A 41,659-nucleotide genomic window follows, 5' to 3' on the forward strand; every position below is an offset into this window, starting at 1 on the left:
CCGAAGGATATACCATTGGTGACGGGTTGGATGAAATGGACCGTATAGCTGATGAGGTATTGGATGGCTCATTTACTACCGATGTGTCAGGTCCTTCCAAGGAATTTAGAGAAAGCTCAAACAGCTTATTATTCGCATTCCTTTTCGCGTTGATCCTGATTTATTTGGTGCTTTCAGCACAATTTGAAAGCTTCTTAGATCCACTTACCATCATGTTTACGGTGCCACTCGCAATCTTTGGCGCACTGCTTACTTTATGGTCATTTGGGTTTACGCTGAATATTTTCAGTCAGATTGGTATTATTATGCTGATAGGTCTGGTGACTAAAAATGGTATTTTGATAGTAGAATTCGCCAATCAACGAAAAGCCACCGGAATGTCAGTTCATGAGGCGATTTTTGGAGCAGCAGTGGCTAGATTCAGACCGATTTTGATGACTAGTTTGTCTACCATTTTGGGAATTTTACCTATTGCACTTGGGTTAGGTGCAGGTGCTGAAAGTAGAGTTCCAATGGGCGCTGCCGTTATTGGTGGTTTGACCTTTGCGACTATATTGACCCTTTTTGTGATCCCAGCAATTTATACTTATCTCACTTCCAAAGAAGGAAGATTAGCCAGAATTTAATGAAGAATCTTAGCCTATTGCTCTTACTGAGTATTGTTGGAACAAACCTATTTGCACAAAGTAGCGAATCTCTGGATTTGGAGAAAGCGATAACTATTGGTTTGGAGAAAAATCTAGATATTAAAATCGCAGTGGAAACTGTGGAGATTCAGGAGGGAAATCAGCGAATTGGAACTGGAGATTATTTGATGCCGATTGTTGACGCTACCTATACCCGGACTTTTAGTAATGAAGATGTGGAGCAGGTATTTGCCACAGATCCTAACCCAAGAACGATTGACAATGCGAAATCCAGATCTAAGAATTTTAGCGTAGTCGGCATTTATGGATTTCGACCTGAGAGCTTTATTGTACTGAAACGACTTGGTGTCTTGACAGAAATCTCCGAATTGGATGCTAAGATCGCGGTAGAAAATACCGTAGCTAATATTTCATCGGCATACTATAGATTAGTACTGGAGCTGCAGCGGCAAAAAGTTTTGAAGCGCACCTTGGATTTGAGTAAGGCTAGATTGGATATAGCTGAGGCTCAATATTCCTTGGGAGGAGCGGGTAAACGCGACTTTCTCACTGCAGAAGTTCGATTACAATTCCGATTTGAGCTTGCTGCTAGGACAGGAGCAGGTCATCCAAAATGCCCGTGTGAATCTAAATGAACTGATGGCGTTGAATCCTGAAGAGCAGTTTATGATCAATGATACCATCACAGTAGGTGAACCCTTACTTTTACAGGATCTGGTAGAAAATGCATTCTTAGAAAATAAAACCTACCTTATTGCTCAGCGCCAAGAAAATGTCGCCTTCCTACAATTGAAAGAATTGCGGGCTAGTAGGCTTCCAGTTATTAATTTGAATGCCACCTATGCAACCAATACTTCCAATTCTGACGCGGGAATTCTTACTCAAAATCAACGCTCTGGATTCAATTATGGGGGAAATATTGCTTTAAATGTTTTCAACGGGTTTACCCTGAATAGAAGGATTCAGAATGCCAAGGTACAGCAGAAGATTCAAGGTTTTGCTGTAGATCAATATGAGATCCAACTTCGATCTGATATTCATAGGGCTTTTAATACCTATACCACTAATCGCAATCTACTGGAGGTGGAGCAGAAGAATTATGCTGTTGCGAAAGAAAGCTCCGAAATCGCTTTAGAAAGGTTCCGATTGGGAATTGCCTCCTATTTGGAATTTAGAGATGCACAGGTGAATTTGCTTACAGCTGAAAACCGTTTGATTACATCTATTTATAATATTAAAGAGCAGGAAATCGAATTGAGACGCCTGTCCGGGAAGATTTTCTTCGATAATAGTTTTGAGGAATTAGACCTGCCTACAGAAGATTAATACTGAAACGAAGGCTATTACGATAGTCTTCGTTTTATTATTTGCTTTTTTTAACGAAATGCTTATTTTTTCCTTTGGCATAGCATTTGCCAAATGGGCTTTCGTGTAACATCCAGAGTCTTACGACTCTACTGAATGAAAAAAGCAATAATTCTATTTTCCTCCCTTTTAATCCTTCTCCTCTTTGGTGTGCAATGCACTTTTATTGAGAAGCATTTTGGGCCTATTTCCAAGGAAGATGCATACGTACTTGACCTTCCAGGAATTCAGAATAGGGGATTTATTCGAGCTGCGGTGGATAATAATTCAACAGGTTACTATATCTACCGAGGACGAAGAATGGGCTACGAATATGAGTTGCTACGTGACCTTGCTAAGCGATTGAATGTTCAGTTGCACCTAGTATTGGTTTCAGATATTGATCGAGCCTTCGATTATTTACAGGAGGGGAAAGTGGATTTAATTGCCATGAACCTTGAAAAAAGCATAGAACGCTCCGAGAAAACTTCCTTCTCTCTTCCCCTTGGGAAAATGAATACAGTTCTGGTGGGAAATGAAAATTCCGGCAAAATCACTTCTTGGGATCAACTCGCTTCTGATACAATCTATGTACGGGAGGGTGCAGTGTACAAAAGTCAACTGTGCAATCTTAAAGATTCTCTTCAATTAAAATATACTATTATTCCAACCCCTGATCACGAAGAAACACTTATTGATAAAGTGGCAGAAGGTGAAATAAAATGGACCATAGCTGATCAAAATATTGCTCAAGCCAATGCTACTTATTATGGAGGTTTAGATATCTCATGGAAAGTGCAAAAGGAAGGAGATGTGTCTTGGGTAGTGCGGGAAAATGCTCCAAAACTCCTTGTTTCATTGAATAAGTGGTTGGAAGAAAAGCAAAAGAGATTTATTCCAGACCTCTATGCCAAGTACTTCCTGAATTCTAAGAATAGTTATTTCAGGAGCAACAGTCCATTTTCTTCCTTAGCGGGCAATCAGATTTCTGTTTACGATGAGATAATCAAAGGTGGTGCTGAACAGTTAGGTTGGGATTGGCGCTTGCTCGCTTCGTTGGTTTACAAGGAGTCGAGATTTGATACGGTAGCTACTTCTTATGCTGGTGCGAAAGGCTTACTGCAGCTGATGCCAGTTACATTAGAAAGATTCGGAGTGGAAAATCCAAATGATCCAGCCCAGTCACTAATGGGAGGGGTTCGGTACTTAAGATACCCTGGATAAGTTCTGGATGGAAAGAGTTCCCGATACTTCAGAGCGATTGAAATTTGTTTTGGCTTCCTACAATATCGGTCATGGTCATGTAGAAGATGCTTGGCGATTGACGCTGAAGTATGGTAAAAACACTCAGTCTTGGTCATCGGTTTCTGAGTTTTTAGAGCTAAAAAGCGATCCCGATTATTACCGGGATCCTATAGTCAAAAGTGGCTTTGCCAAAGGACATCTGGCAGTGAATTACGTGAAGGACGTCATGAGCGTGTTCGAATCCTATAAAGCGCTGGTGCAGCCTTAAGCACCTTCCTAAAGCTTTCCCGCCTTGGTCTGTGTCACCCAGACCATTCTAAACTGGGATTCAAAAGGTGACAAATGAAGCCTTATGCTCCTTCGTGTAGCTCAAACATAGCTTCTACTTCTACAGGTATATTTCCTGGCAAGGAGCCCATTCCCACAGCAGATCTTACTCCTACACCATTTTCTTCACCCCAGACCTGCATGAATAATTCACTGCAGCCATTGATTACATAAGGATGTCGCTCGAAGGAGGAGTCGCAGTTTACCATTCCTAGTACTTTGATCACACGCTTCACTCGATTCAGTGAACCTAGATTGGCTTTAATAGTTGCCAGCATCGCAAGTCCAACTTGGCGGGCTGCAAGTTTTCCGGCTTCTATATCCATATCTACGCCTATTCTTCCCATGATCAAACTGCCATCTTCTTGTACAGTACCATGGCCGGAGAGATACAAGTATTTGCCATCGATTAGGCATGGTTTGTAAACACCCAGCGGCTTTGGTGCTGGTGGAAGGTTTAGACCAAGTTTGGTGAAGTTGCTTTCAGGAGTTTCCATATTAGGAGTGTTTTTTAATTTTTTATACAAAAATGTCCAAGATCAGGACACCGGCCAAACCAGCCACAGCTACAATTGTTTCCATCAAGGACCATGATTTGATGGTGTCTTTGATACTTACATTGAAAAACTCCTTATACATCCAAAATCCTGCATCGTTGAAATGGGAAAACATCAGACTTCCTGCCCCTATGGAAAGAACCAGAAGATTTGGATCCACATTCATGGTGGTTATTAAAGGAGCGATTATTCCTGCAGTGGTAAGCCCTGCTACTGTAGCTGATCCTACGCAAACCCGGATAATTGCAGTAATAATCCAAGCCAAAATCAATGGATGAATATCCCAACTTTGAAGTCCTTCTGCAATCACTAAGCTTACACCTGTATCAGTAAAAATCTGTTTCAAAGCACCCGCGCCAGCTACGATCAGTAAAATCATTGCGATGTCTTTGGTAGCTACCGTATAGAGATCCATGATTTTCTTCATGGTGAAATTGCGCTTAAGCCCAAGCGTAAACGTAGCAATCAAGACAGAAATCAACATTACTATTCCTGGATCAGCTACAAAAGCAATCACTGGCGCTAAGCTGCTTTCTTTGGGAATATTTAAGTTTAGTGCAGTGGTCCCTACAAGTAAAACAACGGGTAGCAATGCGGTGAAAAAGCTGTTCGCTGTTGAAGGCAACTCAGATTCAGGCTTTGTCTCTGCCTGAAAAGTCTTAAGCGGTTCTGCTTTCATATTCTTCAGCGTTCTTGCGAAAAGAGGTCCTGCAAGAGCAATAGTCGGAATTGCAATTAAAAAGCCGTAGAACAGCGTCAAGCCCATATTGGCGTCAAACTGTGCAACCAAAGCAGCCGGAGAGGGATGTGGAGGAAGGAAACCATGTGTCACCGAAAGCGCCGCCAATAAGGGAATTCCCACATACACTGCTGAGATTTTATATTGATAAGCTACGGTGAAAGCCAGAGGGACCAGGAGCACAAAACCAACATTGTAGAATAGGGGAATGCCCACTACCAAACCGGTGATAGCCATAGCCCAGGTAATGTGTTTTTGGCCGAAGATCTTCATCAGGAAGCCTGCGATACGCTGCGCGGCACCGGATTCTGCAACCAACTTGCCCAACATGGCGCCCATCACAATTACGATCACCAAGTCTCCGAGCAAGCCACCCATACCACGCTGCACAGATCCGGCAATCTGATCTGCCGGAAGACCAAGCAGAAAGCCTGCAGAGATGGAAGCGATCAGAAATGCCAAGAATGGATTGAGCTTAGCCCATACAATCAGCAGCACAAGGATCGCTATGCTGAGCAGTACTAGAAGAATGGTCATAGGAATAGGTTGGGTTTAGCCGACTAAGATAAAAAACATTGGCGAATAAGAGTTTTACAATAGGAGATTGTTGCCAGTAGAGAAACAGAGTACAAATTGGTCTGTGATCAGTCGCAGAGATCAGTCTCGGAAGGGCTTATTTATTGAACTGTTCGGAACTATAAATTGGACTTTTGCTTTTGACGGAACGCTCAGGACTATTTCTTAACCCATCTAGTTTGAAGAGATTTTACTGAATTAGAAAAAGTAACAAAATAAAACCCCGGCTTCAAAAGCTGTAGTTCTTCGGTGAATTTGATTTCACTATAGCCAAATGATGAAATTAAAACTCCCTGAGTCGAGTAAATGAAGACTTGAGTATTTTCAGCATTATAGCTTTCAGGCAGTATAACTCGGATGCTGCCACTGGAATGAGGGTTTGGAAAAATTGAGAATTGATCATTAAGGTTACCCGAGAGCTTGTCTAATCTTACAACCTTGCTCCAAGATGATTGGCCTGAAAGGTCTATCAGTCTAATTTGATAATAAGTTGTGACAGGAGTTGATAAGCTAATGTCAGAGAAAGAATAGAAGGCAGGAGAGTCTGAATTGCCTTGACTGGGCACTTCGCCGATTTTTTCCCATTTGGTCAAAGGGGAATCAGATCTGTAGATTTCAAATTTCTCATTCTCATTCTCACTTGCCACCGACCAGGTGATATGTTTTATGTTTTCTTTGAAACTTACAGAAAGTGAAAGCCAGGTGACAGGAAGAATACTCAATGTTCGGAAACTGCCTACTGTGAAGTTTTTACCTGGCAGATCGTCAAATGTTAGGTTTCTAATAGCCCAAAGGTTAGTTGCATCGGAACTTTCTATATGAATTCCCGGAGCTGCATAACCCGTACACACCAGTCTAAGATCTTCCGGCTCATCGACGATTAAGTTTTGCGCTGATATTCGTAATTCAAGTGGGTTAGTGCTCGTATTTAACCCCGAAAAATTGAAGTAACTAAATAACCTATAGAGAATTGGAGTGCCGTCCAAATCATTGAAACTTGGATTGAAATCTGCTCCTTTATATTCAGTGTAGTTGATTGTGAGATTTCCACCCGCATTTATGCCAAGTAATTGCACTTTTCGGATACCTCCATGATATCGATCGCCAAAGGGAAAGGAGCCATTCGTAGCAGTAAAAGTTATAGGAACATTCGCATAGGTAAAAGATGATAAGTTTTCCCAAGAACCAGCTTGATAATTCAATACTCCAGAGTTTGAGGTGTTGATGCTGAGGCTGTTATTTTGGAAATCCAGTTTGCCGTCAAGCATGGTGAGGTTTCGAAGTACGTTAATGTTTTGATCTAACTTGACCTTACCGTCTGATTTATTGATAGTTAAATCCTGAGGGCTAAAAGCAAATCCCACAATTTCCTGATCGTCAGTTCCTGAAAAAGTAAGGTGTGAATTGTTGGTCAGAAATTGACCTGAACCCATGCGAGACAAATCTCCTGTGATTGTCAAAGTGGAGGGGAATTGGACATTTTGTAATCCTTGTATTTCTATATGGTGAAAAGATGATAGGGTACCTGCATCTGCGAAAGTAGGTGCTAGAATGGACTTGGCGGATGATCCCCCTCTGAATATCACTTTTCCGTCCATTCGGAAATTTGCTGCTTCAATTCTGGGGCTCGTGCCTTCTAGGATCAACTCTCCACCAGTTTTGAGTTCGAAAAGTAAAGCACTAACAGATCCTGAAATTGATCTGGCAATGATGTTTTCATTACACTCGGAAATGAACTTTCCATTTGATTCAATAAGGAAATCACCAAAAGCGCCTGGGGGATAATAGCTTGTTTCTGTATTAAACGAGAGAGATGAACAAAAATTAGGCATAACTGAAGTGTCTAATTTCTGGTGTAAAGTTCCAGAACGAACTATGAATTTTACAGCTTTGAATGGTTCTTCAATTGTCAAAATAACCCCAGGTCCAGGGTCAAATATCACTGTATACCTACTCTGGGTGGTAAAGCCACTCCATGCGTTTTTAGGAATAATTATTCTTGAATTCCCCTTAAAAGTAAGTGTACTTGTAATGGAATTGCCTATCCAGTTTTGACTGTTCCATGTTCCACTTGGACTTCCCGGTGCAGCACCTGAGAATGCTTGAAGAGATCCATAAATATTAATATTTCTGCCATTGATATTCAATTTTTCTCCTGCTCCTGTTTCAGCATTGATAAAGAGACTTTTTACTTCTTCATTACCAGTCAAGGTAACTTTATGATTCTTATCAATATAAATATCATTCGTCTGACTGGGCTTTACTGATGCTGCAGTCCAAATTGCTCCATCATATATTTGCCAGATAGAAACCGTACTAAAATTTCCAGATGCAATCGTACGATATGAGCCTGTTTCTTGGCAAAGGCAAAGGTTGAACCAAAGGCAATAAAGTGTAACTGCCGAGAATATGAAGTATATTCGGCATTGAAAAAGTGCCTTCCAGGCCAACGTTTTGCCCCGTGTTTTCATTTTAAAAAGTATTCTGAAAAAGCGTCTATTAATTTAGTGAAATGAATTTTAAAAAAACAATAGTTAGTTTTATTTTTTTATTGATTGTCAGTGGTTTAGGTGCTCTTAAAGCCCAGCAATACCAAATTTCTCTACTGACTTGTGATCCCGGAGAGGAGATCTACAGTTCCTTTGGGCATAGTGGGATTCGGGTGATCGAGTTGACTACGGGGAGGGATGTGGTGTATAACTATGGGACCTTTGACTTTGGCGCGCCTAATTTCGTCCTGAATTTTGCCGGAGGCAGACTGGATTACTACCTCTCGGTATCGACTTTTGATCGCTTTATCGCAGAGTATGATTACTTCCAGCGCTCCGTACGGGAACAGGTATTGAGTCTAAATGAGCAGCAGAAGTTGGATTTGATTCAGTTTCTGGAGACGAATTACCTGCCTGAGAATAGGGCCTATCGTTACGACTTTTTCTTTGATAATTGTGCTACCCGAGTGCGTGATGCGATCAGCACGGTCCGTGGGAGATCAGCTGATCTGGCATGATGAAGTTCGAGAGCCTGTTGAAAGTACTTTCAGAGAGTTGATCGACGAAATGGTTTACTATATGACCTGGTCAGATTTGGGAATTGATTTGGCACTGGGTTCCCGCTTGGACAGGGATGCTACGCCACTGGAAGAGCAGTTTCTGCCTAAGTATGTGGAGGGAGCTTTCTCTCGAGCAGAGATCCAAGGAGATGGGCCTACCCGGCCTTTGGTGGAGAAAAGTAGCGTGATTTTGAATTTTGAAAAACCGGAAGGTTCTTTTGGAGCCATCAATCCCTATTGGATTTTTTGGGTGATAGCGTTCGTATTTACAGGGATTACGTTCATTGGATTTAAGAAGAAAAAGCTATTCGTGGGATTTGATATTGCATTTTTTGGAATATTAGGGATCGTAGGTATGGTGATGACTTTGCTGTGGATAGGATCGGAAATTCCTTCTACCAAGTACAATTGGAATATACTCTGGGCATTTCCAGGGCATTTAGTATTGGCGATTGTTTTACTTAGAAAAACCATAAAACCTTGGGTTTTAAAATACCTTCTTTTTGCCCTGATTATGGCTGATGCTGCAGTGGTATTCTGGATTTTGGGTTGGCAATCCTTTCACCCTAGTCTAATTCCTTTGCTTTTGGTACTGATCCTTAGAACAAATTATTTGTATTACAATGTTGGGAAGTTTAAGCAGGTAGAAAAGTAATTTTCTCTTTCCCTCTAAACTTTTGCATAGTGGGTTGGTGTTAGGTATTTTCGGACGAAGCTTATGGAATTCAAACTTACCTCAGATTATCAGCCTACAGGAGATCAGCCCAAGGCTATAGAACAACTGACGGCTGGAGTCAATAACGGCGATCAGGCCCAGGTTCTATTAGGCGTGACTGGTTCTGGAAAAACCTTTACCATTGCCAATCTTATTCAGCAAACACAGAGACCAACGCTGGTCCTGAGTCATAATAAGACTTTGGCGGCTCAGCTGTACGGAGAGTTCAAGCAATTTTTTCCAGAAAATGCGGTTGAGTATTTTATTTCCTACTACGATTATTATCAGCCGGAAGCCTTTATACCCACTTCTGGTACCTATATAGAAAAGGACCTTTCCATTAATGAGGAGATCGAGAAGCTACGATTGAGCGCGTCATCGGCATTGCTGACAGGTAGGAGAGATGTAATTGTGGTTGCATCTGTGTCTTGTATTTACGGTATTGGTAATCCGGATGAATTTGGGAAAAATGTCATCAAACTTCAGGAAGGGGACAGGATTCCTAGAAATCAGTTGCTATTTAAGCTGGTGGATATATTATATAGCCGAACCCAGCATGAGTTGACACACGGAACCTTCAGAGTGAAGGGCGATACAGTAGATATTTTTGTGGCTTATGCTGACTGGGGATATCGAATTTTCTTTTGGGGAGATGAGATTGAAGCTATTCAGCGATTTGATCCAGCTACAGGTAAGAAACTTAATGATGAAAAAATCATCTCGATTTTCCCTGCAAACCTGTTTGTGACTGGTAAGGATACCTTGCAGACCGCCATACATGAGATCCAATATGACATGGTGGATCAAGTGAATTTCTTCGAAAGAGAAGGGAAGTTCATGGAGGCTAAGCGTCTTCAGGAACGCACGGAGTTTGATTTGGAAATGATGCGTGAGCTAGGCTACTGCTCTGGGGTAGAGAATTACTCCCGATATTTTGATCGGAGGGCTCCAGGAGCTAGGCCGTTCTGCTTGTTAGACTATTTCCCGGATGATTTTCTTTTGGTAGTAGATGAAAGCCATGTGACACTACCGCAGGTACGTGCTATGTGGGGAGGAGATAGGTCCCGAAAAATCAACTTGGTGGATTTTGGGTTTAGACTCCCTTCTGCTTTGGACAACCGTCCCTTGAAATTTGAAGAGTTTCAGGATCTGACCAATCAGGTGGTTTATGTTTCGGCGACACCTGCAGATTATGAACTTTCGCTTACGGAGGGAGTGGTCGTTGAGCAAATTATTCGTCCTACAGGACTTTTGGACCCTACGATTGAGGTGAGACCTAGCCAAAATCAAATAGATGATTTGCTGGAGGAAATAGATCAGACGATCAAGTCTGGTGCAAGGACATTGGTCACAACTCTAACCAAAAGGATGGCTGAGGAGCTTCAGAAATTCCTTGAAAGGGCTGGCGTAAAGTCGCGTTATATTCACTCTGAAGTAAAAACACTCGATAGGGTAGAAATTCTACGTGAATTACGCTTAGGTATCTTCGATGTATTGGTTGGAGTAAACCTTTTGAGGGAAGGATTGGATTTGCCGGAGGTTTCTTTGGTGGCGATTTTGGATGCAGATAAGGAAGGTTTCCTCCGAAATGAGCGGAGTCTGGTGCAGACTATTGGTCGTGCGGCACGGAATTCGGAAGGGCGAGTGATTATGTATGCCGATAAAATTACTGATTCCATGCAGTTAGCGATAGATGAAACCAAGCGAAGACGTGCCTTACAAATCGAATACAATACTGCTAATGGCATCACCCCGACAACAATTCTGAAATCTCATGATAAGATTATGGGACAAACTAAAGTTGCGGACTCCAAGAAAAACGCTAAGTTCTACGCCGAACCAATGCCTGGTGAAGAAAGTATGGCTGCCGATCCAGTGGTGCAATATTTAAGCAAAGACAAATTGGAGAAATTGATCACTCAGACTCAGAAGTTAATGGAAAAGGCAGCGAAGGAATTGAATTTCATGGAAGCTGCGCGACTACGCGATGAGTGGCAGTCCCAAAAATCTAGATTGGAGCAATTGAATCGTGGGGTAAGTAAATAGGGTTGACAGGGCAAAAAAATTGTAATAATGACGCTTCAAGAGGTAAAGTTGCTTGCTGCAAAAGGTGAGGGGCTGAGAATAGAGTTTAAGAAGAAAGCAACCTATCCTGAGAAGATTGTCCGTGAGTTAATTGCCTTTGCAAATACTTCGGGCGGCGATTTGCTGATCGGTGTAGATGATGATGGCACTGTCAGTGGCCAACGATTTATTGAAGAAGAAATCTTTGTGATGGAAAATGCAATCAAAGAATTGATCTTTCCACCATTAGCGTATGAATTATTTTCTATCAAACTAAATGAGAAAAAAGGTGTAGCAGTTTTTAAGATTTCTTGCAGCCCAAATAGACCACATTATTTAAAAGAAAAAGACAGAAAGCAGGCTTTCATTCGTGTGGCTGATCGCTCAGTACAAGCGAGCAGGGAAGTTTGGGAAATATTAAGGCGTGGGAAAAACCCAAGAGATATGGTTTTTACTTATGGGAGAAAAGAAGAGATATTGATGAAGGCATTAGGAGAATCTGAAAAAATCACGCTCAGGGAATTCGCTAAGCTAGCAAATCTGCCAAAGTTTTTAGCCTCTAAGACTTTGGTTCGCCTAGTGCTCGCTAATGTGCTACAGATTCACCCACAGGAGTCAGAAGACTTTTTTACCCTCAAAAGTTAGGGAGCTTTATGCCATTTCTTGCCGTAAACCCGCTATTTCCTTGTAACCCTCCCGAGTGAATCAGGAGAATTTTTGAACCTATAGGGAAATAGTCTTTTTTGATCAAATCCCATATTCCAAAGGCCATTTTTCCAGTATAGATAGGGTCTAGAACTAGTCCAAAGTTTTCATAAAACCACCAAATAAATTCTATTAATTCTGGTTTGTGTTTGGCATAGCCCCCAAAATGATAATTGGTGAAAATCTCGTAAGTGCCCTTACTTAAAAGTTTGTGTTTCTCAATTAGCCCAGTAATTTCCTGGTGAATGAATTCCCCTTTTAAAGAAGAGAATCCAAGTAATTTTTGGTTTGAGCCAAGTGAGGCATAAAGTCCGGCGAAAGTTCCCCCAGTTCCTATGGAAGAACAAATATGAGAGTATAGCTGATCTTCTAAGTCTAAGATTTCTTGTGTGCCTTTGATGGCAAGTTCGTTAGTTCCTCCTTCTGGGATGAGGTAGAAATCACCAAATCTTTCTTTCAGATCAGTTAAAAAATCAGTTTTTGCTTTATTTCTGTAGGCAATTCTGTCAATAAAGTGAAGCTTCATCCCGAGCTTCTCTGCATGCAAAAGTGTGGGGTTGAGTGGTTCGGTCCGTTCCCCTCTTATGATGCCAATTGATTCCAATCCTTCAATTTTTGCTGCTTGAGAAGAAGCGTAGATATGATTAGAAAAAGCCCCTCCAAAGGTTAGAATCTTAGTTTTCCCTTCTTTTTTGGATTGTTCTAGATTGTATTTGAGTTTGAAAAACTTGTTTCCAGAAATTTCAGAGTGAATGAGATCCAGGCGCTTAATGGCCAATTCGATTCCCTTTTCTTCTAACAAAGAATGTGTAATAACTTGTGTAGGAATTGTTTTTGGAAGTAGCATTTGAGGTGCTTTTTGACAGAGGTGTCAAAGTTAAGCCTGATAATCCTATTTTTGCAGCATGAGCATGCACCCAGACGAAGATTTTGACGAGGAAGAATTAGAGCTTTATGAGCACTACAAGTTTGTAATCGACAAAGGTCAGACCCCAGTTAGAATTGATAAATTTTTGACAGGCAAGATTGCTTTTGCTACCCGAAACAAGATACAGCAAGCTATCGATGCTGGAGCAATCCAGGTAAATGGAGAAACTATTAAGGGAAGTTATAAGGTGAAGCCGCTTGATGATATCCGAGTGTTGATGGGCAAGCCCCCCCGCGACACCGAAGTGGTTCCTGAGCATATTCCGCTGGATTTTGTTTATGAAGACAAGTACCTGCTTGTTGTCAACAAGCCTGCAGGAATGGTGGTACATCCTGCCCACGGTAACTGGTCGGGGACTCTAGTAAACGGTCTGGTGTATCACTTTCAGCATCTGCCGGAAATGAAAGGTAATGAAGGCCGTCCTGGGCTGGTTCATAGAATAGATAAGGATACTTCAGGGTTACTTGTGATTGCAAAAGCTGAAGAGGTGATGACTCATTTGGCAAAGCAGTTTTTTCACCATACGATAGAGCGTACTTACTTGGCTTTGGTATGGGGAGAGCCGGAAGAGGATTCGGGTACTGTGACTGGTCATGTAGGAAGAAGTGCCAAAAACCGTAAGATCATGGATGTATTTCCTGACGGAAGTCAAGGCAAGCATGCAGTCACTCACTGGAAAGTACTTAAAAGGTTGAGGTACGTGTCACTAATACAGTGTAATCTGGAAACTGGCCGTACGCATCAAATCCGGGCGCACATGAAATACTTAGGCCATCCGCTTTTCAATGATGCCATGTATGGAGGGGATAAAATCCGAAAAGGGACCCAGTTCTCAAAGTATAAAACCTTCGTTCATAATACGTTTGAGCTTTTACCGCGCCAGGCACTTCATGCCAAATCCCTAGGCTTCCTACATCCTGTGACCAATGAGAAACTATATTTTGAAGCACCTTTACCTGCCGATTTTCAGTCAGCATTAGATAAGTGGGAGAATTATGTCAACTTTGAATAAGAGGCTTGTGTTTAAAAATTACGCAATAATTGTGTCTAAATGATATGATTTCAGCAATAAAATGGCTGTTTTTAGGCTGTATTGGCAATATTAGTATGAATCATTAAGAAATAGTCAATTTTGAACTCGATAATACAGTAGATTTTGATGATATGGTATTTATCAAACGTTTTCATTAAAAATAATGTAAATATTCAGTTTTATTTTTGAATTATTTGCAATAAATAAACCGACCTTCTATATTTGAATCATACAAAGAGGGAAAAACAAACGGTTTACTCTCAAAGCACTCAGAATACATTGAAATTACACTACACTGTAGGATGTTGAAATTGGCAGACAAGCCCTCCTGTCTCGGGGGTGGAGGTCATAGGATAAAGCATTTAGCGAGCTCGTAAATTTGCCTAACTACTCCGTGGAGGTTCGAATCCTTCTCCTACAGCAGGTTATTTTGGGTTTATTGTTAATTGACTAAAACCATGAAATTTTGTTTCATGGTTTTTTTTATGTCCTGTTTTTTCTAGCACCCTATTCTGCAGGACCTATATTCTACCAAAATAAACGCTAACCTATTGATGTTCTTGTAAATTTTGCTTTTCATTAATTATGCACAATAAGATTTGGTTTAATTGGCGGGTTTTGTCATTATTAAATCATTAATTTGATTGTATAAATTCGCCTATATTTTGTGATAAAGTTTATTTTACTCGCTTTTAGTATCGATACTGTAAAAAAATAAATTATTTGTTATCAAAATTTTAATAAACCAATGGTATTTCTAATTTTGAGCCAGCAAAATAAAAGATGGTAGTAAAGCAGCCGTTTAGCTCTCTCATATATTTTGCTTCTCAGACCTATTAAACTTTGGTTTGGTTTTGAACCAATCCAATTGGCATAAGGCCAATAAAATTGCACATTCATTGTAGGATGTTGAAATTGGCAGACAAGCCCTCCTGTCTCGGGGGTGGAGAATCGAGTAAAAAGCGTAATTCAACCGGACTATTGCCTAACTTCTCCGTGGAGGTTCGAATCCTTCTCCTACAGCATAAAAGCAGCACCTAGGTGCTGCTTTTTTCGTTTACATTTGTCTTAATTGTCTATTTTAGACAAAAAACCAACTAAATGACAGAAGAGCACAGAGATAAGCATTCGAAACACCCTTTTCGTAAGAAAATACTCAGGTGGGTCATGTTTACTTTTTTGGCTGTACTTTTCTTGGAGTTCATTGTGTATTTTGGATCCAACCTAGTGCTTTCCAACTGGGCTAGGCGTAAAATCAATGAAGCTGCTAAGGATGTTTATTTAGTTGACTTTAATCGGGTTAGATTTTCGCTGCTAAGAAGAGGCATCTTCATGGATGGCATAGTGATGGAGCCTATAGGTGAACGTAAACCAGGTCAAAACCAACCCTTATTTGATTTAACCTTAGATGAATTAGCGTTAAGAAATCTTTGGTTTGACTTTTCTGAAGGTATTTTGTACGTAGGTAAATTGGATTTTGACAATCCTAACATAAGTATGGATTTACCACCCAATAAAAACAAATCCGACAAGGAGGAGGAAGTTCAGAATGAGCAGAAAGATGGTTCTCCGGTAAAAGCCCTCGAGGATGAGTTAAAGAAGATAATTGGTAAGATTAATTTTACCGGTGTTTATATTACTGAACTTGAAATAAATCATGCGGATTTATTCTTTTTAAATTTTCTGAGCCAAAATTCATTAAAAGCAGAGAACACTAGATTGATTGTAAAGGATATCAACTGGGCAACTAAAGAAGAATGGGCTACTCCGTTTAATGCCAGAGGTTTCGAATTTGACTTGGAAAATGTGAACTTCCCGCTTCCCGATGGCGTGCATTTTATTCAGTCGGAGAAGGTATATGTCAGTTCTCTTGATAATCGGATTTTAATTAACGGGTTTCAACTAAGTCCGGACAAAAGCATTCAAAGCAAATCCTACTATGATGTCTATCTAAGTGAGCTTCGGGTAGGAAATGTTGACTTGAATGAGGCTTTTATGTCTTCAAATGTTGTCATCGATGAAATAGTCTTAAACGATCCTCGATTTAAAGTTGAGCAAAACCTAACCAGTGAAAAGGATAGTACTGCAACTGGTGATCTTAATGAATTGATTCAAGGGATTCTAAAGTCATTTGAGGTTCAGGAATTATCTGTCAATAATGGGAAATTCAGTACCTATAGCTTGGTAGATACGCTTAAAAATCGAATTGATATTCAGAAGCTTGACTTCAAGATGATTAATTTTTATTTGGGAGCTGATGAATCCAGAAAATCCGAATCAATTTTTCTATGGCGAAGATGCGGCAATGGATATTCAAAATGCAGACTTGTATTTATCAGATGAAGTTCATGTGATCTATGGAGACAGAGTGAAGTGTCTCTTCCTTCAAGGATGAGATTATCGTGGAAAATATCCGGATAGAGCCTAGGGAAGATGCCTTGAAAAGTGGACAGGCAAATCACATCATGAGAATTTCCCTGCCTAAACTCGCGCTAACGAAAGCCAACTTGAAGCAGCTATATAATGAGGGCGTTTTTAACGTTGATGAAATGCTCATTCAGTCTCCAAAGGTGGAAATAACAGAACTTAGACAAAGCAAAGAGAATTCAGAGGGTGTGCCGGTGAAGGAGCTTTTGACCGGGTATATGGATGAGCTTGCTATCGGAAAAATGGATCTTAGAGATGGGGAGGTTCAGTTTAAAAATGATAAAGGTGTTCGAAGTGATGATATTGGTTTTGAGAAATTTGACCTATTGCTAGAAAAAGTCTTTTTACAACCGAATTTGTACAGTGATGTCAGAAACCAATTCCTAGCGGAGGAGATGGTTCTTAGTTTGGATAAGTACAGATTGAAATTGCGAGATAACCTGCATGTGTTTTTGGCAGACAGAGTCTTGATAGATAGTAAGAACTCACGTGTTGTCGTGAGTAATTTCACCCTAAGACCCGAAAATCCAGATTCAGTACAAACCATTCTGGACTCTTATGGTAAATCTGTGATTTTGGATATTTCAGTTCCGGAATTCCGTGTAGAGGGTATAGATTTAATGTCAGTTTACATGGATGAGAAGCTGATCATCAATCAAATTCTTGTCCCTTCTCCGGTGGCTAGTCTTACTCGTTTTAGAAAGAAAAATGCTGGATCTGCTGCGTCCATAACTACTAGTCAACTGGAATCATCAGATGAAATTAAGGAGTTGCTGACATCCTATTTTTCTTCCATTCAAATTGACTCCATTAGTTTCAGCGATGGACAGGTTCAATACAGAAATTTTGCTGGTAAGAAAGATTTAGCCTTGAGTGAAGACAGTCTTTCATTGAGTCTAAAAGGATTTTACCTTGAAAGAGGTCTTGAGAAAAGCCCGGATAGAACATTTTTTTCGGATGAAATTGACTTGAAATTAAGAAAGTATGATTTCAGTGTAGCGGGAGGGAATTATAAGGTAGATACTGACGGGCTTCGCTTTAATTCTCGCTCTAAGACCATAGAGATTGAAAACCTTACGCTGAGTCCAAGTAACTCGATAAGCAGTAAAATCGCATTATCTTTAAAATTGCCCAGAGTTTCTTTTGAAGGGGTAGATATTGAATCTTTTTTGTTTGAAAATGAGCTACAGCTAGAAAAACTTGCAGTGGATGGAAGTACGATTAATCTGGAGATTAATCGGGATTTTCAGAGGGAGGAAACTGGAGATGTAGCTGGGCCAGTTACTGAAAAAACGCTTCCAAAATCTATTCAACTTGTTTCTATTGGAGCAATTGAGGCTACAAATTCTAAATTGAGTTTGAATTACAGAGTAGGGGAAAATGGGTTTGAATCTATACAAACCGATTTTGACTTAGAGATAAAAGGCTTAATCTTAGATTCTGCTGCAAATGCGAGGGAAGATATTGCAGGCTTGTTTGATGAGATCAGCCTCAATCTCAATGATTTTTCCTATGCATTGCCGGATAGTATCCATACGATACGTTTCTCAAATTTCTTTGTTGATAATACAGCAGACGAGACGATTTTTTCAAATTTTGAAATTATTCCTAGTAACACTTCTGGCAATCCAGGCTCGCCCATATTTTCTGCCAAAATCGATGAGTTGGGGGTGAGGAATAATAGAATCAGAGATATTCAATCAACAGGCATAGTTGACCTGACTCAGCTTCGTCTACTAAATCCTAAAATCGATGTATATCTTGATACCGCCCAAAAATCTCCTAAGACTCAAAAATCATCAGGTAACTCTAGCCCAAAAAATCTAGGGCTAATTGAGTCGGTATTGCTTCAGGATATATTAATCAATAATGGAGATATTAGAATTCATAACAAGGAGAGTGGTCAGATTCCAAAAATGGCATTTCATAAAGTCAATTTTGGATTACAGGAACTCAACTATGATCTGATGAATAAAAATGCAGAGCTGAGTCCTCAGTTTCTGCTGGAAAAGGACCTGAGTCTTTCTATTTCAAACTATCAAATTTATACAAATGATAGCATGAATAAGTTGAAGCTCGGAAAAGTAAGATACCTGGATAATACCATCGTCATCGATAGTATTTATTTCCAGCCTGCTTTTGGGCGCTATGATTTTTTGCGTAGAAAAGGGTATCAGGACAATGCAATGGATGCTTTTATTCATCAGATCAGGCTTGAAGACATAGATTTTGATTCTTATTTCATAAATAAAAACCTGAAAGCCCATGCTTTAAGAGTTAATGGTTTTGAGGTGGATGTTTTTAGAGATAAGAGAATCCCACTAAAAGAAGGTGTAATCAAACCTATGCCTCAAGCATTAATGCAGAACTCCCCATTTGATTTAGAGTTTGATTCTGTGATTTTGAATAATGGGGTTATACGATATCAGGAGTTTGCTCCAAAAGCTATGCTCCCGGGTTCTATAAGGTTCGAAGAGGTTAATGCTTCTATAGCTCCTTTTGTGATGCGCAAGAGTAGTGAGGAGTTTCCATTGAAGTCCAGTATGTTGTCAGCCACTGCGAAACTTATGGGAGAAGGGGATGTTAAATTAAATGCAAATATGTTTTTTGGCGCACCGTATCCTATGGATGTAGATGTTGAGCTGGGGGAATTCGATCTTTCTCTTCTCAATACTATGCTTGCGAATAATGTCTTTCTAAAAGTGGTAGATGGGCGTGTTACTGACGGAAAGTGGAATTTCAGAATGGATGATGATGTAGCTAGAGGCAAAATGAACTTTAGATATGAAGATCTAAAGATTGAGTTTTTGGATTCTTTGACCTTAGAAAGGGGTAAAGGAAAACTTGGGATCATGACCTTTCTGGCCAATACATTTACAAAAAGTAATAATCCCAGAAAATTCTTTAATCATCGGGTCATTTCTCGGGTTTACTTCGAGCGGGATAAATCCAAATTCATTTTCGGGGGCTGGTGGCGAGCTACTTTTAGTGGCTTGAAAGGAAGCATAGGACTAGGACAACCAAAAGTACCAAAGCGAAAAGAGGAAGACGAGTGATCAGCTTTCAGTGGTCAGTCACAGTTTTCAATTTCAACTTTTGATACTTCATGTCTTTTTAGCAGGATGATGTTTTTTTAATTTAAACAGGCTAAAGATGAATAGTATTTCATAGATAATCTATTCTATAGCGGAGCTCAGGACTTGCTTAGATATAGCTTTACTATTGGAAGGTGATACTAGTAATGAGTAGTTTTTACAGAACTAAATTCATGAATAAAAAAAGCCAATTCATTGCTGAACTGGCTTTTGTGTTTGGTGGAAGAGAAATTCTTACTTCAACTTTCCTTCTGTATCTGTATAGTTACCAATAATTTTTGCGCCGCTATTCACTGTCACTGTTCCGTAAATCGTAATGGTGTTGCCTTCACCTAGGAATTCTAGTGTTGCACCGCTGTTAAGCCTCAAGTCACCATAGATTACTGTGCTGCCATGTAGCTGAAGTTTGGATTGGCTATTAATGTTAAGGGAAGTGTTTTTATTGTACTGCCCAAAAGCAAAAGACCCATTAACTGTCATTAGTCCATTACTGTTGACATTCAAGTTTTGCTCAATAGCTAACGAACCACAGAATAAGAATGTGCCTCCGATGTTGACATTTTTCAAAAGCAGAAGAGCCAGCATAAGCTTGGGATTCGTTGCTGTTGTTTACATTCAAGTTTGCATTGCCGCTATAGGCAGATAGACCTTCGCATGAGGTATCAGCAGGTGCTTCAACTTTATTGATTTTTAAAATCTGAAGACCACCAAATCCCGTTGCTACAAATACAAATTCTTCCTCATTTCTTACAAAATTTGAAGATCCATCCAGGCTCATCCTACACCAAATTGCTTAATTGAAGCCAAGTCGGATACGTCTGAAATTGAGATTCCAGCTGCTCCATTAGCCATGAAAAGTAAATTATCGTCAACAGATACGGCGTTAGTAACGATGTCACCAGATTCCACATCTTCCGGGCGAATTGGAATAGCTAGTTTTTGCACCAAACTACCATCTGCCATTTTGTAAATACCTGCACCATTTGCGCCTTCAGAGACGTAAAGATTTCCATTGTCAATGTCCATCGTTCTTTTTGCGCCAGCTACATCTAGCGTGAGCGGGATTGAAACTACTTCAGAAAGACTGTTCGGATCCAGAATATGTGCACCTGTAGTACCACTTAGTACAGCTAGTTTGTCGCTTCCAAAGGCTACAGCTCTTAAATCAGTAATTTCAGAAGAATTGCCTAAAGTTTGCGTACCATCAAATAAGCCAATAACTCCATCATTCCCACTGGTTACAGCAGTACTGGAATTGGTGTTTGCTACATCGAGTCGCAACGAATCGTGGTAGTAGAAGTATAGACAAAGCCTGAGGTGAATTTCCCTCCCGAAACAGATACTGTGATCAAGTTTGCCGGGGAAGTAACTTCATCATTTTCGTCGATATTAACTGCGGCAGCTAAGTATAGCTTTCCATTCTTATATTCAAGAGAGCTGATATCAGTGTCTGTAAAGACTGCCTGCTCCGTGATCACAGGGCTATAAATATTTGTAATGTCGAAAATATCAACTGCCCCTAAGTAAGTATCACCTTCAGTGTTATAGGCTACATCCAGGCATAATTACCATCTATATCCACGTGAGTAGCTTTAAGAGTATTACCATCTACTACAGGTGGATCTACCTGCGAAACAAGAATTAGAGGTAATTCTGTCGCTTCCTCTAGTATTCTTCCCTCAGGAGCATTAGGATCTATAAGGCCAATGACACCGGCATTGTCTAATTTCACACGTGTAGTCAGGGTTTGGCTGTCAGAATTAATAGTAATGGGCCATCATTGACGGGGTTCGAAGTGTCATTACAGGAATAAAGGGCGAAGACTAATGCTAGTCCTCGAATAAGATGTTTTTTTCATAATACGTTGGATGTAAGTAGAGCTGTGTTTCATCTCTTGAAAACTGTTTTTCAAATATTGTATTTAGTATTTTATTCCGAATGGATCTACTTATTAGACGATGATATCGTAAAATAGGTTCATTCGATACAAAATTGAAATAATATTTTGATTTATGTCAATATTTAGGGGAGATATATTTATGAGCGTGGATTTAACCGCGCAAATTTACCAAGATTTTCAGCTGGGTAGAAAGGTGAAAATAGTTTGAGATAGAAATTGAAGTGATTATTTTCAGCCTATGTGGAAGATGAAAACTTCAGTCCGATGAGGTGATTGAAAATAATTTCTGCAGGTAGGTTCCTACTAGTTTCGAAGCAACTTTATTTGTTGGGAATTAGTACCCCAGCGAATATCAAGTATATAAATACCAGCGTTCTTATTCCTGATCCATTCTGACACTACCTGAGAAACCTCTTCTGGGGAAGTAAGGGTCATAGATTCACCATCACCCAGCATATTTACTAATCTTATATATATAGATTGGTCATGATAATTTTGAAGCTGGGTAAGTTGTACGCTTACATCAGATCCTGTCAAACTTGGGTTAGGGAAAAGCAGTCCACGTAGAATTACTTTGGGTAGCTTCTGCCTGAATTGCTCTTGTTCTGCTATAGCTATATTTACCTGAGAAATCTACTTGTTTCAATCTGTAGAATATGTTTCCTCCTGTAATGGGCAGGTTATTATCAGTAAAGGTGTATGCCTCAGGATTTTCTGAATATCCATTACCTTCCACACGGCCTATGGTTTCCCATTCCTTTACTGAATTAACCGCACGCTCAATTTCAAAATGAGAATTTTCCCATTCTTTGGCTGTGGACCAGTCAAGGATCCCTGAATTATCTTCTTTTAGGTATGTGGCGTTGAAGTAGAGGTAGTCGACGGGTTGAATAATATATACGATAGAAATGACAACTATTCCATTACTTCCAGAACCGCCCCTTAGGGATCCTGCTCCTCCCCCTGATCCAGTATTTTGAATTCCGTTTTTTCCTATCCCCCCCTTAATTCCATCACCTCCAGTACTGGATGACCCCCCGGAACCTCCTCCTCCTCTTCCTGTTCCTCCTCCACCTGCTGCATAAAGCTGACTATTTCCGTTAATAATTAGCGATTGTTTTCCTTCACCTCCATTACCTCCTGGTTTATTTCCGTTATCTGCCGTATGTCCAGCTGAAGAAGCTCCGCCTCCGCCTCCACCTTTGGCATTAATACCATTTTGAGTTCCAATACCCCCTGATTCTCCCTGATTACTTATACCTGAACCTGCTGAACCATTGTCTCCTGCAGCACCACCTCCAGATCCACCAGTACTTCCATTAATATAATTGTCAGATGCTCCACCACCTCCGCCTATCGCAGTATATCCAAAAAATGAAGAATTCGTACCATTTTGTCCTGCTATACTAATAATGCTAGCACCTATTCCTCCAGTTCCAACAATGACATGATATGTATTATTAGGAATAAGAGAAATATCATTTTTCTCAATAAAACCGCCGGCCCCACCACCACCAGCATAATCGCCGAAGCCACCACCACCTCCGCCAGCTACAATTAATGTTGATGCTATTAGAGAATCTTCATCTACTAACAAATTGCGAGGCGTAAAGTCTCCAGAGCACCTGAATATGTAGGTTATTGAACGCTGGGTCGATGTTATAATCTCATTAATCTCCACACAATCTATGGATGGACAAGAGCCCACTGTGGCACCACCCGATAGTTTAGGATTGGCATTACCCCCTGGTGTTTTGTTCACATATAGGGCAGAACCTGTTCCTGCATAATCATAATTATTACCAGTGATAATTCCATTTGAAGAAAAGGTTCCTAAAACTGATACGGAATTACATTGATTACCATTAATAGCTTGAATTGTACCATTACTATTGTTTTGGAAAGATCCAGCAACTGACAATGATCCACCTAGGGTAATGCTTGAATTATTGGAAACAGCGCCTCCAATTGTTGTAGTTCCTACTACGGTGATTTTTGACCCAGAATTAAAAGTAGCGGACCCTCCAATATTTAAAGTTCCTACGCTCAAAAGCGTTCCATTTATAGAAGCAGATCCAGGAAAGTTTAGGGTATTAAAGTTATTAATTGTATTATTTGAATTAAAATTAATACTGTTTGCATTAAATGTCCCATAATTATTTATTGTCCAATTGCCATTCCAGTTCCCACCATTTCTCGTCAAAGTTACTCCTTCGTCGATACAGACTGTCGAACCATTTAAATCAAAGTTTGCTGAATAATTGAAGTTGCCTTGGAAACAAATAACCGCTGAACTATTTTGATTATTCGGTACTGATTGGTTGTTTGCTGTAATTGTAACGGTGCAAGGTCCACAATTCTGCCCATACAAAATCACACCCCAATACAATTGGGCGCAACAAAAAATCAGAAAAAGGAACAGAAATCTATTCTTCATCAAGGTGTTAGTTGGAAATCAGGGCTAGGGTAGGCCCAACTTGTTATATTCTAAGGGATTAAGGGTGTGCAAAGGTAAATAGACTTTTTCGTTCTGTAAAGATTAATACAAAAAAATGTTGTTTGAATAGTTGAATTGTGCATTCATGTGGCAGAATCTGGAATGTTTTTGTTAGGGGTAATTACGAATGGGATTAATAAATTGGTTTAGGTATAAAAAAATTATTTGGTTTTGCAGGTGAGTTTAGATTATAATTAAAAGAATGTGATTATCCGCAATGATGCCAGTTGCCTTAGATTATTTGTTTAATTGGTCGGAAGACCGATGACCGAAGACTCCCGCATTGGGGGGACAGGCTGAAGTGACCTCAAATATAATTTTGAACAAATTCTAGATTGCTTTTCCCCCTTTACTGGTAGAAAAGCGGATATACATTTAAAAGAATTAGGATCATCGACTCTCTTCGATCCTTTATCCGTAATAATAGGATTACTGAGCAAATGAATAGTAGTTCCTTATTGTCCCGCTATTCGGTACTTATCAGATTAAAAGAATAAGCCCTGCCGGAGTTTATTTCCGACAGGGCTTTTATATTTTATCACAAAGTGAATCTACCTTCTAAGAATCACTTTGTGATATTCTCGTTTATTTCCCCAGCTGATTTCAAGTGTATATATACCAGCAGCCTTTGTGGTAAACCAGTCACTGACCTGATTACCCATTTCTTGCATCTCCAGTATAGGTAGAGTTTCGTACTGTCCCGTTGCGGAAATAATCCTTAGAGTGATAGGTTCGTCACGATAAGAAGAAGGATCCAGGATTTCTATGTAGAATGGATGGCCTGTGGTCGGGTTCGGAAATACTTTCCAGCGAGTGGTGCCAGGCAACGGCTCGACTAGAATAGACCTGGTTTCACTATATGTAAAGTCCCCATCGAAATCAAATTGTTTCAGTCTATAGAAAATACGGCCTCCAGCAGCTGGTAACTTCTTATCGGAGTAGTTATAGGCCTTTTCGTCTTGCGAATAGCCTGCTCCAGCTACCTCATCTATTTTCTCCCATTCTTTGATATCATTCACTGAACGTTCGATTTCAAAACGGTCATTTTCCCACTCTTTTGCTGTGGCCCAAGTCAAGTCTCCTGAACGCCGCATGGAATTATACTTTGCACGGAAATATAAGTAGTCGACTGGAAGAATACGGAAATTTGGATAACGGATGTAGACCACACCTTGGAAGCCATTGCTTCCTCCAGTTCTTCCGGCACCACCGCCTGAGCCATAAGTTGGTAGCAGGTAAGCCTACACCAGTATTATTGCCTCTACCACCAGCATAGAAGATTGAACCTCCCGATGTGTATTGACTGCCGCCCATTCCAGGCCTCGTTGACGATAGCACCTGTGGATGTACCGCCGCCGCCTGCCCCATAATGCACATCTTCCCCAGAGATAGCTTGTATGACACCATTACCCCCTGAACCAGCAATTAAATGGTTTGCGTCTCCGCTGCCGTTTTCACCAGCAACAGTTACACCCCCGCCACCGGCGCCGGCGTTGCCAAAGGAGTCACCAAGTCCATTTCCTCCATTATTTCCATTATTTCCATTTCCTCCATTGGATTCATCTATGCCATAAGCTGCACCCCCTCCGCCGGAGGCACCGGTACTTCCTTCCCTTACTGAGGAAGACGCATTGGAAGATCCACCTCCGCCCCCTCCAGCTGCTGAAATATCTGAAAATGTATTTCCTCCTGCATAATCAAAACTTGGCCCTCCAAATGTTGAACCTGTACCATCTCCTCCTTGCTGGGTTGAGTTTGAGGCACCCAGACCTAATCCACCGGGAGTCACTTGGAACACAGCACCTTGTAGGCCGGGGAGTCCATTCATGGTAATTCCAGTAAACTGCTGATAAATCACGGCTCCGCCTCCGCCCCCTCCGGCAGCTTCACCGAAGCCACCTCCACCGCCTCCACCAACAACGAGCACTTCAAATTCGTCTAATCCATCTGGTGCTGTCCAAGTCCATGAGGAACAATCTCCTGTAACACGTATCACGGTATAGCCTTCCGAGTCAGTATATTGGTAAATATCCCCAGTACCAATACATGGTGCGGGATCAGGGCAATCATAGGTGAAGACAACCCGGCCATCTCCAGCTGTTTCTGTAGTACTGACTATGGCTTGAGCAAACCTATCTGCCAGATCAGCTGTTGGGCTTAATGGGGTGACAAATACATTCGTTCCATCAAAAACTGCATAAAGTGTACTTCCAGGTGTGACTGGTATTGTGATCGGTGCCGGATTCCCTCCATCACCAAATACCTGAACAGTCACTTCGCTTACCCCTGCTCCAACTGAATAAGTAGCGTTTCCATCCGTCTCCAAGTATTCAGTACTACAATTAATGCCATAAGGAACAGTATTGTTACTTGGCACTGAGTAAGGACATGTATCAGCGATTCCTTCGATGGAATTTATCGTGAGGATGGTCGTTCCTTCATTTGAATAAGGGAGAGACTGGAAGCTAAACTGGCCAGGAGTGGTTACAGTCACAGTAATTGTCTGATCTGAAATTGCATTTGCACCGCTTGTGCTGTAGTTTATTTCGTAATCTCCTGGAGCAAGTTCTGGACCATATACAGTAAAAGTGGAACTGCCAGGAAGCGAAGACGGGTTGACTACTTGAATATCCGAAATAGGGTAGGATGGATCTTCTACCGTAATGGTGCCTTCAGGATCTACGGTTCCGGAACCTCCTGTCAAATGGGATGCTATAATTGAAAGTTCCTGACTTCAGTCGGTGTTCCTGAGATAGTAATGTCGCCTGAGCCTGTATTGAAGGAGGCACTAATTCCCAACGGAAGACCATTGGCTCCCGGCAACACCTTCATTTAATATTCCAGTTGCACCTGTCGTTCTGTGAATAAGCGTAATTGGAACCACTGTATCCAAACATAATACTGGATCAGGGTTAACGGGTGTCACTGTATTTTCTGGATTTACTGTGACGATAACAATGTTTGAAGGTGAAGATGAACATTGCACTCCATTTAGGTAGAAACAGTAATTCTTTGGAATTCTGTAGTTTCTGTTAAGGATGGTGAATCGTATGTGGAATTAATAGCGCTAGAAATAGAGGTCCAAGTAGGATTTGATGAATTTCTAAACTGCCAGATATAGCTAATAGCTCCATCTCCTGACCCGTCGTCAGTACTTGCTGAATTCAGCAGGATCTTCCCCTGCACAGATAGTTTGATTTGCAGCTATAGTTCCCGCTATTGGTTCACTTTGTAGAGTAATCGTTACAGGATTACTTGCTGGTCCCTCGCAGGATAATCCGTTGACAGAAGATATGCTATATCTTCTGTATTGAGTTGATTCTGAAAGTATAGGCGGATCATAATCAGCACCTGTTGGATCACCGGGAACATCTACCCAATTTGGCGTAGAGAGGTCAGTATTCATTTCCCATCGATACGAGATTACTGCTCCAATATCTTGAGGAGCATATACAGTCCCAATAATAGGAGACGGTATAATGCCATCACAGACAGTTTGATCGCTCGATATAGTGCCTGCTTCTGGAACATCTTTTAATCTAATAACCTGAACTCTTCTACCTGTAACTTGCTGACAAGAGCCAGAGAAATACTTCGTAAGTGTATTCACCAGGGGCTTCTTGTAGGAGACCCGCTGATTCTCAAATTTACCCCATTCCAAGTAGCTATAATACCTTCAGGCAAGCCAGTTACTAATGGTCCAGCTAATCCACCACCTACTGCATATTCAATATCTATTATTGGAGAATCTTCACAAATCACCTGGCTATCGTCAGTTCCTGGATCAGAGGTTAATCTGATAAACGGACAAAGTGTTCCAAGGAGATATCATCTAAAGCAAAATCATTACCTCCTAGTGTAGCAATTCAGGTTCACCATATAGTTGCGGTGGTTGCGGAACCCGAACTCCAGCTTGGGTTTGACCTAAATTCTCTCCAATTACCTAAGTTTACTTCACCATCGTTTGTAGGCTCAGGAGCTGTTGATAAATCTAAAACAGTACCCACCAATTGCCCATTAATTTTAAATTGTAATCTAGCATTTGATGCTGGATTCAAATTCATTGCCCAAGCAGAGAAATAATATTCTGTAAATGGTTCAACAGTCACTTCTTGCCTCCATATTACTGGCTGTCGGAGAGGACTTCCTATTAGTGCTCCTCCATTTACCATCATGAAATTTCTAGGCCCAGTGGCATTGTTAGTATGATCTCTTCCATAAAATGCCGTATGGTAGCCTTGAGGTGTGGTGGTGGTACTACCGTTGGCATTTACATTTACTGCGTAATATCCCTCGGGCCATAGACCAGTTGACCCATTCCCATTAACATAATAGGCTTGATTTTGGGTGTATCTAAATAAACTTGGATTGGCAGGATCAAAGTTTGTAAATGACCCATCTTCGATTAATTCTTCTGCTATACTGATTGAGGTCGTGCTTGTACATCCATTTGGTGAGGTAGCTGTCACAGAATAGGAACCAGCTATATCTACAACTATAGATGAGGTTGTTTCTCCTGTATTCCACTCCCAAGTGGTCCCCGTTACATTTGAACTGGCAACCAAAAGGACACTTCCATCCACGGCACAATAATCAGTTTGTAGTGTGATTATTGGTGTAGGATCTACAGTGATTGTGAAAGATTCTGAAGGGCCGGGGCAGCCATTGACTGTAGGGGTCACAGTAATAGTCGCTGTAATAGGCCCAGAAGTAGGATTTTCAGTTGCAAATGCAGGGATATTTCCGGTTCCAGACGCTGCCAAACCAATAGATGGATGACTATTCGTCCAATTATATATTACACCTGCTACTGCATTTCCGCTAAAATTCACAGCTGAAGTAGATTGCCCAGAACAACCGATATCCTGATTGGAAATAGGATTTACAGTTGGCATTGGTCTTATCAAAACATCTACTTCGAACGTATTGCCAATACAGCCGTCCGGTGTGATAGGGGTAACAGTGTAAGTTACTATTTGATCTACCAATGAAGTATTGGTCAAAGTCTGTGAAATGCTGGTTTGAGGTGTTCCAACATTGGACTCTCCAGTTACATTTCCATTAGGAGATACGGTCCAAGTGTAAGTTGTACCCGCTGGAACTGATCCATTTGTCCCGTTTTGAGGAGTTACATTAAAAGTGCCACCGCTACAGATTATTGTTCCAGAGATGTCATTTATCACTGGCGTAACATTTACATCTGTAGAATTGGTAGAGCCGTTACCGCCGTACACCCGCCTGCATTGCTGTAATTCACCGAAACATTTTTGGTACCACTAGTTAACCAAGTAAGTGTGACAGTATGGTCAGTAGCTCCAATACCTCCAGAGGTTATGGTATAATCGGTTCCAGCTGTCCCAGGTACTGTCCAGATATAGTTGGGTTGTCCTGGTTGTGTGGTATAGGTGACAGGAGCTCCTACACAGAGGTCAGCAGTAGGGGCTTCTATAAATGTTGGAATTGGAAGTGGACTTACATTTAAGGAGTTTGAAACCGAGGATGCCGCTGTAGAATTGGTTCAGTTGCTATAGTTTACAGAGACATTTTTAGTGCCACTAGACAGCCATCTTAAGGTCACTGAATTATCAAATGGTCCAATTCCACCAGAGGTGATGATATAGTCTGTTCCAGCAACACCTGTATATTGCAAACATAATTGTCTTGCCCTGTCTGCGTAGTGTAAGTTACAGTGGTTCCTAGACAAACATCCGAGGTAGGTTGTGTCAAAAATGTAGGTAATGGAAGCGCGTTGACGTTAGTAGCATTAACCAAAGCACCTACAGCTGTACAATTAGTGGCATTGGAATAGTTGATAGAAACATTTTTGGTACTAAAAATGTCTCTGTAAACTATAGCAACTCAAATAATTGTACAGCGGCATCCTCGGTTTCAAACTCCTTAAATGTAAGTCCACTTCCAATTCCAACAATTCCAATAGAAGCCCCTACTGCTGACCTCTGTGTAGGAGCTCCTGTCACCTATACCACACAACCAGGACAACCCAACTATATCTGGACAGTACCTGGGACAGCTGGAACCGATTATACCATAACCTCTGGAGGTATTGGAGCTACTGACCATACTGTCACACTTACTTGGTTAACTAGTGGTACCAAAAATGTTTCGGTGAATTACAGCAATGCAGGCGGGTGTACGGCGGTAACAGCTATTACCAATTCTACAGATGTAAATGTTACGCCAGTGATAAATGACATCTCTGGAACAATAATCTGTAGCGGTGGCACTTTTAATGTAACTCCTCAAAACGGGACAAATGGATCAGTTCCAGCGGGTACAACTTACACTTGGACCGTATCTCCTAATGGAAATGTAACTGGAGAGTCCAATGTTGGAACACCTCAAACCAGCATTTCACAGACTTTGACCAATACTTCATTGGTAGATCAAATAGTAACTTACACTGTTACCCCTATCACACCGGACGGCTGTATTGGCAATACGTTCGAAGTACATGTTTTGATAAGACCAATGCCAATTTGTATATCTCCAATCAGGATATCGGTTGTTCTGGGCAATCTACTTCAGCTGTGAATTTTAGCGGAAATGCAGTAGCAGGTGTAATATATAATTGGACGAATAGTCATCCATCTATTGGTTTGGCAGCGTCTGGAACCGGAAATATCCCTGCATTTGCAACTGAAAATCCTACTTCTGGGCCTATTACAGCGACTATTACCGTGACCCCTACAGTCAATGGCTGCCCCGGCCCTTCAGAATCTTTCACAATCACTGTAGATCCTACACCAATAATCACACTACAAACTGATTATTGTGCCGTGGATGGAAGTGTCCTTTTGGTTGCCAGTTCAAATGTAACGGGGACCACTTGGGAGTGGAATACAGGAGAAACAACCTCATCTATAGTTGTAGATATAGCTGGTTCCTATTCTGTGACAGCTACCTCACCAAATGGATGTACAAGCACGACCTCAATCAGTATAGCAGAAGAATTAATCGAAGATGGGTCATTTACAAACTTTGATCCTGCCAAATTCCAAGTTTCTTTACCGAATACACCCAAAATCAAGCCTATTATGTTAATGGGAATGGGTCAACTGGTCTATGGCCCGAGGGATATTACGCAGTAAATGTAAATGCCAACGGTAGTACCACCACCACACCTCAAGGCTACCATACGGCATTTTATGGAAGAGATCATACTAACAATGCCACTGGGCCTAGAAATTTCATGATGGTAAATGGAGGAGCACTAATAGGAAGTCCTCTCCGACAGCCAGTAATATGGAGGCAAGAAGTGACTGTTGAACCATTTACAGAATATTATTTCTCTGCTTGGGCAATGAATTTGAATCGAGCATCAAATGCTAGATTACAATTTAAAATTAATGGGCAATTGGTGGGTACTGTTTTAGATTTATCAACAGCTCCTGAGCCTACAAACGATGGTGAAGTAAACTTAGGTAATTGGAGAGAATTTAGGTCAAACCCAAGCTGGAGTTCGGGTTCCGCAACCACCGCAACTATCGAAATTGTGAACCTAAATACTACGCTCGGAGGTAATGATTTTGCTTTAGATGATATCTCCTTCGGAACACTTTCTCCGTTTATCAGATTAACCTCTGATCCAGGAACTGACGATAGCCAGGTGATTTGTGAAGATTCTCCAATAATAGATATTGAATATGCAGTAGGTGGTGGATTAGCTGGACCATTAGTAACTGGCTTGCCTGAAGGTATTATAGCTACTTGGAATGGGGTAAATTTGAGAATCAGCGGGTCTCCTACAGAGCCTGGTGAATACACTTACGAAGTATTTACTACTGGCTCTTGTCAGCAAGTACGGGTGGAAGGATTCATTATAGTAAAAGATGTTCCAGAAGCAGGCACTATATCGAGCGATCAAACTGTCTGTGATGGCATTATACCGTCTCCTATTATTGGGACTGTATATGCTCCTCAAGATATTGGAGCAGTAATCTCGTATCGATGGGAAATGAATACTGACCTCTCTACGCCAAATTGGGTAGATGTTCCCGGTGATCCAACAGGTGCTGATTATGATCCGCCTATACTTTCAGAATCAACTCAATACAGAAGATATAGCATATCTTCTGTAAACGGATTATCCTGCGAGGGACCAGCAAGTAATCCTGTAACAATTACTCTACAAAGTGAACCAATAGCGGGAACTATAGCTGCAAATCAAACTATCTGTGCAGGGGAAGATCCTGCTGAATTCACAAGTACTGACGACGGGTCAGGAGATGGAGCTATTAGCTATATCTGGCAGTTTAGAAATTCATCAAATCCTACTTGGACCTCTATTTCTAGCGCTATTAATTCCACATACGATTCACCATCCTTAACAGAAACTACAGAATTCCAAAGAATTACTGTTTCTACCTTAAATGGAGTGCAATGTTCATCTTCACCTTCAAACATTGTTATCGTCACAGTAAATCCAGAAAATACAGTGACACCCGTTAACCCTGATCCAGTATTATGTTTGGATACAGTGGTTCCAATTACGCTTATTCACAGAACGACAGGTGCAACTGGAATATTAAATGAAGGTGTTGCCGGAGCCAATGGTCTTCCGTTGGGAATTAGTGCCTCCTTCAATACAGGCTCAGGCGACATTACTATCTCAGGAACACCGACTGAAGTAGGAACTTTCAATTATAGCATCCCATTGACAGGAGGTTGCGGAACCGTAGATGCTGAAGGCACCATTACGGTAGAAGATCCATCCTACCCTATTTCGGATATTCAAGTAGTCAACCCATCTTCGCTTCCTGGGAGTTCCACCTTTACTGTATATGGTCCAGAACTTGCTCCAGGAGATTACGAAATAAACTACAGCACAAGCGGTGCAAATGCAATTTCAGATCAGACAATTACTGTGACTGTAACCACTCGCTGGCCAGTTTAGCTTCCAGTCTCTCCCTTATTCAAATGAAGGAACGACCATCCTCACGATAAATTCCATCGAAGGAATCGCTGATACATGTCCTTACTCAGTGCCAAGTAACAATACTGTTCCTTATGGCATTAATTGTAGTACTGAATACTTGGAGACGGATGGAAACGCTACTTATTCAGTTGGAGCAGGGGTAAGCGAAGTGACTGTTCAGGTATTTGGTGATGGAGGGAATCCGGCACCGATCACAATACCAGTCAGCAGCTGGAAGTACACCTTATGCAGTTTTTGATGGAACGAATGTATTTGTCACCCCATTAAGCCCAACAGCTGATCTGGCAGATGAGGTTTGCTCAAGCCATAGTCAGTACTACAGAACACAGCTGGAGATGGCCGGGTTGTCTTCACCTATGATTGCCCTGATCCCGCACCATGTATTGGTACTTGGGGATATTTACCAATATACTGACTCGGAAGGCTATACCGTGATACGTGTTACAGGAGATTGTTCCTCATGGACTTGGACAGCACCAGATGGATTAGACGAATTTGAAGTGCTCGTTGTTGGTGGAGGCGGTGGAGGTGGCTTCGGTGAAGCTGCCGGAGGGGGCGGAGGCGGAGCCGTGATTTATCAGCAGTTTACTGGAATTACCATGAATGGACTCTTGCCCGGCCTACAAGGTGCTGTGTTCCAAGTGACTCCCGGTGGATTCGGTCTAGGGTGCCTCAAACTCAACCCGGCAGAGGAGGAGATGGTACAGGTTCAACATTTGGAGGGCCAAGTTTTGATTATGCAGGAGGAAATACATTTTCAGATATTTCAGCAGCTGGAGGGGGCGGAGGTGGATCTTCCAATGCGTCTCCCTCAGCAAGGGCAGGCAGTGCCGGTGCCTCCGGCGGAGGGGGTGCAGCTTATGGCATAGATGAATCCAATGGAGGAAATGGAAATAATGGAAATAATGGAGGAAATGGACTTGGTGACTCCTTTGGGCAACGCCGGCGCCGGTGGCGGGGGTGTAACTGTTGCTGGTGAAAACGGCAGCGGAGACGCAAACCATTTAATTGCTGGTTCAGGGGGTAATGGTGTCATACAAGCTATCTCTGGGGAAGATGTGCATTATGGGGCAGGCGGCGGCGGTACATCCACAGGTGCTATCGTCAACGAGCCTGGAATGGGCGGCAGTCAATACACATCGGGAGGTTCAATACTTCTATGCTGGTGGTAGAGGCAATAATACTGGTGTAGGCTTACCTGCTGCCACTTATGGCTCAGGCGGTGGTGCCGGAAGAACTGGAGGAAGCAATGGCTTCCAAGGTGTGGTCTACATCCGTTATCCAAATTTCCGTATTCTTCGCAGTCGACTACTTATATTTCCGTGCAAAGTATAATTCCATGCAGCGTTCAGGAGACTTGACTTGGGCCACGGCAAAAGAGTGGGAAAATGACCGTTTTGAAATCGAACGTTCAGTGAATGATATCAAAGAATGGGAGAAAATAGATGAGGTAGCTGGAGCAGGCTATTCGCAAGACGAAAAGGCCTATAACTACTCCGATAAGAAGTTACCAGCTGCTGGAGGCCGTATTTTCTATCAGACTGAAACAATTTGATTTCGATGGGGACTTTACATATAGTGAAACCCAGGATTCTGTCTCTAGTCGAGCCGTTGCCTGGCACCACTCGCTGGAAAGTATTTCCGAACCCGACCACAGGCCATCCATTCTACATAGAAGTCCTGGATCCTTCTTCTTATCGTGACGAACCTATTCGCTCTAAGGATTATTTCCGCAACGGGACGGTCCGAAACTCTACCTATACTGGAAATGCAAGAAATGGGTAATCAGGTCAGTGACTGGTTTACCACAAAGGCTGCTGGTATATATACACTTGAAATCAGCTGGGGAAATAAACGAGAATATCACAAAGTGATTCTTAGAAGGTAGATTCACTTTGTGATAAAATATAAAAGCCCTGTCGGAAATAAACTCCGGCAGGGCTTATTCTTTTAATCTGATAAGTACCGAATAGCGGGACAATAAGGAACTACTATTCATTTGCTCAGTAATCCTATTATTACGGATAAAGGATCGAAGAGAGTCGATGATCCTAATTCTTTTAAATGTATATCCGCTTACCAGTAAAGGGGGAAAAGCAATCTAGAATTTGTTCAAAATTATATTTGAGGTCACTTCAGCCTGTCCCCCAATGCGGGAGTCTTCGGTCATCGGTCTTCCGACCAATTAAACAAATAATCTAAGGCAACTAAGCCGCCATCATTGCGGATCATCACGTCTTTAAATTATAATCTAAACTCACCTGCAAAACCAAATAATTTTTTTATACCTAAACCAATTTATTAATCCCATTCGTAATTACCCCTAACAAAAACATTCCAGATTCTGCCACATGAATGCACAATTCAACTATTCAAACAACATTTTTTTGTGGTACCAGAACGAAAAAGTCTATTTACCTTTGCACACCCTTAATACCCTAGAATATAACAAGTTGGGCCTACCCTAGCCCTGATTTCCAACTAACACCTTGATGAAGAATAGATTTCTGTTCCTTTTTCTGATTTTTTGTTGCGCCCAATTGTATTGGGGTGTGATTTTGTATGGGCAGAATTGTGGACCTTGCACCGTTACGATACCAGCAAACAACCAATCAGTACCGAATAATCAAAATAGTTCAGCGGTTATTTGTTTCCAAGGCAACTTCAATTATTCAGCAAACTTTGATTTAAATGGTTCAACAGTCTGTATCAACGAAGGAGTAACTTTGACGAGAAATGGTGGGAACTGGAATGGCAATTGGACAATAAATAATTATGGGACATTTAATGCAAACAGTATTAATTTTAATTCAAATAATACAATTAATAACTTTAATACCCTAAACTTTAAGTTGATCTGCTTCTATAAATGGAACGCTTTTGAGCGTAGGAACTTAAATATTGGAGGGTCCGCTACTTTTAATTCTGGGTCAAAAATCACCGTAGTAGGAACTACAACAATTGGAGGCGCTGTTTCCAATAATTCAAGCATTACCCTAGGTGGATCATTGTCAGTTGCTGGATCTTTCCAAAACAATAGTAATGGTACAATTCAAGCTATTAATGGTAATCAATGTAATTCCGTATCAGTTTTCGGAACTTTTTATTTCAAATGGAATTATCACTGGTAATAATTATGATTATGCAGGAACAGGTTCTGCCCTATATGTGAACAAAACGCAGGGGGTAATGCCAATCCTAAACTATCGGGTGGTGCCACAGTGGGCTCTTGTCCATCCATAGATTGTGTGGAGATTAATGAGATTATAACATCGACCCAGCGTTCAATAACCTACATATTCAGGTGCTCTGGAGACTTTACGCCTCGCGATTTGTTAGTAGATGAAGATTCTCTAATAGCATCAACATTAATTGTAGCTGGCGGAGGTGGTGGTGGCTTCGGCGATTATGCTGGTGGTGGTGGACAAGCGATTGGTTTCTAGAGATCAATATTCTCTTATTCCTAATAATACATATCATGTCATTGTTGGAACTGGAGGAATAGGTGCTAGCATTATTAGTATAGCAGGACAAAATGGTACGAATTCTTCATTTTTTGGATATACTGCGATAGGCGGAGGTGGTGGAGCATCTGACAATTATATTAATGGAAGTACTGGTGGATCTGGAGGTGGTGCTGCAGGAGACAATGGTTCAGCAGGTTCAGGTATAAGTAATCAGGGAGAATCAGGGGGTATTGGAACTCAAAATGGTATTAATGCCAAAGGTGGAGGCGGAGGCGGAGGCTTCTTCAGCTGGACATACGGCAGATAACGGAAATAAACCAGGAGGTAATGGAGGTGAAGGAAAACAATCGCTAATTATTAACGGAAATAGTCAGCTTTATGCAGCAGGTGGAGGAGGAACAGGAAGAGGAGGAGGAGGTTCCGGGGGGTCATCCAGTACTGGAGGTGATGGAATTGAGGGAGATAGGAAAAAACGGAATTCAAAATACTGGATCAGGGGGAGGAGCAGGATCCCTAAGGGGCGGTTCTGGAAGTAATGGAATAGTTGTCATTTCTATCGTATATATTATTCAACCCGTCGACTACCTCTACTTCAACGCCACATACCTAAAAGAAGATAATTCAGGGATCCTTGACTGGTCCACAGCCAAAGAATGGGAAAATTCTCATTTTGAAATTGAGCGTGCGGTTAATTCAGTAAAGGAATGGGAAACCATAGGCCGTGTGGAAGGTAATGGATATTCAGAAAATCCTGAGGCATACACCTTTACTGATAATAACCTGCCCATTACAGGAGAACATATTCTACAGATTGAAACAAGTAGATTTCTCAGGTAAATATAGCTATAGCAGAACAAGAGCAATTCAGGCAGAAGCTACCCAAAGTAATTCTACGTGGACTGCTTTCCCTAACCCAAGTTTGACAGGATCTGATGTAAGCGTACAACTTACCCAGCTTCAAAATTATCATGACCAATCTATATATATAAGATTAGTAAATATGCTGGGTGATGGTGAATCTATGACCCTTACTTCCCCAGAAGAGGTTTCTCAGGTAGTGTCAGAATGGATCAGGAATAAGAACGCTGGTATTTATATACTTGATATTCGCTGGGGTACTAATTCCCAACAAATAAAGTTGCTTCGAAACTAGTAGGAACCTACCTGCAGAAATTATTTTCAATCACCTCATCGGACTGAAGTTTTCATCTTCCACATAGGCTGAAAATAATCACTTCAATTTCTATCTCAAACTACTTTCACCTTTCTACCCAGCTGAAAATCTTGGTAAATTTGCGCGGTTAAATCCACGCTCATAAATATCTCCCCTAAATATTGACATAAATCAAAATATTATTTCAATTTTGTATCGAATGAACCTATTTTTCGATATCATCGTCTAATAAGTAGATCCATTCGAAATAAAATTCTAAATACAATATTTGAAAAACAGTTTTCAAGAGATGAAACACAGCTCTACTTACATCCAACGTATTATGAAAAAACATCTTATTCTGGACTAGCATTAGTCTTCGCCCTTTATTCCTGTAATGACACTTCGAACCCCGTCAATGATGGCCCGATTACTATTAATTCTGACAGCCAAACCCTGACTACACGTGTGAAATTAGACAATGCCGGTGTCATTGGCCTTATAGATCCTAATGCTCCTGAGGGAAGAATACTAGAGGAAGCGACAGAATTACCTCTAATTCTTGTTTCGCAGGTAGATCCACCTGTAGTAGATGGTAATACTCTTAAAGCTACTCACGTGGATATAGATGGTAATTATGCCTATGTAGCCTATAACACTGAAGGTGATACTTACTTAGGGGCAGTTGATATTTTCGACATTACAAATATTTATAGCCCTGTGATCACGGAGCAGGCAGTCTTTACAGACACTGATATCAGCTCTCTTGAATATAAGAATGGAAAGCTATACTTAGCTGCCGCAGTTAATATCGACGAAAATGATGAAGTTACTTCCCCGGCAAACTTGATCATCTGTTTCGGGAGGGAAATTCACCTCAGGCTTTGTCTATACTTCTCTACCAGGATTCGTTGCGACCGATGTAGCAAACACCAATTCCAGTACTGCTGTAACCAGTGGAAATGATGGAGTTATTGGCTTATTTGATGGTACGCAAACTTTAGGCAATTCTTCTGAAATTACTGATTTAAGAGCTGTAGCCTTTGGAAGCGATAAACTAGCTGTACTAAGTGGTACTACAGGTGTTCATATTCTGGATCCGAACAGTCTTTCTGAAGTAGTTTCTATCCCGCTCACGCTAGATGTAGCTGGCGCAAAAAGAACAATGGACATTGACAATGGAAATCTTTACGTCTCTGAAGGCGCAAATGGTGCAGGTATTTACAAAATGGCAGATGGTAGTTTGGTGCAAAAACTAGCTATTCCAATTCGCCCGGAAGATGTGGAATCTGGTGACATCGTTACTAACGCCGTATCTGTTGACGATAATTTACTTTTCATGGCTAATGGAGCAGCTGGAATCTCAATTTCAGACGTATCCGACTTGGCTTCAATTAAGCAATTTGGTCTGTTGTAGAGTTACGATGAGTATTTCAAATTTTGTAAGAAATGAGGAAGAATTTGTATTTGTAGCAACGGGATTTGGTGGTCTTCAGATTTTAAAAATCAATAAAGTTGAAGCACCTGCTGATACCTCATGCGAAGGTCTATCTGCCTATAGCGGCAATGCAAACTTGAATGTAAACAGCAACGAATCCCAAGCTTATGCTGGCTCTTCTGTTTTGAAAAATGTCAACATCGGAGGCACATTCTTATTCTGTGGTTCGTTAGCTATTGAGCAAAACTTGAATGTCAACAGTAATGGACTAATGACAGTTAATGGGTCTTTTGCTTTTGGGCAGTACAATAAAAACACTTCCCTTAACATTAATAGCCAATCCAAACTTCAGCTACATGGCAGCACCAGTAATCTATGGTGACTTAGAGCTTGACCACGGTGCAACACTAGAATTCCTAGGTGAAGGCAACACCATTACGATTTACGGAACAGTGACAGTGAATAGCGGCGCAAAAATTATTGGTAACTATACAGATACAGAAGGAAAGTTGAAGTAAGAATTTCTCTTCCACCAAACACAAAAGCCAGTTCAGCAATCGATTGGCTTTTTTTGTCAAGTAAGAATTTAGTTCTGTAAAAACTACTCATTACTAGTATCACCTTCCAATAGTAAAGCTATATCTAAGCAAGTCCTGAGCTCCGCTATAGAATAGATTATCTATGAAATACTATTCATCTTAGCCTGTTTAAATTAAAAAAACATCATCCTGCTAAAAAGACATGAAGTATCAAAAGTTGAAATTGAAAACTGTGACTGACCACTGAAAGCTGATCACTCGTCTTCCTCTTTTCGCTTTGGTACTTTTGCCTTATCCTAGTCCTATGCTTCCTTTCAAGCCACTAAAAGTAGCTCGCCACCAGCCCCCGAAAATGAATTGGATTTATCCCGCTCGAAGTAAACCCGAGAAATGACCCGATGATTAAAGAATTTTCTGGGATTATTACTTTTTGTAAATGTATTGGCCAGAAAGGTCATGATCCCAAGTTTTCCTTACCCCTTTCTAAGGTCAAAGAATCCAAAAACTCAATCTTTCAGATCTTCATATCTAAAGTTCATTTTGCCTCTAGCTACATCATCATCCATTCTGAAATTCCACTTTCCGTCAGTAACACGCCCATCTACCACTTTTAGAAAGACATTATTCGCAAGCATAGTATTGAGAAGAGAAAGATCGAATTTTCCCAGCTCAACATCTACATCCATAGGATACGGTGCGCCAAAAAACATATTTGCATTTAATTTAACATCCCCTTCTCCCATAAGTTTCGCAGTGGCTGACAACATACTGGACTTCAATGGAAACTCCTCACTACTCTTGCGCATCACAAAAGGAGCTATAGAAGCATTAACCTCTTCGAACCTTATAGAACCCGGGAGCATAGCTTTTGGAGCAAACTCCTGATATCGTATAACCCCATTATTCAAAATCACAGAATCAAACTCTAAATCAAATGGGGAGTTCTGCATTAATGCTTGAGGCATAGGTTTGATTACACCTTCTTTTAGTGGGATTCTCTTATCTCTAAAAACATCCACCTCAAAACCATTAACTCTTAAAGCATGGGCTTTCAGGTTTTTATTTATGAAATAAGAATCAAAATCTATGTCTTCAAGCCTGATCTGATGAATAAAAGCATCCATTGCATTGTCCTGATACCCTTTTCTACGCAAAAAATCATAGCGCCCAAAAGCAGGCTGGAAATAAATACTATGATGACGATGGTATTCTCCAGTATGTACTTTTGCGAGCTTCAACTTATTCATGCTATCATTTGTATAAATTTGATAGTTTGAAATAGAAAGACTCAGGTCCTTTTCCAGCAGAAACTGAGGACTCAGCTCTGCATTTTTATTCATCAGATCATAGTTGAGTTCCTGTAATCCAAAATTGACTTTATGAAATGCCATTTTTGGAATCTGACCACTCTCCTTGTTATGAATTCTAATATCTCCATTATTGATTAATATATCCTGAAGCAATACCGACTCAATTAGCCCTAGATTTTTTGGGCTAGAGTTACCTGATGATTTTTGAGTCTTAGGAGATTTTTGGGCGGTATCAAGATATACATCGATTTTAGGATTTAGTAGACGAAGCTGAGTCAGGTCAACTATGCCTGTTGATTGAATATCTCTGATTCTATTATTCCTCACCCCCAACTCATCGATTTTGGCAGAAAATATGGGCGAGCCTGGATTGCCAGAAGTGTTACTAGGAATAATTTCAAAATTTTGAAAAAATCGTCTCGTCTGCTGTATTATCAACAAAGAAATTTGAGAAACGTATCGTATGGATACTATCCGGCAATGCATAGGAAAAATCATTGAGATTGAGGCTGATCTCATCAAACAAGCCTGCAATATCTTCCCTCGCATTTGCAGGACAAATCTAAGATTAAGCCTTTTATCTCTAAGTCAAAATCGGTTTGTATAGATTCAAACCCATTTTCCCCTACTCTGTAATTCAAACTCAATTTAGAATTTGTAGCCTCAATTGCTCCAATAGAAACAAGTTGAATAGATTTTGGAAGCGTTTTTTCAGTAACTGGCCCAGCTACATCTCCAGTTTCCTCCCTCTGAAAATCCCGATTAATCTCCAGATTAATCGTACTTCCCATCCACTGCAAGTTTTTCTAGCTGTAGCTCATTTTCAAACAAAAAAGATTCAATATCTACCCCTTCAAAAGAAACTCTGGGCAATTTTAAAGATAATGCGATTTTACTGCTTATCGAGTTACTTGGACTCAGCGTAAGGTTTTCAATCTCTATGGTCTT

The 41,659-nt window shown here is 40.9% G+C and carries 43 protein-coding genes and 1 pseudogene (1 of these 44 running past the window's edge); 27 read left to right on the forward strand and 17 right to left on the reverse strand.

Features of this window, described 5'->3' with window-relative positions; genetic code table 11:
- The 5 genes and pseudogenes from AC0L6R_RS06340 to AC0L6R_RS06360 form a co-directional block, all read left to right on the forward strand.
- Positions 1-626 (forward strand): annotated as a pseudogene (locus tag AC0L6R_RS06340) (efflux RND transporter permease subunit) (it extends 2,438 nt beyond the left edge of the window).
- Positions 626-1,282: a TolC family protein gene (locus AC0L6R_RS06345; RefSeq protein WP_473270434.1), complete on the forward strand. Its 657-nt coding sequence runs from the start codon at positions 626-628 to the stop codon at positions 1,280-1,282. The pseudogene AC0L6R_RS06340 and the gene AC0L6R_RS06345 overlap by 1 nt, the downstream one beginning before the upstream one ends.
- Positions 1,230-1,973, forward strand: a complete 744-nt coding sequence (locus tag AC0L6R_RS06350) for a TolC family protein (protein WP_473270435.1) — start codon at positions 1,230-1,232, stop codon at positions 1,971-1,973. The genes AC0L6R_RS06345 and AC0L6R_RS06350 overlap by 53 nt, the downstream gene beginning before the upstream one ends.
- A gap of 135 nt (positions 1,974-2,108) precedes the next feature.
- Positions 2,109-3,215 (forward strand): MltF family protein, encoded by a 1,107-nt coding sequence (locus AC0L6R_RS06355; RefSeq protein WP_473270436.1) that lies wholly within the window; start codon positions 2,109-2,111, stop codon positions 3,213-3,215.
- A gap of 7 nt (positions 3,216-3,222) precedes the next feature.
- Positions 3,223-3,504, forward strand: a complete 282-nt coding sequence (locus tag AC0L6R_RS06360) for a lysozyme family protein (RefSeq protein ID WP_473270437.1) — start codon at positions 3,223-3,225, stop codon at positions 3,502-3,504.
- An 82-nt stretch (positions 3,505-3,586) separates the two neighbouring features.
- Here AC0L6R_RS06360 and AC0L6R_RS06365 read toward each other — a convergent pair whose 3' ends face one another.
- From AC0L6R_RS06365 to AC0L6R_RS06375, 3 genes are all read right to left on the reverse strand, one after another.
- Complete coding sequence (locus AC0L6R_RS06365) at positions 3,587-4,060, reverse strand: RidA family protein (RefSeq protein ID WP_283413641.1); 474 nt, start codon at positions 4,058-4,060, stop codon at positions 3,587-3,589.
- 22 nt (positions 4,061-4,082) lie between these two features.
- On the reverse strand, positions 4,083-5,396 hold the full coding sequence (locus AC0L6R_RS06370; protein WP_473270438.1) for a gluconate:H+ symporter: 1,314 nt from the start codon (positions 5,394-5,396) through the stop codon (positions 4,083-4,085).
- A 197-nt stretch (positions 5,397-5,593) separates the two neighbouring features.
- Positions 5,594-7,906, reverse strand: coding sequence for a T9SS type A sorting domain-containing protein (locus AC0L6R_RS06375; RefSeq protein WP_473270439.1), 2,313 nt, complete (start codon positions 7,904-7,906; stop codon positions 5,594-5,596).
- A 41-nt stretch (positions 7,907-7,947) separates the two neighbouring features.
- On the opposite strand from AC0L6R_RS06375, the gene AC0L6R_RS06380 reads away from it, so the two are divergent.
- The 4 genes from AC0L6R_RS06380 (at position 7,948) to AC0L6R_RS06395 (ending at position 11,908) form a co-directional block, all read left to right on the forward strand.
- Complete coding sequence (locus AC0L6R_RS06380; RefSeq protein ID WP_473270440.1) at positions 7,948-8,442, forward strand: lipoprotein N-acyltransferase Lnb domain-containing protein; 495 nt, start codon at positions 7,948-7,950, stop codon at positions 8,440-8,442.
- Complete coding sequence (locus AC0L6R_RS06385; protein WP_473270441.1) at positions 8,399-9,139, forward strand: hypothetical protein; 741 nt, start codon at positions 8,399-8,401, stop codon at positions 9,137-9,139. The genes AC0L6R_RS06380 and AC0L6R_RS06385 overlap by 44 nt, the downstream gene beginning before the upstream one ends.
- A 63-nt stretch (positions 9,140-9,202) precedes the next feature.
- Positions 9,203-11,245 carry an excinuclease ABC subunit UvrB gene (uvrB, locus tag AC0L6R_RS06390; RefSeq protein ID WP_473270442.1) on the forward strand — a complete coding sequence of 681 codons (2,043 nt, stop codon included), beginning with the start codon at positions 9,203-9,205 and terminating at the stop codon, positions 11,243-11,245.
- Positions 11,246-11,272: 27 nt separating this feature from the next.
- Positions 11,273-11,908, forward strand: coding sequence for an AlbA family DNA-binding domain-containing protein (locus tag AC0L6R_RS06395; RefSeq protein ID WP_283413646.1), 636 nt, complete (start codon positions 11,273-11,275; stop codon positions 11,906-11,908).
- On the opposite strand, the gene AC0L6R_RS06400 is transcribed toward AC0L6R_RS06395, so the two are convergent.
- On the reverse strand, positions 11,898-12,815 hold the full coding sequence (locus AC0L6R_RS06400; RefSeq protein WP_473270443.1) for a 1-aminocyclopropane-1-carboxylate deaminase/D-cysteine desulfhydrase: 918 nt from the start codon (positions 12,813-12,815) through the stop codon (positions 11,898-11,900). The genes AC0L6R_RS06395 and AC0L6R_RS06400 overlap by 11 nt on opposite strands.
- Before the next feature lie 58 nt (positions 12,816-12,873).
- Between AC0L6R_RS06400 and AC0L6R_RS06405 the strand changes: the two genes are divergently transcribed.
- The 3 genes from AC0L6R_RS06405 (at position 12,874) to AC0L6R_RS06415 (ending at position 19,412) form a co-directional block, all read left to right on the forward strand.
- Positions 12,874-13,908, forward strand: a complete 1,035-nt coding sequence (locus AC0L6R_RS06405) for an RluA family pseudouridine synthase (protein WP_473270444.1) — start codon at positions 12,874-12,876, stop codon at positions 13,906-13,908.
- A 1,122-nt stretch (positions 13,909-15,030) separates the two neighbouring features.
- Positions 15,031-16,272 (forward strand): hypothetical protein, encoded by a 1,242-nt coding sequence (locus AC0L6R_RS06410; RefSeq protein ID WP_473270445.1) that lies wholly within the window; start codon positions 15,031-15,033, stop codon positions 16,270-16,272.
- 59 nt (positions 16,273-16,331) lie between these two features.
- Complete coding sequence (locus tag AC0L6R_RS06415) at positions 16,332-19,412, forward strand: AsmA family protein (protein WP_473270446.1); 3,081 nt, start codon at positions 16,332-16,334, stop codon at positions 19,410-19,412.
- A gap of 273 nt (positions 19,413-19,685) precedes the next feature.
- Here the strand turns inward: AC0L6R_RS06415 and AC0L6R_RS06420 are convergent, their stop codons facing one another.
- From AC0L6R_RS06420 to AC0L6R_RS06470, 11 genes are all read right to left on the reverse strand, one after another.
- Positions 19,686-20,036 (reverse strand): hypothetical protein, encoded by a 351-nt coding sequence (locus AC0L6R_RS06420; protein ID WP_473270447.1) that lies wholly within the window; start codon positions 20,034-20,036, stop codon positions 19,686-19,688.
- A gap of 189 nt (positions 20,037-20,225) precedes the next feature.
- The gene (locus tag AC0L6R_RS06425) at positions 20,226-20,732 is read right to left on the reverse strand and encodes a hypothetical protein (RefSeq protein WP_473270448.1); all 507 of its coding nucleotides are present in this window, start codon (positions 20,730-20,732) and stop codon (positions 20,226-20,228) included.
- A complete protein-coding gene (locus AC0L6R_RS06430) occupies positions 20,717-20,929 on the reverse strand; it encodes a hypothetical protein (RefSeq protein ID WP_473270449.1) in 213 nt (70 codons plus the stop codon). Before AC0L6R_RS06430 ends, AC0L6R_RS06425 begins: the two co-directional genes overlap by 16 nt.
- A 71-nt stretch (positions 20,930-21,000) precedes the next feature.
- Positions 21,001-21,183, reverse strand: a complete 183-nt coding sequence (locus AC0L6R_RS06435) for a hypothetical protein (protein ID WP_473270450.1) — start codon at positions 21,181-21,183, stop codon at positions 21,001-21,003.
- Between the two features lie 471 nt (positions 21,184-21,654).
- A complete protein-coding gene (locus tag AC0L6R_RS06440) occupies positions 21,655-21,888 on the reverse strand; it encodes a hypothetical protein (RefSeq protein ID WP_473270451.1) in 234 nt (77 codons plus the stop codon).
- A gap of 7 nt (positions 21,889-21,895) precedes the next feature.
- The gene (locus AC0L6R_RS06445) at positions 21,896-23,788 is read right to left on the reverse strand and encodes a glycine-rich domain-containing protein (protein ID WP_473270452.1); all 1,893 of its coding nucleotides are present in this window, start codon (positions 23,786-23,788) and stop codon (positions 21,896-21,898) included.
- Between the two features lie 611 nt (positions 23,789-24,399).
- The gene (locus AC0L6R_RS06450) at positions 24,400-24,942 is read right to left on the reverse strand and encodes a T9SS type A sorting domain-containing protein (RefSeq protein WP_473270453.1); all 543 of its coding nucleotides are present in this window, start codon (positions 24,940-24,942) and stop codon (positions 24,400-24,402) included.
- 167 nt (positions 24,943-25,109) lie between these two features.
- Positions 25,110-26,552 (reverse strand): glycine-rich domain-containing protein, encoded by a 1,443-nt coding sequence (locus AC0L6R_RS06455; RefSeq protein ID WP_473270454.1) that lies wholly within the window; start codon positions 26,550-26,552, stop codon positions 25,110-25,112.
- A 444-nt stretch (positions 26,553-26,996) separates the two neighbouring features.
- Complete coding sequence (locus AC0L6R_RS06460) at positions 26,997-27,458, reverse strand: hypothetical protein (RefSeq protein WP_473270455.1); 462 nt, start codon at positions 27,456-27,458, stop codon at positions 26,997-26,999.
- A gap of 262 nt (positions 27,459-27,720) precedes the next feature.
- Positions 27,721-29,082 (reverse strand): PKD-like domain-containing protein, encoded by a 1,362-nt coding sequence (locus AC0L6R_RS06465; protein ID WP_473270456.1) that lies wholly within the window; start codon positions 29,080-29,082, stop codon positions 27,721-27,723.
- Positions 29,083-29,366: 284 nt separating this feature from the next.
- Complete coding sequence (locus AC0L6R_RS06470; protein ID WP_473270457.1) at positions 29,367-29,498, reverse strand: hypothetical protein; 132 nt, start codon at positions 29,496-29,498, stop codon at positions 29,367-29,369.
- Between the two features lie 476 nt (positions 29,499-29,974).
- Here AC0L6R_RS06470 and AC0L6R_RS06475 point away from each other — a divergent pair, with 476 nt between their 5' ends.
- The 15 genes from AC0L6R_RS06475 to AC0L6R_RS06545 all read left to right on the forward strand — a co-directional run bounded on the left by AC0L6R_RS06475 (position 29,975) and on the right by AC0L6R_RS06545 (position 39,380).
- Positions 29,975-30,400, forward strand: coding sequence for a PKD-like domain-containing protein (locus AC0L6R_RS06475; protein WP_473270458.1), 426 nt, complete (start codon positions 29,975-29,977; stop codon positions 30,398-30,400).
- Positions 30,346-30,957 (forward strand): hypothetical protein, encoded by a 612-nt coding sequence (locus AC0L6R_RS06480; protein ID WP_473270459.1) that lies wholly within the window; start codon positions 30,346-30,348, stop codon positions 30,955-30,957. The genes AC0L6R_RS06475 and AC0L6R_RS06480 overlap by 55 nt, the downstream gene beginning before the upstream one ends.
- Positions 30,958-31,058: 101 nt before the next feature.
- On the forward strand, positions 31,059-32,762 hold the full coding sequence (locus AC0L6R_RS06485; RefSeq protein ID WP_473270460.1) for a hypothetical protein: 1,704 nt from the start codon (positions 31,059-31,061) through the stop codon (positions 32,760-32,762).
- Positions 32,763-32,974: 212 nt separating this feature from the next.
- Entirely contained in the window at positions 32,975-33,673 is a 699-nt protein-coding gene (locus AC0L6R_RS06490; protein ID WP_473270461.1) for a glycine-rich domain-containing protein, read from the forward strand.
- Entirely contained in the window at positions 33,674-33,976 is a 303-nt protein-coding gene (locus tag AC0L6R_RS06495) for a hypothetical protein (protein WP_473270462.1), read from the forward strand.
- A 38-nt stretch (positions 33,977-34,014) separates the two neighbouring features.
- Positions 34,015-34,359 (forward strand): hypothetical protein, encoded by a 345-nt coding sequence (locus AC0L6R_RS06500; RefSeq protein ID WP_473270463.1) that lies wholly within the window; start codon positions 34,015-34,017, stop codon positions 34,357-34,359.
- A 5-nt stretch (positions 34,360-34,364) separates the two neighbouring features.
- Positions 34,365-34,589 carry a hypothetical protein gene (locus AC0L6R_RS06505; protein ID WP_473270464.1) on the forward strand — a complete coding sequence of 75 codons (225 nt, stop codon included), beginning with the start codon at positions 34,365-34,367 and terminating at the stop codon, positions 34,587-34,589.
- Positions 34,590-35,846: 1,257 nt separating this feature from the next.
- Positions 35,847-36,047 carry a hypothetical protein gene (locus AC0L6R_RS06510; protein WP_473270465.1) on the forward strand — a complete coding sequence of 67 codons (201 nt, stop codon included), beginning with the start codon at positions 35,847-35,849 and terminating at the stop codon, positions 36,045-36,047.
- 150 nt (positions 36,048-36,197) lie between these two features.
- Entirely contained in the window at positions 36,198-36,578 is a 381-nt protein-coding gene (locus AC0L6R_RS06515; RefSeq protein ID WP_473270466.1) for a glycine-rich domain-containing protein, read from the forward strand.
- Positions 36,579-36,649: 71 nt separating this feature from the next.
- Positions 36,650-37,108: a hypothetical protein gene (locus AC0L6R_RS06520; protein ID WP_473270467.1), complete on the forward strand. Its 459-nt coding sequence runs from the start codon at positions 36,650-36,652 to the stop codon at positions 37,106-37,108.
- Positions 37,083-37,424, forward strand: coding sequence for a T9SS type A sorting domain-containing protein (locus AC0L6R_RS06525; RefSeq protein WP_473270468.1), 342 nt, complete (start codon positions 37,083-37,085; stop codon positions 37,422-37,424). Before AC0L6R_RS06520 ends, AC0L6R_RS06525 begins: the two co-directional genes overlap by 26 nt.
- A gap of 468 nt (positions 37,425-37,892) precedes the next feature.
- Positions 37,893-38,390 (forward strand): hypothetical protein, encoded by a 498-nt coding sequence (locus AC0L6R_RS06530; RefSeq protein ID WP_473270469.1) that lies wholly within the window; start codon positions 37,893-37,895, stop codon positions 38,388-38,390.
- 199 nt (positions 38,391-38,589) lie between these two features.
- Positions 38,590-38,841: a hypothetical protein gene (locus AC0L6R_RS06535; protein WP_473270471.1), complete on the forward strand. Its 252-nt coding sequence runs from the start codon at positions 38,590-38,592 to the stop codon at positions 38,839-38,841.
- Between the two features lie 7 nt (positions 38,842-38,848).
- Entirely contained in the window at positions 38,849-39,244 is a 396-nt protein-coding gene (locus AC0L6R_RS06540; protein ID WP_473270472.1) for a hypothetical protein, read from the forward strand.
- Positions 39,219-39,380: a hypothetical protein gene (locus tag AC0L6R_RS06545; protein ID WP_473270473.1), complete on the forward strand. Its 162-nt coding sequence runs from the start codon at positions 39,219-39,221 to the stop codon at positions 39,378-39,380. Before AC0L6R_RS06540 ends, AC0L6R_RS06545 begins: the two co-directional genes overlap by 26 nt.
- A gap of 527 nt (positions 39,381-39,907) precedes the next feature.
- Here AC0L6R_RS06545 and AC0L6R_RS06550 read toward each other — a convergent pair.
- Positions 39,908-41,197, reverse strand: a complete 1,290-nt coding sequence (locus AC0L6R_RS06550; RefSeq protein ID WP_473270474.1) for a hypothetical protein — start codon at positions 41,195-41,197, stop codon at positions 39,908-39,910.
- 32 nt (positions 41,198-41,229) lie between these two features.
- A complete protein-coding gene (locus tag AC0L6R_RS06555; protein ID WP_473270475.1) occupies positions 41,230-41,502 on the reverse strand; it encodes a hypothetical protein in 273 nt (90 codons plus the stop codon).
- Between the last annotated feature and the right edge of the window lie 157 nt (positions 41,503-41,659).

The organism is Algoriphagus sp. 10J20-15 (genome assembly GCF_055809615.1).

Excerpts from the sequence above, each read along its gene's own strand:
- AC0L6R_RS06550 (WP_473270474.1), bottom strand. The coding sequence starts at position 41,197 with ATGCATTGCCGGATAGTATCCATACGATACGTTTCTCAAATTTCTTTG.
- uvrB (WP_473270442.1), top strand. The coding sequence starts at position 9,203 with ATGGAATTCAAACTTACCTCAGATTATCAGCCTACAGGAGATCAGCCC.
- AC0L6R_RS06355 (WP_473270436.1), top strand. The coding sequence starts at position 2,109 with ATGAAAAAAGCAATAATTCTATTTTCCTCCCTTTTAATCCTTCTCCTC.
- AC0L6R_RS06400 (WP_473270443.1), bottom strand. The coding sequence starts at position 12,815 with ATGCTACTTCCAAAAACAATTCCTACACAAGTTATTACACATTCTTTG.
- AC0L6R_RS06520 (WP_473270467.1), top strand. The coding sequence starts at position 36,650 with ATGCAGCAGGTGGAGGAGGAACAGGAAGAGGAGGAGGAGGTTCCGGGG.
- AC0L6R_RS06535 (WP_473270471.1), top strand. The coding sequence starts at position 38,590 with ATGGACATTGACAATGGAAATCTTTACGTCTCTGAAGGCGCAAATGGT.
- AC0L6R_RS06375 (WP_473270439.1), bottom strand. The coding sequence starts at position 7,906 with ATGAAAACACGGGGCAAAACGTTGGCCTGGAAGGCACTTTTTCAATGC.
- AC0L6R_RS06485 (WP_473270460.1), top strand. The coding sequence starts at position 31,059 with ATGATGGTAAATGGAGGAGCACTAATAGGAAGTCCTCTCCGACAGCCA.
- AC0L6R_RS06510 (WP_473270465.1), top strand. The coding sequence starts at position 35,847 with ATGGTACAATTCAAGCTATTAATGGTAATCAATGTAATTCCGTATCAG.
- AC0L6R_RS06450 (WP_473270453.1), bottom strand. The coding sequence starts at position 24,942 with ATGCGGCGTTCAGGAGACTTGACTTGGGCCACAGCAAAAGAGTGGGAA.
- AC0L6R_RS06370 (WP_473270438.1), bottom strand. The coding sequence starts at position 5,396 with ATGACCATTCTTCTAGTACTGCTCAGCATAGCGATCCTTGTGCTGCTG.
- AC0L6R_RS06365 (WP_283413641.1), bottom strand. The coding sequence starts at position 4,060 with ATGGAAACTCCTGAAAGCAACTTCACCAAACTTGGTCTAAACCTTCCA.
- AC0L6R_RS06545 (WP_473270473.1), top strand. The coding sequence starts at position 39,219 with ATGGCAGCACCAGTAATCTATGGTGACTTAGAGCTTGACCACGGTGCA.
- AC0L6R_RS06380 (WP_473270440.1), top strand. The coding sequence starts at position 7,948 with ATGAATTTTAAAAAAACAATAGTTAGTTTTATTTTTTTATTGATTGTC.
- AC0L6R_RS06500 (WP_473270463.1), top strand. The coding sequence starts at position 34,015 with ATGGCTCAGGCGGTGGTGCCGGAAGAACTGGAGGAAGCAATGGCTTCC.
- AC0L6R_RS06445 (WP_473270452.1), bottom strand. The coding sequence starts at position 23,788 with ATGAAGAATAGATTTCTGTTCCTTTTTCTGATTTTTTGTTGCGCCCAA.
- AC0L6R_RS06555 (WP_473270475.1), bottom strand. The coding sequence starts at position 41,502 with ATGGGAAGTACGATTAATCTGGAGATTAATCGGGATTTTCAGAGGGAG.
- AC0L6R_RS06360 (WP_473270437.1), top strand. The coding sequence starts at position 3,223 with ATGGAAAGAGTTCCCGATACTTCAGAGCGATTGAAATTTGTTTTGGCT.
- AC0L6R_RS06490 (WP_473270461.1), top strand. The coding sequence starts at position 32,975 with ATGGAGGGAATCCGGCACCGATCACAATACCAGTCAGCAGCTGGAAGT.
- AC0L6R_RS06505 (WP_473270464.1), top strand. The coding sequence starts at position 34,365 with ATGGGGACTTTACATATAGTGAAACCCAGGATTCTGTCTCTAGTCGAG.
- AC0L6R_RS06420 (WP_473270447.1), bottom strand. The coding sequence starts at position 20,036 with ATGCTGGCTCTTCTGCTTTTGAAAAATGTCAACATCGGAGGCACATTC.
- AC0L6R_RS06405 (WP_473270444.1), top strand. The coding sequence starts at position 12,874 with ATGAGCATGCACCCAGACGAAGATTTTGACGAGGAAGAATTAGAGCTT.
- AC0L6R_RS06540 (WP_473270472.1), top strand. The coding sequence starts at position 38,849 with ATGAGTATTTCAAATTTTGTAAGAAATGAGGAAGAATTTGTATTTGTA.
- AC0L6R_RS06385 (WP_473270441.1), top strand. The coding sequence starts at position 8,399 with ATGCGATCAGCACGGTCCGTGGGAGATCAGCTGATCTGGCATGATGAA.
- AC0L6R_RS06410 (WP_473270445.1), top strand. The coding sequence starts at position 15,031 with ATGACAGAAGAGCACAGAGATAAGCATTCGAAACACCCTTTTCGTAAG.
- AC0L6R_RS06395 (WP_283413646.1), top strand. The coding sequence starts at position 11,273 with ATGACGCTTCAAGAGGTAAAGTTGCTTGCTGCAAAAGGTGAGGGGCTG.
- AC0L6R_RS06345 (WP_473270434.1), top strand. The coding sequence starts at position 626 with ATGAAGAATCTTAGCCTATTGCTCTTACTGAGTATTGTTGGAACAAAC.
- AC0L6R_RS06495 (WP_473270462.1), top strand. The coding sequence starts at position 33,674 with ATGAATCCAATGGAGGAAATGGAAATAATGGAAATAATGGAGGAAATG.